The organism is Micromonospora sp. ATLC20 (genome assembly GCF_057196585.1).
On sequence record NZ_JBXUOV010000027.1, the window covers coordinates 1 to 46,158 of the forward strand.

The 46,158-nt window shown below is 68.9% G+C and carries 47 protein-coding genes, 4 tRNA genes and 1 pseudogene; 42 read left to right on the forward strand and 10 right to left on the reverse strand.

All coding sequences use genetic code 11. From position 1 onward, the window contains the following. A pseudogene (locus AC2CHG_RS08805) lies at positions 1–354 on the forward strand (NADH-quinone oxidoreductase subunit N); the annotation flags it as partial. A gap of 149 nt (positions 355–503) precedes the next feature. Next, positions 504–1,382: a zinc metalloprotease HtpX gene (htpX, locus tag AC2CHG_RS08810; RefSeq protein WP_194801442.1), complete on the forward strand. Its 879-nt coding sequence runs from the start codon at positions 504–506 to the stop codon at positions 1,380–1,382. A gap of 100 nt (positions 1,383–1,482) precedes the next feature. Here the strand turns inward: htpX and AC2CHG_RS08815 are convergent, their stop codons facing one another. Then, positions 1,483–2,673 carry an MFS transporter gene (locus AC2CHG_RS08815; protein ID WP_484524520.1) on the reverse strand — a complete coding sequence of 397 codons (1,191 nt, stop codon included), beginning with the start codon at positions 2,671–2,673 and terminating at the stop codon, positions 1,483–1,485. Continuing rightward, positions 2,670–3,146, reverse strand: a complete 477-nt coding sequence (locus AC2CHG_RS08820; RefSeq protein WP_484524521.1) for a DUF6065 family protein — start codon at positions 3,144–3,146, stop codon at positions 2,670–2,672. Before AC2CHG_RS08820 ends, AC2CHG_RS08815 begins: the two co-directional genes overlap by 4 nt. Positions 3,147–3,461: 315 nt before the next feature. Between AC2CHG_RS08820 and AC2CHG_RS08825 the strand changes: the two genes are divergently transcribed. Further along, a complete protein-coding gene (locus AC2CHG_RS08825) occupies positions 3,462–4,721 on the forward strand; it encodes an MFS transporter (RefSeq protein ID WP_262013105.1) in 1,260 nt (419 codons plus the stop codon). Positions 4,722–4,725: 4 nt separating this feature from the next. Here the strand turns inward: AC2CHG_RS08825 and AC2CHG_RS08830 are convergent, their stop codons facing one another. The 5 genes from AC2CHG_RS08830 to AC2CHG_RS08850 all read right to left on the reverse strand — a co-directional run bounded on the left by AC2CHG_RS08830 (position 4,726) and on the right by AC2CHG_RS08850 (position 8,433). Further along, positions 4,726–5,241 (reverse strand): hypothetical protein, encoded by a 516-nt coding sequence (locus AC2CHG_RS08830; protein WP_484524522.1) that lies wholly within the window; start codon positions 5,239–5,241, stop codon positions 4,726–4,728. Next, positions 5,222–5,728: a SigE family RNA polymerase sigma factor gene (locus AC2CHG_RS08835; RefSeq protein WP_484524523.1), complete on the reverse strand. Its 507-nt coding sequence runs from the start codon at positions 5,726–5,728 to the stop codon at positions 5,222–5,224. Before AC2CHG_RS08835 ends, AC2CHG_RS08830 begins: the two co-directional genes overlap by 20 nt. Positions 5,729–5,793: 65 nt before the next feature. Continuing rightward, positions 5,794–7,143 carry an MFS transporter gene (locus tag AC2CHG_RS08840; RefSeq protein ID WP_484524524.1) on the reverse strand — a complete coding sequence of 450 codons (1,350 nt, stop codon included), beginning with the start codon at positions 7,141–7,143 and terminating at the stop codon, positions 5,794–5,796. A gap of 118 nt (positions 7,144–7,261) precedes the next feature. Continuing rightward, positions 7,262–7,705 (reverse strand): YunG family protein, encoded by a 444-nt coding sequence (locus tag AC2CHG_RS08845; protein WP_484524525.1) that lies wholly within the window; start codon positions 7,703–7,705, stop codon positions 7,262–7,264. A 233-nt stretch (positions 7,706–7,938) separates the two neighbouring features. Beyond that, positions 7,939–8,433 carry a YajQ family cyclic di-GMP-binding protein gene (locus tag AC2CHG_RS08850; RefSeq protein ID WP_194801435.1) on the reverse strand — a complete coding sequence of 165 codons (495 nt, stop codon included), beginning with the start codon at positions 8,431–8,433 and terminating at the stop codon, positions 7,939–7,941. A gap of 147 nt (positions 8,434–8,580) precedes the next feature. Between AC2CHG_RS08850 and AC2CHG_RS08855 the strand changes: the two genes are divergently transcribed. The 3 genes from AC2CHG_RS08855 (at position 8,581) to AC2CHG_RS08865 (ending at position 12,637) form a co-directional block, all read left to right on the forward strand. Next, positions 8,581–8,664: transfer RNA gene (locus AC2CHG_RS08855), tRNA-Tyr, on the forward strand. A 715-nt stretch (positions 8,665–9,379) separates the two neighbouring features. After that, positions 9,380–12,115: an HD domain-containing protein gene (locus AC2CHG_RS08860; protein ID WP_366625040.1), complete on the forward strand. Its 2,736-nt coding sequence runs from the start codon at positions 9,380–9,382 to the stop codon at positions 12,113–12,115. A gap of 51 nt (positions 12,116–12,166) precedes the next feature. Continuing rightward, positions 12,167–12,637 carry a hypothetical protein gene (locus tag AC2CHG_RS08865; RefSeq protein WP_484524526.1) on the forward strand — a complete coding sequence of 157 codons (471 nt, stop codon included), beginning with the start codon at positions 12,167–12,169 and terminating at the stop codon, positions 12,635–12,637. Positions 12,638–12,692: 55 nt separating this feature from the next. Here the strand turns inward: AC2CHG_RS08865 and AC2CHG_RS08870 are convergent, their stop codons facing one another. Next, a complete protein-coding gene (locus AC2CHG_RS08870) occupies positions 12,693–13,133 on the reverse strand; it encodes a GntR family transcriptional regulator (RefSeq protein ID WP_484524527.1) in 441 nt (146 codons plus the stop codon). Positions 13,134–13,495: 362 nt separating this feature from the next. Here AC2CHG_RS08870 and AC2CHG_RS08875 point away from each other — a divergent pair, with 362 nt between their 5' ends. The 4 genes from AC2CHG_RS08875 (at position 13,496) to AC2CHG_RS08890 (ending at position 16,074) form a co-directional block, all read left to right on the forward strand. Then, positions 13,496–14,002, forward strand: a complete 507-nt coding sequence (locus AC2CHG_RS08875) for a hypothetical protein (RefSeq protein ID WP_366625034.1) — start codon at positions 13,496–13,498, stop codon at positions 14,000–14,002. Between the two features lie 10 nt (positions 14,003–14,012). Continuing rightward, on the forward strand, positions 14,013–14,339 hold the full coding sequence (locus AC2CHG_RS08880; protein ID WP_366625032.1) for a precorrin-4 C11-methyltransferase: 327 nt from the start codon (positions 14,013–14,015) through the stop codon (positions 14,337–14,339). Positions 14,340–14,488: 149 nt separating this feature from the next. Continuing rightward, positions 14,489–15,310, forward strand: coding sequence for a GntR family transcriptional regulator (locus AC2CHG_RS08885; RefSeq protein WP_366625030.1), 822 nt, complete (start codon positions 14,489–14,491; stop codon positions 15,308–15,310). Beyond that, positions 15,298–16,074, forward strand: a complete 777-nt coding sequence (locus tag AC2CHG_RS08890) for a glycosyltransferase family 2 protein (RefSeq protein ID WP_366625028.1) — start codon at positions 15,298–15,300, stop codon at positions 16,072–16,074. Before AC2CHG_RS08885 ends, AC2CHG_RS08890 begins: the two co-directional genes overlap by 13 nt. Here the strand turns inward: AC2CHG_RS08890 and AC2CHG_RS08895 are convergent. Together AC2CHG_RS08895 and AC2CHG_RS08900 are read right to left on the reverse strand one after the other, a co-directional pair. Beyond that, positions 16,058–16,501, reverse strand: a complete 444-nt coding sequence (locus AC2CHG_RS08895) for a hypothetical protein (RefSeq protein ID WP_484524528.1) — start codon at positions 16,499–16,501, stop codon at positions 16,058–16,060. The genes AC2CHG_RS08890 and AC2CHG_RS08895 overlap by 17 nt on opposite strands. A 65-nt stretch (positions 16,502–16,566) precedes the next feature. After that, on the reverse strand, positions 16,567–18,060 hold the full coding sequence (locus tag AC2CHG_RS08900; RefSeq protein ID WP_484524529.1) for a pentapeptide repeat-containing protein: 1,494 nt from the start codon (positions 18,058–18,060) through the stop codon (positions 16,567–16,569). A 181-nt stretch (positions 18,061–18,241) separates the two neighbouring features. Between AC2CHG_RS08900 and AC2CHG_RS08905 the strand changes: the two genes are divergently transcribed. The 32 genes from AC2CHG_RS08905 (at position 18,242) to AC2CHG_RS09060 (ending at position 45,838) form a co-directional block, all read left to right on the forward strand. After that, positions 18,242–18,637, forward strand: coding sequence for a transcriptional regulator (locus AC2CHG_RS08905; RefSeq protein ID WP_484524530.1), 396 nt, complete (start codon positions 18,242–18,244; stop codon positions 18,635–18,637). Positions 18,638–18,911: 274 nt separating this feature from the next. Beyond that, the gene (locus AC2CHG_RS08910) at positions 18,912–20,528 is read left to right on the forward strand and encodes an FtsK/SpoIIIE domain-containing protein (protein ID WP_484524531.1); all 1,617 of its coding nucleotides are present in this window, start codon (positions 18,912–18,914) and stop codon (positions 20,526–20,528) included. After that, positions 20,525–20,779, forward strand: coding sequence for a hypothetical protein (locus AC2CHG_RS08915; protein ID WP_091426450.1), 255 nt, complete (start codon positions 20,525–20,527; stop codon positions 20,777–20,779). Before AC2CHG_RS08910 ends, AC2CHG_RS08915 begins: the two co-directional genes overlap by 4 nt. A gap of 5 nt (positions 20,780–20,784) precedes the next feature. Then, complete coding sequence (locus tag AC2CHG_RS08920) at positions 20,785–20,976, forward strand: hypothetical protein (RefSeq protein ID WP_013473706.1); 192 nt, start codon at positions 20,785–20,787, stop codon at positions 20,974–20,976. After that, on the forward strand, positions 20,973–21,533 hold the full coding sequence (locus AC2CHG_RS08925; protein ID WP_484524532.1) for a DUF2637 domain-containing protein: 561 nt from the start codon (positions 20,973–20,975) through the stop codon (positions 21,531–21,533). The genes AC2CHG_RS08920 and AC2CHG_RS08925 overlap by 4 nt, the downstream gene beginning before the upstream one ends. Beyond that, positions 21,530–23,296, forward strand: coding sequence for a replication initiator (locus AC2CHG_RS08930; RefSeq protein WP_484524533.1), 1,767 nt, complete (start codon positions 21,530–21,532; stop codon positions 23,294–23,296). The genes AC2CHG_RS08925 and AC2CHG_RS08930 overlap by 4 nt, the downstream gene beginning before the upstream one ends. A gap of 17 nt (positions 23,297–23,313) precedes the next feature. Beyond that, positions 23,314–23,478, forward strand: a complete 165-nt coding sequence (locus AC2CHG_RS08935; RefSeq protein WP_181518402.1) for a helix-turn-helix transcriptional regulator — start codon at positions 23,314–23,316, stop codon at positions 23,476–23,478. Then, the gene (locus AC2CHG_RS08940) at positions 23,475–24,911 is read left to right on the forward strand and encodes a tyrosine-type recombinase/integrase (RefSeq protein WP_484524534.1); all 1,437 of its coding nucleotides are present in this window, start codon (positions 23,475–23,477) and stop codon (positions 24,909–24,911) included. The genes AC2CHG_RS08935 and AC2CHG_RS08940 overlap by 4 nt, the downstream gene beginning before the upstream one ends. Before the next feature lie 104 nt (positions 24,912–25,015). Next, positions 25,016–25,342 (forward strand): hypothetical protein, encoded by a 327-nt coding sequence (locus tag AC2CHG_RS08945; protein WP_484524535.1) that lies wholly within the window; start codon positions 25,016–25,018, stop codon positions 25,340–25,342. A gap of 12 nt (positions 25,343–25,354) precedes the next feature. Beyond that, positions 25,355–25,501, forward strand: a complete 147-nt coding sequence (locus tag AC2CHG_RS08950) for a hypothetical protein (RefSeq protein WP_484524536.1) — start codon at positions 25,355–25,357, stop codon at positions 25,499–25,501. Positions 25,502–25,543: 42 nt separating this feature from the next. Next, positions 25,544–25,759, forward strand: a complete 216-nt coding sequence (locus AC2CHG_RS08955; protein ID WP_484524537.1) for a hypothetical protein — start codon at positions 25,544–25,546, stop codon at positions 25,757–25,759. Positions 25,760–26,113: 354 nt separating this feature from the next. Then, positions 26,114–26,473: a hypothetical protein gene (locus AC2CHG_RS08960; RefSeq protein WP_262013100.1), complete on the forward strand. Its 360-nt coding sequence runs from the start codon at positions 26,114–26,116 to the stop codon at positions 26,471–26,473. 63 nt (positions 26,474–26,536) lie between these two features. Further along, a complete protein-coding gene (locus tag AC2CHG_RS08965; RefSeq protein ID WP_262013099.1) occupies positions 26,537–26,794 on the forward strand; it encodes a hypothetical protein in 258 nt (85 codons plus the stop codon). Between the two features lie 421 nt (positions 26,795–27,215). Then, positions 27,216–27,353, forward strand: coding sequence for a hypothetical protein (locus AC2CHG_RS08970; protein ID WP_162959301.1), 138 nt, complete (start codon positions 27,216–27,218; stop codon positions 27,351–27,353). A 50-nt stretch (positions 27,354–27,403) separates the two neighbouring features. Continuing rightward, complete coding sequence (locus tag AC2CHG_RS08975) at positions 27,404–29,926, forward strand: putative bifunctional diguanylate cyclase/phosphodiesterase (RefSeq protein WP_194801433.1); 2,523 nt, start codon at positions 27,404–27,406, stop codon at positions 29,924–29,926. Positions 29,927–30,022: 96 nt separating this feature from the next. Further along, positions 30,023–30,095 (forward strand) — tRNA-Thr (locus tag AC2CHG_RS08980). 25 nt (positions 30,096–30,120) lie between these two features. Further along, positions 30,121–30,193 (forward strand) — tRNA-Met (locus AC2CHG_RS08985). A gap of 130 nt (positions 30,194–30,323) precedes the next feature. Then, entirely contained in the window at positions 30,324–30,491 is a 168-nt protein-coding gene (rpmG, locus tag AC2CHG_RS08990; protein ID WP_013288652.1) for a 50S ribosomal protein L33, read from the forward strand. A 119-nt stretch (positions 30,492–30,610) separates the two neighbouring features. Further along, positions 30,611–31,057 carry a MaoC family dehydratase N-terminal domain-containing protein gene (locus tag AC2CHG_RS08995; protein ID WP_194801432.1) on the forward strand — a complete coding sequence of 149 codons (447 nt, stop codon included), beginning with the start codon at positions 30,611–30,613 and terminating at the stop codon, positions 31,055–31,057. Between the two features lie 4 nt (positions 31,058–31,061). Then, the gene (locus tag AC2CHG_RS09000) at positions 31,062–31,454 is read left to right on the forward strand and encodes a MaoC family dehydratase (protein ID WP_194801431.1); all 393 of its coding nucleotides are present in this window, start codon (positions 31,062–31,064) and stop codon (positions 31,452–31,454) included. Positions 31,455–31,581: 127 nt separating this feature from the next. Beyond that, positions 31,582–31,654, forward strand: a tRNA-Trp gene (locus tag AC2CHG_RS09005). 213 nt (positions 31,655–31,867) lie between these two features. Continuing rightward, on the forward strand, positions 31,868–32,260 hold the full coding sequence (secE, locus tag AC2CHG_RS09010) for a preprotein translocase subunit SecE (protein WP_013288649.1): 393 nt from the start codon (positions 31,868–31,870) through the stop codon (positions 32,258–32,260). A gap of 35 nt (positions 32,261–32,295) precedes the next feature. Then, positions 32,296–33,018: a transcription termination/antitermination protein NusG gene (gene nusG, locus AC2CHG_RS09015; RefSeq protein ID WP_194801430.1), complete on the forward strand. Its 723-nt coding sequence runs from the start codon at positions 32,296–32,298 to the stop codon at positions 33,016–33,018. 187 nt (positions 33,019–33,205) lie between these two features. Continuing rightward, positions 33,206–33,637, forward strand: coding sequence for a 50S ribosomal protein L11 (gene rplK, locus AC2CHG_RS09020; protein ID WP_013288647.1), 432 nt, complete (start codon positions 33,206–33,208; stop codon positions 33,635–33,637). 88 nt (positions 33,638–33,725) lie between these two features. Further along, complete coding sequence (gene rplA / locus AC2CHG_RS09025; RefSeq protein ID WP_135242081.1) at positions 33,726–34,442, forward strand: 50S ribosomal protein L1; 717 nt, start codon at positions 33,726–33,728, stop codon at positions 34,440–34,442. Between the two features lie 82 nt (positions 34,443–34,524). After that, on the forward strand, positions 34,525–35,409 hold the full coding sequence (locus tag AC2CHG_RS09030; protein ID WP_262013097.1) for an ABC transporter ATP-binding protein: 885 nt from the start codon (positions 34,525–34,527) through the stop codon (positions 35,407–35,409). Further along, complete coding sequence (locus AC2CHG_RS09035) at positions 35,406–36,095, forward strand: hypothetical protein (RefSeq protein ID WP_262013096.1); 690 nt, start codon at positions 35,406–35,408, stop codon at positions 36,093–36,095. The genes AC2CHG_RS09030 and AC2CHG_RS09035 overlap by 4 nt, the downstream gene beginning before the upstream one ends. Before the next feature lie 316 nt (positions 36,096–36,411). Beyond that, positions 36,412–36,957, forward strand: a complete 546-nt coding sequence (gene rplJ / locus AC2CHG_RS09040) for a 50S ribosomal protein L10 (RefSeq protein ID WP_018784544.1) — start codon at positions 36,412–36,414, stop codon at positions 36,955–36,957. Positions 36,958–37,011: 54 nt separating this feature from the next. Beyond that, entirely contained in the window at positions 37,012–37,398 is a 387-nt protein-coding gene (gene rplL / locus AC2CHG_RS09045) for a 50S ribosomal protein L7/L12 (RefSeq protein WP_018784545.1), read from the forward strand. A gap of 575 nt (positions 37,399–37,973) precedes the next feature. After that, the gene (gene rpoB / locus AC2CHG_RS09050; RefSeq protein WP_013288641.1) at positions 37,974–41,405 is read left to right on the forward strand and encodes a DNA-directed RNA polymerase subunit beta; all 3,432 of its coding nucleotides are present in this window, start codon (positions 37,974–37,976) and stop codon (positions 41,403–41,405) included. Positions 41,406–41,485: 80 nt separating this feature from the next. Further along, positions 41,486–45,373, forward strand: coding sequence for a DNA-directed RNA polymerase subunit beta' (locus AC2CHG_RS09055; RefSeq protein ID WP_262013094.1), 3,888 nt, complete (start codon positions 41,486–41,488; stop codon positions 45,371–45,373). Positions 45,374–45,469: 96 nt separating this feature from the next. After that, complete coding sequence (locus AC2CHG_RS09060) at positions 45,470–45,838, forward strand: hypothetical protein (protein ID WP_366622003.1); 369 nt, start codon at positions 45,470–45,472, stop codon at positions 45,836–45,838. The last annotated feature ends 320 nt before the right edge of the window (positions 45,839–46,158 follow it).

A 46,158-nucleotide genomic window follows, 5' to 3' on the forward strand; every position in this document is an offset into this window, starting at 1 on the left:
GCCGACCTGCGCGGCGCGGCGCGGCGGCACCCGTGGGTGGGCGGCGCGTTCGCGCTGGCGCTGATCGGGCTGGCCGGGCTGCCGCCGGGCCTGGCCGGGCTGTTCGCCAAGGTGACGGTGGTACGCGCGCTGCTGGCCGGGCACGCGGGATGGCTGGCGCTCGTGGTGGCGTTGAACGCGGTGATCGGCCTGGCGTACTACCTGCGGGTCACCGCGTCGCTCTACGCGACGCCGACCGGCGTGGCGACGGTCCGGCCCGCCCGGACCGTGGTGCTGGCGCTCGGAGTGGCCACGGTCGCCGCGGTGGTGATCGGTTTCGCACCGCAGCTCGTGCTGGACGTGGCGTCGCGCTGACCGGTTCCTGCCCGGATGGGCGACCGCTTCAGCCTGCGCACAGCAACATCCAGCCAACTTTCAGCCATGAGCCGGATGGTTGACGGGTACCGGTGTGTTGAACCGGTCAGCGGGCCTCCCGCAAGGGCCCGTGCACCGAAGGAGAGATCGTGCATCACAACCGTCTCAAGACCGCAGCGCTGCTCGGCCTGTTGACCTCGCTGATCCTCGCGATCGGCTACTGGTTCGGCGGTAGCGGCGGTCTCGTCATCGCCGTCGTCGTGTCGTTGCTGATGAACGGCGTCACCTACTTCTACTCCGACAAGCTCGCACTGCGCTCGATGAAGGCGCAACCGGTCAGCGAGGCACAGTTCCCCGAGCTGTACCAGATGGTGCGGGAGCTCTCCACGCAGGCCGGCAAGCCGATGCCCCGGCTCTACGTGAGCCCGACCGCGCAGCCCAACGCGTTCGCCACCGGCCGTAACCCGGAGAACGCGGCGGTCTGCGTCACCCAGGGCATCGTGGAGATCCTCGACTACCGGGAGCTGCGTGGCGTGATCGGCCACGAGCTGTCGCACGTCTACAACCGGGACATCCTGATCTCCAGCGTGGCGGCCGGCCTGGCCGGCATCATCACCATGCTGGCGAACCTGGCCTGGTTCATCCCGCTGGGTTCCTCGGACGACGAGGACGGCCCGAACCCGGCCGTGCTGCTGCTCACGCTGATCCTCGGCCCGATTGCCGCCACGGTGATCCAGCTCGCGATCAGCCGGAGCCGGGAGTTCCAGGCCGACCAGTCCGGCGCCGAGCTGAGCCGCGACCCGCTGGCCCTGGCCAGCGCCCTTCGCAAGATCCACATGGGTACGCAGGCGCGTCCGCTGGCGCCGCAGGGCCAGCTCGCCAGCACCGCGCACCTGATGATCGACAACCCGTTCAAGCGGGGCGGCGGCATCGCCGCGATGTTCGCCACCCACCCGCCGATGGAGCAGCGGGTGGCCCGCCTGGAGCAGATGGCCCGCAACTCCGGGCCGGTGCAGTTCCAGCGCTGACCCGCGTGACACGACGCCGCCCGCGTCCACCCGGACGCGGGCGGCGCTGTGTCTGGGCCCTGCCGTCAGATCCGGCCGGGCAGCCCGGTCCGGCCGGGCGTCAGGACGCGGCCGGCTCGGGGAGCCGGTCCGGCCGGGCGGCCAGCACCACGGCGAGCAGCACCACCCCCGCCGCCAGGTAGGCCACGGCCGGGCCGAGCAGCACGGCCACGCCGCCGAGCAGGAAGATCCCGACCCCGGAGAGGACGATGTTGCCGGCCACGATCGTCGCCTCCACCTGCCCCATCCGCTCCCGTGGCGCCAGCCGCGCGAACGTGGCCTGGGCCCCGATCAGCCACCCGCCGCCCGCTCCGACGAGCGCGTTCGCCACGGCGAGCGCCCACGCCGGGGCGTCGAGGGCCACCAGCAGACCGGCCAGCAGCAGCGCGGCGCCCAGCGCGCTCGCCGCCACCACCTGACCGGTCACCCGGGCCAGCCAGCCGCGCCGCCCCACGACGAGCACGAACACCGCGCCGCCGAACGACGACGCCGCCAGCACGACCGGCCGCCATCCGCCGGCAGCCAGATCCGGGGCGAGCGTCTCCGGCAGCCCGCCGGACAGGACTGTGGCCAGGGTAAGCAGCGCCACACCCCGCAGCACCGGATGGGCGGCGATGATCCGGATACCGGCGGTGGCGGGCGGCCGTGGACCCCGGTGCTCCTGCCGGCGTACCGGAAGGCCGGCGAGGATCGCCGCCGCGAGCAGGAACGAGACCAGGTCGATCACGAGCGCCACCCGGGGACCGAGCGCCACCGTCACACCGGCCCCGGCGAGCAGGCCGACGACCTGGCCGCTCTGGTTGGCGAACGCGGAGAGCCCGAACAGCGGCAGCCGCAGCGGCGGCTCCACCGCCTCGGCCGTGATCGCCACGTGCACGCTCGCGTACGCGGCCCGGACCGCTCCGAGCAGCCCGGCCGCCACGATCGCCGGCACCGGCTCGGGCACCGCAGCCGGTACGGCGATGAGCACCGCACCGGCGAGCGAGAGCCCGACCAGCATGGTGCGCCGGGCCGGCACGTCCAGCCAGCCGCTGAACACCGTCGCGACGAGCAGGGCGGGCACCGTGCGGGCGGCGTACACGGCGGCCGGGCCGAGGACCGAGTCGGTCTGGTCGTACGCGAGCAGCAGCAGGGCCGCCAGCCCGACGAAGTCGCCCAGCTCGGAGACACCCCGGGCGACGAGTAACCGGGCGGCGACCGGATGCCGGAACAGGGCCCGGTAACCGGGCGCGGGCGTCGCGGTGCCGGTCATCGATCCGTTGGGTCCGTTTCCTCGACGCCGACCGGCTCGTAGTCGGCCCGCTCACGCAGGCGGCGGGCCTGCTCCCGCCGGTAGCTGCCGCGGATCTGCGGATCCTGCCGGCGGCGGCGCAGCGCCACCAGGTCCTCCCACAGGTCGTCCGGCCACTCCGCGATGCCCTGCCCGGTGACCAGCTCGGCCTGCCGGGACGCCGCGAGCGTCGACCGGTGCACCGGCTGGAGGCACATCAGGGGGATGTTCCGGTAGAGCCGCACCACGTGGCCCGGCTCGGTCAGGCGCAGGATGGTCGGCAGGAACGACGTGTACCAGTCGGTCTCCACCACGCCGTCGTAGAGCTGAAGGCCGCGCTGCGCCGGCCAGTTCGGCACCCCGCGCGCCAGCAGGCACCAGCCGGGGGAGGTGCGGGCCACCACCCCGGTCACCATCTCGATCGTGTGCGGGGCGCGCGGGCCACCGGTGGGCACTGCTGGACCGCACGGACCGGCAGTGAACCCCGGAGGGTGGCGGACGCGGGCTCGGCGGGCCGGGCGTCGCCGTACAGCGAGTAGATCTCGACCCGTAGCGGCGCGACAGCCATGCCGCTCATCCGACCTCCGATCACGGCGGCGGCCGACCCGCCGTAGGCATGGACTCCGTTCGATCACCGAACCTACTCGTTCCCGGCGGGTAAGGCAGCCCCGCGCCGGCAGCCCGATGTGACCGACTCGACCACCGCCCCGCCCAGCAGGAGCGTTAGGGTCGAAGGCTGACTCACTCATTACTTCCCGGAGGTGCACACAGTGGCCGCACTGCGCCAGTACCAGGGCGTCTGGCGGATCCCCGGCGCGCCGATGCTGCTGGTTCTCGGCATCATCGGCCGGCTCGGGATCGGCATGACCCCGCTGGCGCTGCTGCTCGTCGTCGAGCAGGTCACCGGCCGGTACTCCCTGGCCGCCGTCGCCGGCGGCATCTACGCGCTCTCCGGCGCCGCGCTCAGCCCGGTCGCCGGCCGGATCGCCGACCGGGTCGGACCCACCCCCGTCCTGCTGCTCACCGCGGTCACCCACCCGCTCGCCCTGATCGGGCTGCTCGTCGCCACCCGCTCCGACAGCGGCAACCTCGGGCTGATCTACCTGGCCTCGGGCGTCGCCGGAGCCACGTACCCGCCGCTCACCGCCGCGATCCGGGGCGCCTGGAACGACCTCACCGCCCCCGCCACCGGCCGGGCGCACCTGCGCAACACCGCGCTCGCCGCCGAGACCACCCTCTTCGAGGTCGTGTTCGTGATCGGCCCGCTGCTGGTGGCCGGCTTCGTACTGTTCGCCGACGCCTCCGCCGCGCTCGTCGGCGCCGCCGTGGTCACCCTTGTCGGCACCGCCACCGTCGCGCTCGGCCGGGTCATGCGCGGCTGGCGCCCGCACCCCCGCGAGCACCACGCGCGGGGCCTCGGCCCGTTGCGGCTCGGCGGCTTCCCCGCGCTGCTGCTCTGCGTGGCGAGCCTCGGCATCGCGTTCGGCGCCTCCGGCGTCATCGTCCCGGCCTTCGCCGGGAACTCCGGCGCCGACGACCCGGAGAGCCTGGCCGGCGTGCTGCTCGCCGTCTGGGGCATCGGCAGCGCCATCGGTGGTTTCTGGTTCGGCGTACGCAAGCCCGCCGCCAACATGACCCGCCAGTTCGCCTGGCTGCTCGGCACCGTCGCGGCCAGCTTCGCCGTCTTCGCGGTGATGCCCGGCCCGGCCGCGCTCGGCGTCGCGCTGGTGCTCGGCGGCGCGGCCATCGCCCCCGCGCTCACCCTGGAGAACACGCTCGTCGGGCGGATCACCCCGGCCGGCATGCTGAACGAGGCGTACACCTGGGTGGTGACCATGTCGGTCGCGGCGAGCGCCGCCGGCGGCTCGATCGCCGGCCTGATCATCGACCACGCCGGCGGCGTCTCCTGGGCGTTCGTCTTCGCCGGGGTGGCGGTCGCCGTCGGGGCCGCGGTCGCCGCGCTGCCAGGCGGCCCGATCGCCCGGGCCGAGGCCACAGCGGTACGCGCAGAGCAGACGCTCGCCGCCTGACCGCTCACCCGCCGGCGGTCACCACCCGCTCCACCCCGGGCAGCTTCTCCACGGCGGCCCGGATCGGCGCCGGGTCCTCACCCTGCGCCAGCAGCACCGACAGGACGACCCGGCCGTCGCCGTCCGGCCGAGCCGCGACAGTCCTGCCACCGCAGCGCAGCCCGGTGTCCCCGCGCGCCTGCCCGATCCGGTAGTCGACCTCCCCGATCTGCGGCGTGGCAGCGCCGGGCCGGAAGACGACGTCCAGCCGTACCGGAGGGTCGGCCTGACACGCGGCCGACGCCGTGGCGGACGGGGTGGCCGCGCTGCCGGCGGCCGGCATCGGCGTCGCCGGTCCGGACAGCGCCGCCATGCTCGCGGCGCCGCCGGTGACGGTCACCGCGGCCACCCCCGCCAGAATCGCGGCCTGTCGCCGGCTCCTGGCGCGCCCCCGTGCGCGCACCTCGGCCGCCGGGCTGAGCCGCAGCCCGGTCATGTCCTGCTCCAACTCCCGCAGAGCCTCACCAATGCGTGCCGACATCGACTTCCTCCTTGTCGTCGGTCAGTAGAACGGCGAGCGCGGCGCGGCCCCGGGACAGGTACGACTTGACAGTCCCCTCCGGCATACCTGTGCTCCGGGCGATCTCCGCCACCGGCAGGTCGTGGAGGTGGTACAGGACGACGACCAGCCGCTGCGCGTCGGGCAGCCGGCGTAACGCCGTCAGCAACGCCACCCGGTCCGGGTTGGGCCCGGGATCCGGCGCCTGCCGGCCCAGCCGGGCCCGCGCGCCCAACCAGCGCCGCAGGCCGCGCCACCGGTTGGCCGTCAGGCGCCAGGCCACCGTCCGCACCCAGCCCTCCGGATCCTCGTACGCCCCGACTGCCGACCAGCGCTGCCAGGCCCGCGCGTACGCCTCCTGCGTCACGTCCTGGGCCTCGGCCAGGTCGCCGCAGAGGGCGTAGACGTGGTGCACGACCCGCCGCGCGGTCGCCGTGTAGAAGGCGTCGAAGTCCTCGGGGCCGTCCATGCCCACCTCCCGTATCCGCTCTCACCACTCGACACCCCGATGCGGCTCCGGCGGTTGCACCCGGATCAGGTCGCTCCGGGTCGTACCCGGTCTGGCGCGTCCACCCGTGCGGACGGGGCGTGCGGTCCGGGCTGGTCGTGCGGGCCCGCCGGCCCGGTCCGCTCCGTGTTCTGCGCTCCGGGGCGGCCGGGGCGTGCGGCGGTCGTCGCGGCGGCCAGACCCAGGGCGAGGATCGTCACCGCGCACGCCAGGAGCGTGGGGCGTGCCCCGAAGGCGGCGGTCGCCGGACCGCCGAGCATCGTGCCCAGCGGTACCGCCAGCACGGTGACCGCGCCGTTCGCAGCCAGCACGCGGGGAAGGTCGACGGTGCCGGCGCGGCGCTGGAACAACGCCGTCGCAGTCGGCTGGTAGGGCGCCCAGACCAGGCCGGCGAGCGCGAACGCGGGCAGCGACAGGACGACCGGCGCGCCCAGGCCGAGCGGGAGCAGCGCGGCGCCGAACAGCGCGACGATGCCGGCGAGCGTGGTCCGCGGCGGCCATCCGCGCAGGTGACCGGTGAGCAGCCCGCCGAGCAGCGAGCCGACGCCGAACGCGGTGTAGTAGGCCGCGAGCGTACCGGCGGAGGCGTGCAGATCGTCGGTGACGTGCACCGGCATGGCGACGTAGAACGGTCCGAAGAGGAAGAAGAACGCGAAGGACAGCGACAGCAGGCCGAGCAGTGACCGGTCTCGCCCGATGATCCGGAATCCCGACGTACGCGACGGTCCCGCCCCGGCCGGGGCTGCTCGGTCACGGACAGCGGCGGCTTCTCGATTGCGGACGACCAGGCGGTAGCTGGCGGCCAGCACGGCGAAGCTGACCGCGTCGACGGCGATCACCCACACCGCGCCGGCCCAGGCGATGAGAAGGCCGGCCAGCGGCGGGCCGACGATCGTCGCCGCCTGGCCGAACACGCCGAGCAGCGCGTTCGCGGCCAGGTGGTGCCGCTGCGGCAGCAACTCCGCCACGAGCGTGAAGCGACCGGCCGACCCCCACGGGTGCAGCAGCGAGGACACCGCGAGCAGGACGACGTAGAGACGGACGTCCAGCACCCCGGCGAGGTGGGCGGCGGGGATCGCCCCCAACGCGGCGGCGCGCACTGTCGCGTCCCAGCCGGCGAGCTGGGCCCCGCTCCGGCCACCCAGCCACCGCCCGAGCAGCAGCGTGCCGGCCGCGCCCGGCAGCGTGTACGCGGCCACCGCGAACGCGGTCCAGGTGCCGCGCTGCCCGGCCGGGGCGAGTTGCAGAGCCAGCCACGTCACCGCGACAAGGGCGAGCCCGTCACCGAGAGCGGATGTCGCGAGCCCGGGGAGCAGCCGGCGCAGGACCGGTTGACCGAGCACCGGGCGGTAGGGGAGGAGCATCGCGGGGGTCATGCTCCCACCCGACCTCATACCCGGCCGGTACCCCAAGGAAGTCGCCTTAGGGCAGAAGACGACCGTTGCGGTCCGGCCGCCGGTCGTGGCTGAACCGTGGTCTTTGCCGACGTCGCCGTCACAGGTGAGCGGGTTGCGTTGATCTGCCGCCGTAGAGGGCTGCGAAGACGCGGTGCCGCAGGATCTCGTACTGCCGGCGGCATCGCCCAGGTGGGCCCGGCGGGCGTTGCTGGACCTGACCGCCGACGACGACTTCCGGCGGCTGGAACTGGTCAGCTGTCAGGTCGACCTCGCGGCCGTCGGCCAGTCGATTCCAGTAGTGGTAGCCGATCTTGGCGTCCCCGGCGAGGACCTCGCCCAGGATCAGTTCTCCGCCGAGCAGGTCCTGAATGATCAAGGCGGTCACTCCGCATTGACCACGGGCCGGGTTGCCGGCGTGCCAATCCCGCACATCGTGTGGGTCGCAGGTATCCGCTCCCCAGCCGCTGCGCAGCACCGGCCGCAGCATCTCCAGGTCGATCGCGAGCGGGACTGATGGTTGGGCGCGCTCTTCGGACGTCATCCAGGAAGGGTCGGCCCTCGACCGGGTCGAGAGTCAAGAACATCCCCGCCAGCGGGCGCTCATCAAGAGGTGCCCGGTGCCGGCTTTATTCATGGTTGCCTGAGCGGGTGGGTGCGGGGTCGCCGCCCGGCCGTCGGTCGCCACGCAGTAGTGACGAACGACGACCAGTGGCGACGAGGCCCGCGAGGCCAGACGGCGTGACCTATGCCCTGACCTGCCAGGGTGGTCGAGCCTTACCTGTAGTTGGTGAACTGGAGCGCCAGCCCGAAGTCCTCGCCCTTGAGCAGGGCGATGACGGCCTGGAGGTCGTCCTTCTTCTTACCGGTGACGCGGAGCTGGTCGCCCTGGATCTGCGCCTGCACGCCCTTCGGGCCTTCGTCGCGGATCTTCTTGCTGATCGCCTTGGCCTTGTCCGAGTCGATGCCCTGCACCACCTTGGCGTCGATCTTGAAGATCTTGCCCGACTGCCTGGGCTCGCCGGCGTCGAGCGACTTCAGCGAGATGTTCCGCTTGACCAGCTTTTCCTTGAAGACGTCCAGCGCGGCCCGGACCCGCTCCTCGGTCTCCGCCTGGAGGCTGATCGCCTCCTCTCCCGACCAGGTGATCTCGGCACCGGTGCCGCGGAAGTCGAACCGCGTCGAGAGCTCCTTCTCCGACTGGCGGAGGGCGTTGTCGACCTCCTGCCGGTCGACCTTGCTCACGATGTCGAACGACGGGTTCGCTGCCATGCTCATGCTCCTGCTGTCCGGCGGTATGTCCTGGTCCGTCCCGCGCTGACCAGCGTGGGACCTCCTGACGGTACCCGGTTGCGGCAGTGCCGGGGGCAACCGCTATCCTTGCTTCCGCCGCCGCGTTGCGACGCGGTGGGGTGCCCTGGCGGGTTGCCCGAGCGGCCAATGGGAGCGGACTGTAAATCCGTCGCGAAAGCTACAGAGGTTCGAATCCTCTACCCGCCACCAGGTGCAGATGCGGCCCCTGACCAGCAGAGATGCTGATCGGGGGCCGTTGTCGTTGTTCTGGCCGAGTCCGGCTGAGTCCAGCCGTTGACGACTGGTTGTGGGCAGATGGTGGGCGGGGCGATCTTGCCGCTTGCTCGTCCGGGCGCTGGGGTCGCGGACGGCGTCGCCTGAGCGGCTGAGGCGGTCTGTACCTGTGGGAGACGGGCCGGGGGCAAGCCAGTCCGGGGTGTGGACTGGCGCGGCAGACGGAAGCCCTGAGCGGGTTGCTGGCTGACTTGGTCGGCTTCCGTACCGCCTGGAGCTGGTAGCGGCCCTGTGGAATCTCCGTCGTGGGGCGGCTGCCCGGCGGTCCTCGGTGGCTGACCGCCCCGGCGCCGTAGGCGGCCGGGGCGGCTTGCCGCCGGCCGGGCTCACCGCCCCGCACCGCGCGAAGCGCGGTGCCTTGATCCAGAACAGAACAATCCGGCAGTCGCGCTCCTGTTCACACACTCCTGTTCACGCGCTCGTATGCCCCTCTCGGCTAATCCGTTCGCGCCGGGTTCGAGAGAGCGATGGCAGCTCATCTCAGTCCTACTTGTTGGCGTTAGAACCCTCGACGGAGCCCCATACCACAGGGTTGGACAAGCTGCATGCTCAGCCGGTGAAAGATCTTGGACAGGATGGGCGCCCCACGCTGTCTAGCATCGTTACTTTGCTGCCCACTAACAGGGACACCATGACGACCGACTTCATGCAATCGCGGCTTTGGTTAAGAACCTTAGGATCAGACGACGCGGGACCTGGGAGTGCGCAGCGCGACCAGCTCCGTGCTTCATATCTACAATTCAGGTCGGTCGTGCGCGACCTAGCGGGCGAGATCGCTGCATCGATGCCCATGTTCACCGATCACTCAATCGAGCACATTGATGCCTTGTGGGACACTGCATCACTGCTCACTGGGGACAACTTCCCTATCAATCCCGCCGAGGCATTCGTCATGGGGGGAGCATTTCTCCTGCATGACCTGGGGATGGGGTTAGCAGCATTTCCAGGTGGAGTTGACGAAATCGTAGCTGATCCAATATACGATGATCTGTTTGCGATGGCGCTGGCAAAGTTAAAAGCTGCAAGCTCCTCGGGTGACGACGAAGATCCGTTACGCAAGATAGCTCGCGAGGATGCGATATCGACCGTACTTCGGCTTCGCCACGCCAAGCAAGCCGAGCGGCTCGTATCCCAACGTTTTCGCATCCCGGGCGGCAGCGAGTTTCCACTTCTTGAGAACACGGAACTCCGAACCGCATTCGGTCCCACTATAGGACGTATAGCCCACAGCCACTGGTTTGATGTAGATGATTTGCCGAATCATTTTCCGAATGTTCTTGGTTCTTACGCGCGACACCCGGACAACTGGCACGTCGACACACTAAAAATTGCTTGCATATTACGCTTAGCTGATGCGGTTCATATCGACAGTAGGCGTGCCCCTACATATCTTCATGCGTTTCGGAGGCCGACGGGTGAATCAAATCGCCACTGGTATTTCCAGCAACGCCTGACTAGGCCTCGGGTGACTGCTGATCGGCTGGAGTACACCTCGAATCAAGTATTCGAGGTCAGTGAAGCTGCGGCCTGGTGGTTGGCCTTCGATGCCATCGGCATGATTGATCGCGAGCTTGGCAAGGTGGATGCTCTCTGCGCAGACCTGGGTAAAGCTAGATTCCTTGTCAGATCAGTTGCCGGAGCGGAGTCTCCTGATCGGCTGGCGCGCTTCATTCCCACGTCCGGATGGCGGCCGATTGACGCGACTCTTCGAGTATCCCAAGTAAGCGACGTGGTAAGTCGACTAGGCGGGAAGGAGCTGTATGGTAATCGCCCCGAGATTGCATTAAGGGAGACTGTAGCTAATGCCGCGGATGCGGTTCGCGCCAGATCACGTCTTTATGGAGGCAGTGACCTCGCTGTGCTGGTGCGCATGAAGAAAGAAGGCGAGTCATTCTGGTTGACGGTCGAAGACCGGGGAATAGGAATGAGCGCTGAAAGGCTGGTTTCGGCGCTTACCGACTTTGGTTACTCCCATTGGCAGTCTACTGAGATGGCTCGCGAATACCCCGGCCTAATTTCTCGCGGCTTTAAGTCGACAGGAAAATTTGGGATCGGATTCTTTTCAATATTTATGATTGCCGACTACGTCGAGGTTAAAAGCTTAAAGCATTTCGACGCAGCAACAGAGACTAACATATTGGTCTTCCCGAACGGCCTGAGTACGCGGCCACTTCTGCGCGTTGCCGAGGAGGGTGAGCGGTTGCACGGTGGAGGAACGGTTCTCCGAGCGAAGCTCAAACATGATCCACTCTCCGATGATGGACTCTTCCAGACTGACATCCTGAACAAGTCACGCACCCATATGCTGAGGAGCCTTCTGTTAGAGCTCTGCGCTCTCGCCGATGTTGACATTCAACTCGACGGACCAGACGAGGGTGTAGGCGTTGAGACGTTACTACGAGGAAACGATTGGAAGACACTTCCTCCACGCGATCTATTTCGCAGAATCTACCAAAGTAGCGAAATGGATCCGGCCGAGCAAGCCATGTATGACGCATACGAGGATGTCTTTGCGGAGCATGCCCGCGAGCTTCGAGATGAGAACGGCGACATCATTGGTAGAGCCCTCTTGGCATCTGGTCTAGAATCTGAAACCGTCAAGGATCTCTGGTGGTGGCCGTCTCCGAGAGCGCAGGTGTACGTCGGAGGATTTCATGCCCATCACATTTATGATTGCCTCGGAGCGTTCTGCGGTGCACCGCTTAAAGCGGATCGTCTTTCGGCATTTCCTGTAGCTACAACAGACGAGTTGCGGCGGTGGGCCGAGTCGCAGGCCGAACTAGTTCGCAGAAGTAAGTTTGCAACGGCGCGTAGCAGATATGGCGCCGGTGACCTTGCCCGATCGGTTGGCGCAGATGTCCCATTGCTGCCGTGCGGCTTCGTGGAAGGGGGCGAGATTCTTCCGGCTGATCTTGTCGCCATGCTTCGAAATTGCGACGAGCTAGTCATGATTCCTTCCTGGGAGCTGCATGTATTTCACCGTGAAGACGGCACGGCGATGTATATCGACCAGACGAGAGGGAGGCAAGTTATTCTCCCCAGTCACGCAATCGTGTACGACTATCCTCGCTGGTTCTTCCCGCCGGAGATATTGAAGGCACCTAAGGATAGCCGCTTCTCTGAATTCGGTGCGGTTGAGCGCGGGAAGTGGAATCCACGCAGGTGGTGGCATCACACAGGAAAAGTTGGGTCAACCAAAATAATTCTAGAGGCGGCCCTGCTCGCTTGGGAGTGTCAACCGCTGGCTTTGGCCGATAGGTTTGAGTGTTTGGATTTCGATGAATCGGGTGATCGTCGCTTGGTTCTTGAGTGCCTCGATGGCGTTGGAGAGGCGCGTGTCGATGCATATCGTCTGCATCGACCATAAACTGCCTTCGAATCTATCGGCCAACGAGCGGATCACCAGGAAGGAAAAAATGTGGCTGCCGACCTGGACAAAATCGACCTCGCCTACGAGGTTCGGCTTGAACGATACAGGTACATTTTACGTCAAATAGAAGCCAACAACCAGAATACTCATCGATTCTTGGCCTTGCATCAGACGATTGCAACCAGCTTGGCTACCGCATCTATCGGTCTATTCTTGGGATATAGATCCTGGGGTATTAGTCCAGCGTTTGCTCGGGATGGTCTAATTGGGCTGATGATACTGCTGTCTTTGGCCGCAACTTTCGCTGTTCTCCTGGTTCTTGCTGGCGTTTTTTCGTGGATGGACTACCGGCGGGAAGAGTGTCAGTTGGTCAATGCGATCGCGGGCGCTGACTTCCGGGCGGCACCGCGGTGGGGAAGCTTCATTAGGTGGTACGAAACCTGGGTAATAGGCTTCATTTGTGCATCGACGCTGGCTATGTGGATTTTGGCTCTGCACCTTATGGCGGCGTTTGAATGAGAACTGAGAACACCATCGATCTCGCCTCATGGATGCCATGCTGCTAGCAGCTGCCTCAGCTTGTGCGTCCGCTAGGCTCTTTTCTCTGGGGGCGTTTATAGCGTCTAATTACCGATTGAACTACACCGTCTCGCCGGATGATGCGCTCCAATTCGAGCAGGATCGCGCCGGCCTCGATGTTGAATAGCGCTGCAAGCGCTGGGTCGGCCCTTATTTCGCGCTCATGAAATTCAGGCTCCAAGAATTCCGTTGCTTCGCGGCTTGTCCCGCTGTTTCTTGCCGAACTCCCACGGCCATGCTGGGTTTCGACCAAACCCGCCTCCCGCAGAACATCTATAGCTCGACGAACCGTTCCCCGGCTCGCTCGAAACTCGCTCGTGAGGGCACCCTCGGTTGGCAAGAGCGCTCCGGGGCGGATGATGCCAGTCTCGATGCGCTCTTTCAATTCGTCGGCGATCACGCGGTAGCGGGGCTGTCCGTAGTGCGGGGTGGGCACCTGCTCACCGTACCCGGCACTTGTCTTACCAAGTGTCAACTCAGGACCCGTTTCGACTTGTAGACAACTCGTCCACTTGTAGGTACGTTTCGGGGTGTGCGGCCAGGGTGACGGCTCGTGTCAGGGTGGTGTCGCGTCAGTCCTGGTCACATCTGACGTGCGGCGTCCTGTTGGACCGGTTGCGGTAGCCGCGCGGACACGTTGGCTCGGCGATACCCGACCCGTCTGCGTCGGACGGTGCGCCGTGCCTTCATCCGGGCCGGTGGCCGGCTGCATTCTCCCGTGGTCGGCCACCGGTCCTCGCCTACCTGTGGAGGTGCGATGTCCGGCTCTCATCGTCGTCGTGGCTGGTTCTCGTCCTGGTGGCCGTCGAGACGTCCCGCGGATCGGGCCGCCGGCAGCAACGTCCCGGCACGTTCGCCCGGGCCGTCGCCGTGGTGGTCGACGGAGCCGACGCGGGAGCTGCCCGCGCTGCGGTGCGCGCCGTTGATGACGCGGGCGCAGCTCTACCGGGGCAACGGTGGGCGGTGGCCGCGATGAGGCGTGCGAGTAGGCCGGCCGCCGTCGTGAGCCACCCGGACTGGTGTGCGCTGGACCGCTGCGGCTACCTGGTGCCACCGGTGCTGGCGCACATGGCCCGCCGTCACCGTGGTCCGATGCAGCGGGTCGGCGACTCCCGAGCCGGCGGGCTCGTCGTCACCTATCTCATCGGGGCTGACGCTCTCGGTCCCGTGGTCGGCGTTCACGCGACGTGCCGGGCGGGGAGCGCCTGGGCGGAGTTGTCCCTGTCGCAGGCTGCCCAACTGGTCGAGCAGCTTCGGGGCCTGTTGGCGCAGGCGGCCGGCGTCCAGGGGGCCGACGATGAGTGAGGGCGTACCCGTGACCGAGGGGCAGCCGTCGTCGTCGGTCGCGCCGGTCGTGTGCCCAGTGTGGTGCCGGGGCTGTGGCCCGAACGATCCGATGCACCGAGGGCTCCTCGCCACCATCGGGCGGGAGCGGACCGGCTGGGTCAGCGTCCGCCTGCTCGTCGACCGGTTCGCGCGCCGGGACCTGGCCGTCAAGCTCGACGCGACCCGCTACGGCGCGACGCAAACCGTGCTCCTGTCGGCGGCGCAGGTTGACCGGCTCATAGAGGAACTGACGCACGCGCGCCAGGTGATGCTGACACCGCTTGGTCGCCGCGGACAGACGGGGGAGAATCGGTGACCGCCAACAGCCCTCGGGGCGCTGCTGCCCCACGTACTCATGGCCCTCGCCGGACCAAGTCGTCGCGCGCGGCGGTTGCGGTGCCTCCGGTGCCCGAACGGCCGGCAGGCGGGACCACCTGGCAGACGTTGGAACGTCTAGGGGGTACGGTGACCGGTGTGCATGGCCGGGACTGGCGCCCTCGCTACCTGCAACTCGCGGAGGAGTTGCGGGTAAAGATCATGGCCGGAGAGATGGCCCCGGGCACCCTCATGCCGAGCGAGACCGAGCTGGCCGAGTCGTCCGGCCTCTCCCGTACCAGCGTTCGCAACGCCATCCGGCAGCTCCGTGAATGGGGCCTGGTCCGGGCCGAGCAGGGGCGCGGCACCTACGTCCGGGCACCTCGCCAGCGGGTACGCCGTCGCAACAGCGAACGGTACCAGTGGGAGAAGGACCGCGTCCTGCTCGACGAGGCCGAGCGGTTGAAGACCGGCGCCACCGAGCATGACACCGGCCTGACCGTCGACGACCTCAAGTTCCACGCCGAGTACTCCCAGGTGGAGGCGGATGCGGAGATGGCGGCGGCCTTGCAGGTCGACCCGGGCACGCCACTGCTGCGCCGCGTCTACTGGACCTCTTCCCGCCGCGAGAGCGCGCCGCTGACCGTGTCGTACTCCTACCTGCCGTACAACCTGGTTGCCACGAACCCGGACCTGCTCGACGAGAGCAAGGAACCGTGGCCCGGCGGCACACAGCACCAGCTCTACACGCTCGGCATCGAGCTGGACCGGATCGACGACGAGATCCGGGCACGTCCGCCGTCCCCGGACGAGGCCGAACTTCTGGACATCGACCCGGGCGTCTCCGTGCTCACCGTCCGGAAGACCTCGGTCGACACCACGGGCCGGGTCGTCGAGGTGGCCGACGTGGTGATGCCGGGCGACCGGACCGAGCTTGTCTACTCCCACAAACTCCAGCGGTGGAAAACTTGACGCAGCTCGTCTCGGTCATCACTCCGGTCCACGCGCCCAGCACCGAGTACCTTGCTGGCGCCTATGAGTCGTTGGCCAAGCAGGAGATGCCCACCGGGTGGGACTGGCAGTGGCTGGTCCAGGAGGACGGGCAGAGCGGTGCCCTGGTCGACGCGCTGCCAAACGATCCCCGGATCAGCCTCGGCACCGGCCGCCCCGGTGGGCCTGGTGTTGCCCGTACCCTCGCGCTTTCCCGGGTCTCGGGTGACCTCATCAAGGTCTTGGACGCCGACGACCAGTTGACCCCCGGTGCGCTCGCCCGGGACATCGCTGCGTTCGACGCGCACCCGCGTATCGGTTGGACCACTTCGCGGGTACTCGATCTGCTGCCGGACGGGTCAACCGCCGGATGGGACAAGGATCCAGCCGGCGGGGTCGTCGACCGCGGTGCGGTCCTGTCGTTCTGGCAAGCCAACGACTATCGGGCATCGGTACACCCGGCGACGCTGTGCCTGCGGCGGGATCTCGTCTTCGCCCTGGGTGGCTGGATGGCGCTTCCCGCCTCAGAGGACACGGGTCTGCTGCTCGCCGCCAACGCCGTCAGCGCCGGCTACTTCACCCGGGAGTACGGGCTGCTCTACCGCAAGTGGCCCGGCCAGGTCACCAGCCAGGCTGCGCACCGGGAACCAGCTGAGTATCAGGCCCGCATGAGGATCATCGAGGCCAGAGCCAATGCCCTAGCCTCGATGCTGCCGAACGGTCTATCGCTCACTCCTCTGGCGTAGCTTCATGCCCCGGCATGCCGTGGGTGCGCCGCCGCTCCTTCATCTCTGCTTCGTAGATGTGCCGCCGGCCGCCGACCAGTTTCTCCCGCGCGTCCCGCTCGATCTCCTGGAACGCCGCGTAGTAGCCATCGCCGAACTCCTCCACGATCTGGAACGTCCAACGGCCGGGTAGGAGGTTGCGGCCCAACAGCTCGTGCTCGACCCGGTCGGCGACCTCGTCGTGGCCGGCCTTGCGCATCAGCTCGACCACAGCATTAAGGGTTAGATCTGCGCCGCCGACCAATTGATGTGCGGAGTAGAGGTGGCCCCGCACCCGGTGAACGGTTTCTAACGCTTTGCTCAGCTCGCCCAGAGCCTCTACCGTCAAGTCATCGACGCCCTGTGGGCGGGAATGCGTCAGTTCAACTGACTGCTCTTGTCTATCCATGTCACCGCATTACCCGCTAATGGAATTCTTAATCCAGTGCCGCAGCGCGAGAAGCGGCTCAACTCTTATTCGGACGAATCAATCTCAAATTTTGGGTCTTTTTCAATTCTATCTCCTGCTGCAGACTCCTTCCACCCGTTGGGCCACGTGTTGGCGCGAGATCCCTCCTTCTTGATGACGGTTGCTGCGGTGAAGTCAAAATTACCAGCTATTTCGAGAATTCGAAAGAAAATTTGCCCTTCGAATCTTGCGCTGTCGAAGCTCGCATCTCCACCGAAGGTTGCCCGATCGAATGCCAGCCTTTCGTGGAACCTGCTGCCTTCAAACCATGCGTCCTTGCCGAACTTGGTTCTAGAGAAGCGGAGATTGCCTCGGGAGGTGCAATGTGAGAAGTCGGCATCAGCTTTGAATGAAGAGTTATCGAAGAGGGCGGCGCCCTCGAAAGCGCCTGAGGTGAAGTCTGCTTCTCCTTCGAACTGCGATCTCGCAAACCGGACAGTATCTTTGAAGTGGCTTTTGATAAAGTCTGCTCCTAAGATAAATCGAGACCCTGCAAAACTCGCCTCGGCGTCGAAGTTTGCTCCCTGGAAGTCGGGTCGACTGTGGAATGTTGCCCCCCTGAAGCTAGCGTAGCCAACGAATTTCGATCCCCTGCAGTTCAAGGCGCCAATTTGAGTTCCGGAGAAATCAGCATTAATCAGGGTGGCCTCTGCCAAGTCAAGGTTGAGATTACCCCAGAACATCCCCTCAGGGGCGCCCTGCACGTCATGCTTGGCATGCCTGACTAAAAGCCTCTGGGCTGCAAGCCTAACTTGCCGTTCGCCAGACCATTTCTCTTCCTGCTGAGCATGTTCGGCCAAATTATTTGCTGCTTCAGCTGTGGTCGGCGCGGGCGGAAGTGGCATCCGCAAGTACGCGCAAATTACCTCCGTGATGCTCTGTCGATGCATTGGATTGGCCTGTGCTAGACGCTCGAGCGCGTAAAGACCCGCAAGTCGGACAGGCGCCTTCTCTGAACCCAGTTGTTCTGCTGCCTTAACGTATAGTTCTGTCACACGCTTCTCGCCCGCGTCGTACTCGGTTGCCTGCTGAGTGCGCTCCGCCAATTGCTGACGACGAAGCGCTAGCAGTAGCGCAAGAGAACCAGCGGTGCCTGCGCCTACCGATAGGCCGGTCCGAATGGCATCTATTCTTAGCTGCGCCTTCTGCGAGTTGGAGTCCTTCGGTACTGCCCATTGCAGCCACAAGGTTGCAGTGCAGGTAACGACTACAACAACCAAGGCTCCTGCGGGAATTACCCACGATTGGATAGGCCTGAGTTGCCGGTCCGGAGGTAGTGGGGCGGCGGAGGGAGTTTCTCCCGGGCTGCCGCGCCGACGAAACCACATCCCGAAGGTCGAAGCGGTTACGCCGAACGCCGCGATTGCAACAGCAAGCCATAGATCGGATAGCTCGCGGAACGCTTTAAGCCACCACTCGGTCGGCACGGGAGTCAGGAGAGCCAGAAATAATAATACCGCTCCGGAGATCAGCAGGGCCGTGGATGCGCGAATAGTCACGGAAACATAATCCCTTACGCCCGCGTGACCGCTGGTCCCCGGGCAGTCACCTGACAAATGCCTCATTAGAGGGCAATTGAGTGCCCGCTTCACCCGGAGAAACTTGTTGACTTGTCTGCCAAGTGCCGTCTACCTTGGTGTCTCAACTTGGCAGACATGCCAACAACCTGGAGGTTGAGCGATGGCTCTGCGTGGCGGTACGAGGTTCGCCGTGCGTTGTGAGGACGTGTTCCCGGCGGGATGCGCCCTGGTCCCCGAGTCCCTGGGTGAGGTCGAGGACTACGACGAGAAGACGGGCCGGCGTAGCCCGGCGAAGGACAAGCTGACCGGCCAGCGGGTGTGGCAGGTCCGGGTGATGGACCTGGACCCGGAGTTGGGCAAGCGGTCCCGGGAGACGACGGTCAAGATCTCCGCCGACTACCAGCCGGTCCCGCCGACGGGCGCCCCGTTCGAGGCGGTGGAGTTCGACGGCATGACGGTCACGCCGTACGTGACCAACAACAACCGGATGGCGTACTCGCTGCGGGCGACTGGCATGCGCGCTCCGGCGGGCGTGGCCAAGAAGGCGGCGGCGTAGCCGCATCAGGTGGGGGCGGGGCTGTCAGGTCTTGGCGGACGGCAGCCCCGCCCTCTGTCTCTTCCCCCTGCTCTGTCGAGAGAGGTAGTGACGTGTCCAAGCGTAGGCGTTCGCCTGCTCCGGCTCAGCCTCGGTGCGGCGTGTGTCAGTCCCGGTTCGACCCGGCCGGCGGTGCCGGTGACCGCTGCCCGCTCTGCGTCGGGCAGCTCGTTCTTCCGTTCCCTCCGGTCCGGGACTCGTCGGGTCGGTTCGTGTCGCTGCGGGGTGCTCGATGATGCGTCGGCCGCGTGGCGAGGTGGTGATGACGACCGCCGGGGATCTGCTGGTGATCCGGCCGAAGCGGTTCGAGCTGCCGATGTGGGCTTCCGTGCTCGTCCTTGTGTTGCGCTGGCTCGCCCGAGGTTGCTGGTGGTGCCTGCGCCACCCGGTCACCGTCGGCCTGGTCGTGCTTGCCGTCGTCCTCTACGTCGACTACGGCTGGGCGGGCCTGGTCGTGCCGCTGGTCCTGGCTTCGGTGGTGTCGGCCCTGTGGCGGTGGCGGGACGAAGCGTCCTGGTGGCGGTGGTGCGCCGGGCCGCTGCTCGGCCGGTTCCGTCAGGTCTTCGTCTACGGGCGGGCGTGGCGCGAGGCCATGACCCTGTGCGGCCTGGCCGAGACGTACGACCGTCGCGCCGTCCTACCCGAGCTGCTGCGCGTGCGCTCGGATCAGGCGCTCGACGTGCTGACCATCCGCATGGTCCGCGGGCAGACCCCGGCCGACTTCCAACAGGTCACGGCCAATCTCGCGTACGCCTTCGGCCGGCGGCACGCCCGGGTCTACTCCGAGCGGCCCGCCGGCCCGCCGACCCGTACCGGCTACTGGGCGCTGCTGCTGCGGCTGGCCGACCGGGTGCGGTTCCGGGACCGGCCCACCGTGGTCTACCTGGTCCTCGTCCGCACCGACGCCCTGCGGCCTGTCGTGGCGCCGTTCGACGCCCCGCCCGTCCCCGACTTCACCGCGCTGCCGCTGGCCCGGCGGGAAGACCTGGGCACCTGGTCCCTGCACCTCCTCGCCACGCACGTCCTCATCGGCGGAGCCACCCGGTCCGGCAAGGGCTCGGTGCTCTGGTCGCTGGTCCGCGCGTTGGCCGGCGGCATCACCTCCGGCCTGGTCCGGCTCTGGGTGATCGACCCCAAGGGCGGGATGGAATTCGCCATGGGCCGGCCGCTGTTCGCCCGGTTCGCGTGCAAGTCCTTCGAGGCGATGGCGGATCTCCTCGACGAGGCCGTGGCCGTGATGCGGGAGAGGCAAACCCGGCTCGCCGGCAGGGTCCGGGTGCACACGCCGACCGAGGCTGACCCCCTGGTCGTGGTCGTCATCGACGAGATGGCCGCGCTGACCGCGTATCTGCAAGACGTCGAGCTGCGCAAGCGCATCGCCGGCTCGCTCGGGCTGCTGCTGTCCCAGGGTGCTGGCGTCGGAGTCCTGGTGGTCGCCGCGTTGCAGGATCCCCGCAAGGAGGTGCTGCCGTTCCGGGATCTGTTCCCGACTCGCATCGCGCTCGGCCTGACCGAGGCGGCTCAGGTCGACCTCGTGTTGGGCGACGGTGCCCGTAACCGGGGCGCACTGGCGGACCAGATGCCCCGATGGGCCAAGGGCGTCGGCTACGTGATCCTCGACGGCACCCCGGAACCGATGCGGGTCCGCTTCTCGTACGTCACCGACGACCACATCCGCGACCTCGCCCGCGAATACCCCGCTCCGGCCGACGCGGCGGACATCCTCGCCCAGGTCGGTCGCGAGTCGACGCCGGAACCGGTCCGGCCGGCCCTGCCCCGGCAGCGTCGCGGGCCACTGCTGCCGGACGCGCTGCGCAACATCCTCGACGCCGACGGGGGTGAGTCGCGGTGACCGCCCCGACCTTCTACCGGCTCCGCGCACCGAACCCGGACGGCGCGAGCAGCACGGCGGTATCCGTCCGCGTCGACCCCGACCGGCCCGACCCGTACCCGGTCTATCTCGCCGTCGGCGGTGGCCGGCGCCGCATGCACCTGACCCCCGACGAGGCGTGGGCGCTGTGGCGCTGCCTCTCCGAAGCGGTCGCCTCCCTCGGCGACCCACCCGACCACATCCGTACCCGCGTCACCCCGGACCGGAGGTAGCCCCGATGTCCCTCAAGCGCTTCTTCCTCGGCACTCACCGCATCAAGCCGCTGAACATCGACCTGGACGGCTCCCCGGACCGGCTCGCCGCCGCCCTGCACGGCCTGGCGCACATGGTCCGCCGCCGGGACGACCTCGACGGGCAGCGCATCCGCATTACCGTCACCATCCGCATCCCGGAGGGCGACTTCGAATGATCCGCCACCGAGCCGAGTCCGGCATCCGGGTGCTGATCCTGCTCGCCATCGGGATCATGGCCGGTGCCGCCGCCTTCACCCACGTCCACGACCTGACCGTGGCCCACGGGCAGCCCGACTGGATCGGCTGGGCCAACGCGGTAGCCGTTGAGCTGATGGCGATCTACCTCGGCCTGGAGATCCGCGCCCGCCGTCGCGCCGGTCGCCCGGTCGGCCTGGTCGGCGTGCTCCTGGTCGCGTTCGCCCTGCTCTCCCTCGCCGCCCAGGTCGCGGAAGCCGAACCGTCCGTGTGGGGCTGGATCGTGGCCGCCGTTCCGTCGCTGGCGTTCCTCGCCCTGGTCAAGGTCGTCCTGTCCAGCACACCCGCCCCGGCACCCGAACCGGACCAACCGCCGGTCGACTGGACCTACGAGGTTCCCGAGCAAGTCGTCACCGAGCCCGAGCCCCAGCAGCCGACCGCGCCCGCTCCGGCGGTCCGCGCGGCACCGGCTGCGGTGCTGCCTCCGCTCGGCGTCGTCCAGCCCAACCGACCCCAGGTCGTCGGGATCATCCGATGACCGCTCCCACCCTGCCCGGCCTCGCTCCCGCCGCCCCGACCCCGGTTGCTCCTCGGCCGGGGTCGCGGGCGGCCCGCATGGCGCTGCCCCGCTCGGTCGACGTGCTCAAGGAGATAGCCGCCGAGTACGGCGTCTGCGTGCGCCCGCTCGCCATGCGCCGCACCGACCTCGACACCGGCCTGACCGAGGTCATCGACCTGCCCTGCGGCGCGACCCGCGAGGACAAGTGCGCGCCCTGCGCCAAGAAGAACCGCCGGCTACGCCAGGCCCAGATCCGGGAGGGCTGGCACCGCGACGACGAACCCCTACCCGGCCCGGAACCCGCGACCGAGGCACAGAAGTCCCTGATCCTCTTCCGCGCACACCTGGAGTTCTCCCGCGACGAGGCCGTACGCGGCGCCCAGTGGGACCAGGTGACCGACCTCGACGAGGCGATCCGCGAGGTAGAGGAAGCCATCGCCGCCGAGGGCCTACGCGGGCGCGTCGGGCCACCCCACGGCACTGCCGACGAGAACTCCGACGACGAACCCGGCCGCCGGCGCAAGCGCTCCACCAAGCGACGCCAAGATGCCCCCGAGCTACCTCGGCGCAAGGTCGAGCGGCGCACCGTCGGCAAGACCTACACCGCTCCGGACGGCGCGACGTTCCGGCCGTCGATGTGGCTGACGCTCACCCTCGACTCGTACGGCCCGGTCCGCCCCGACGGCACCCCGCTCAACCCCGACCGGTACGACTACCGCCGCGCCGCCCGGGACGCCGTCCACTTCCCCCGCCTCCTCGACCGGTTCTGGCAGAACCTCCGCCGCTGCGAGGGCTGGAACGTCCAGTACGCCGGCTGCGTCGAGCCGCAACGCCGGCTCGCCCCACACGCCCACTTCGCCATCCGGGGCACCATCCCCCGAGACGTCCTGCGCACCGTCGCGGCGGCCACCTATCACCAGGTGTGGTGGCCGGCGGTCGACGTCCAGCGCTACACCCTCGGCCGGCTCCCTGTCTGGGACGAGCAGGCAGCCGGGTGGGTCGACCCCGACACCCGGGAGCCGCTGACCACCTGGACGGAAGCCCTCGACGCCATCGACGACGACCCGGACGCCGAACCGGTGCACGTCGTCCGCTTCGGCGCCCAGGTCGACGCCCGCGGCGTCATGCCCGGCACCGAGGACGCCGAACGGACCATCCGGTACGTCACGAAGTACATCACCAAGCACACCGGCGACGTCCACAAGGCGACCACCGACCGGCAGCGCAAGCACCTCGACCGGCTCTGGCAGCAACTCCAGCTCACCCCCTGCAACGAGCGGTGCGCCAACTGGCTGCTCTACGGCGTCCAGCCCAAGAAGGCACACGCCAAGCTCAAGCCCGGCCGCTGCAAGGGCAAGGTCCACCAGCGCGACACCCTCGGCATCGGCGGCCGGCGCATCCTCATCTCCCGCGACTGGTCCGGCAAGACCCTCGCCGACCACAAGCACGACGTACGCGCCTGGGTCCGGGCACTGCTCGGCGCCACCACCGACAGCGCCACGGCCGGGCAGCTCGTCGACGACCAGGGCGCCACCGCCGAACGGATCCGGCACGCCTGGGAACTCGCCCGACCCGACGACCCCGACGTGGGACCGCTGGCCCACCGGCTCATGCGCTCCATCAGCGAACGCGCCCGCTGGCGGTCCGAACTGCTCGCCGCCAAGGACCGGGCCGCGCAGGGGTCCACAGATCTTTCGGCAACTCAGCACAGCGCACAGCACGACGGGGAGGGGACGCAGTGAACGAGGAGTTGTTGACCGTGCCGGAAGTGCTCGCCGAGCTGCGCGTACCGCGCTCGACCTGGTTCTACTGGCGACAGACCGGCAAGGGACCACGGGTGATCAAGCTCCCGAACGGGCAGCTTCGGGTCCGCCGGTCGGCGCTCGGTCGGTGGCTCGGCGACCTGGAGCAGGACGCTGCATGAAGAGCTACGAGGTCCAGATCTGGGAGATCGGCAAGCGCGCCGACCGGAAGGCTCGGCCCTGGCGGGTCCGCTGGGCGGTGAGCGGCCAGCGCTTCGAGGACATGTTCCGTACCAAAGCCCTGGCGCACTCGTTCCGCGCCGAGCTGGTCCAGGCGGCCAACGCGGGGGAGCCCTTCGACCCGGCCACCGGCCGCCCGGTGTCCGAGGCCAGAACCAAGAACCCCACCACCTGGTACGCGCACAGCCGCACGTACGTCGAGATGAAGTGGCCCCGGGCGGCGGCCAAGACCCGGCGGTCGATCGTCGAGGCGCTGACCTCCATCACGGTGACCCTGACCCGCCCGGCCAAGCGGGGCCGGCCGGCTGACGCGCTGCTCCGTGAGGCGCTGTACCTCTACGGCCTCAACCCGCGCCGCTGGTCCGATGAGATCCCCACGGAGCACGCGGCGGCCCTCGCCTGGCTGGAAACCGCGTCCCTGCCGGTCGTCGAGCTGGACTCACCCGCGATGGTCCGCCGAGTCCTCGACAGCCTCTGCGTTCGCCTGGACGGCAAGCCCGCAGCTGCATCCACCGTCCAGCGGAAGCGGGCCACCTTCTACAACGTGCTCGGGTACGCCGTCGAGCTGGAGCTGATCGACTCCAACCCGGTCGACCGGGTCCAGTGGACCGCCCCCGAGGTCGCGCAGTCCATCGACCGGCGGGTGGTGGCGAACCCGGCCCAGGTCGCCACGCTGCTGGAGGCGGTGAAATCTCTCGGCAAACGCGCCGACAAGGTCACGGCCTTCTTCGGCTGCCTCTACTACGCCGGCATGCGGCCCTCGGAAGCGGCAGACCTGCGGCGGGAGGACTGCGACCTTTCGGGCCGGTGCGCCGACTGCGGCGCGGACTTCGACGACCTGGCGGCGGTCAAGCCTTCCCGGTCCTGCGACCACGAGAAGATCGAATACCGCTGGGGCCGCCTGGTGCTCGCCGGCACCTCGCCGCGCGCCGGGTCGCACTGGACCGATGACGGCGGCTCCCACGAGCGGCGCGGACTCAAGCACCGGGGGAGGGCCGAGACTCGGACCGTCCCGATCCCGCCCCGGCTCGTCGAGCTGCTGTGCGCGCACGTCGAGAATCACGGGGTCGGCCCGGACGGTCGGTTCTTCCGGGGCCTGCACGGTGGGCCGCTGTCCGAGTCGGTCTACGACCGGTGGTGGAAGCTCGCCCGGGAGAAGGCTCTGACGGACTCGCAGGTCGCCTCGCCGCTCGTCCGCCGGCCGTACGACCTGCGGCACGCGGCGGCCTCGCTCTGGCTGAATGCCGGCGTCCCGCCGACCGAGGTCGCCCGGCGCCTGGGCCACGGCGTCGCTGTCCTGCTTCGCGTCTACGCCAACTGCATCGACGGCGGCGACGACACCATGAACGACAAGATCGGCGATGCACTCGGATGAACATGCTCAGCCATTGTGGGAAGATCTCGGCATGTCCGTTTCTCGAAGGGAACATGCCGCGTAAACGGCCTGGGGAGCTTCGGCTCCGATCTTCCGCATCCCGGATGCTGCCCGCGCTCTGGAATCCGGGCTACAGCTTCTCAGTGATACCGGGGCTGTCCGGCCGAGGGCTGGCCGCGATCGCTCGACTCGAACGTGGCCGGCTGCTGCCCGGTGCGGCCGCTGAGCTGTTGCTGCTCTGGGAAGAGATGGTGCGGCATCCGGCTCACCGAGTTCGGGATCTTGAGTACCTGGCGGGCGACAAGATGTTCGCTCGCGCCCCCGCACCCTACGAAGTGCGGGCACTGCTCGAACTGGTGTGCCGTGCGCTCCCAAAGCAGGACGCTCGGCGGTTCCGTCGTCGGCTAGCCACGTTGGATGAGATGTGGTGACCAGCGGCGGCCTTGCTCTGGCTGCAACCCGGCGCTCCGCTCATCGAGGTCGCCCGGCGCCTGGGCCACGGCGTCGTCGTTCTGCTCCGCGTCTACGCCAACTGCATCGACGGCGGAGACGACACCATGAACGACAAGATCGGCGACGCCCTCGGATGACTGGCAGGGTATGGCTCTCGGGTGGCGGGCGAGAATGCGTAGGTGATTTACGAATTCATGTTCAACCTGGCGGTAGTGGTGGCGCTGGGCCTGGTCGCCGTGTTCGCAGTGGTACGCCTGGCCATGTGGTTCTTGCGGGCGATGAGACGAGGTGCGGCCTCGCTGCCGGGGGCGCTGAAGTCACTGACGGTCGAGCCGCCGCAGGGACGGGCCTTCAACGACTCCCGCGACGTGTGGCCGATGCCGAAGGACGACTGAGGCGCGTTACATGTGGGCGTGGGCGTGGGCGTGGGCGTGGGCGTGGGCGTGGGCGTGGGCGTGGGCGTGGGCGTGGGCGTGGGCGTGGGCGTGGGCGTGGGCGTGGGCAGATGGTGGGCGACAGAGCAGCAGCATCCGCCTGATGAGAAAGAAGCAGCAGCTCAGGCTGCTTGCCAACGGCAAGAGCGCGGACGCCCTGTAAATCCGTCGCGAAAGCTACAGAGGTTCGAATCCTCTACCCGCCACCAGGTGCAAGAACGGCCCCGTGAGCTGCGGAAACGCGCTCCGGGGCCATTCTCGTTCAGGCCGTGCGGCACTCGCCGGCCCTGTCGGCTTGCGCCGTTAAGCTGAGCCATGATCGAAGCGGGCAGCCGCATGCGCGGTCAAGCGCCTCCGCCGGCCGTCGTCTTCGAGGCGCTGACCGAGCCCGACCGCGATCCGGCACGCCCGTGGCTGCTGTTGCTCGACGACGAACAGCGACCGCAGATCCTGCGCCGCGAACGCCCGAACCTGGTCGTCTGGTCATCGCTGTGGTCGAAGCGCCCCGACGCGCAGGTGCGCTTCGATCTCGCGTCCGACGGGCATCAAGGCACCCTGCTTCGGTGGACGCTGCTGCTCGCTGAGCCTCTACCCGACCCCTCGCTGCTCGGGCATCTGCGTAAGCGGCTGAACGAGCTGATCAACGCGAATCTGCGGTACACCTTCGGCCAGTAGCCGCGCGACCGGTTCGCCGGGCCGCGTCCTCCGGCGTACGGGCCGGTAGATCGATACTGGGTCGTGGATCACGATGAGGTTCGGGTGCTGGCGACCGCTGAGTTCACCAGACGGATGCGCGCGGGCAAGCCCCGAGGCGGGTTCCAACTCGACGACTGGCAGATCTCCGAGCCGTACGAAGCGCAGGTGCGAGGACTCCGCGGAACGGAGCGCTTGCTGGTCGTCGACTTCGTCCCCCGTGGCGAAGCCCGAGCCCGGGGACACTTCAAGCTCAGCGTGGCGGTCGACCCGGACACCGGCGTGGCGGACATGCTCAGGTGACGTACGCCGAGACGCTGGAGGCCCCTGGTGTGCCCACTGAGCGGTTCCGGCGTGAATGAGGGAATCATCCTCTGGCGTTCATGACAGGGGCAGGTATGGTGGTCAATGCCCGCGGGTCCGGTGGCAGCCCACCGGACGGATCGGCCAGGTCGAGCCGGTCGGGCGACCCAGGGTTGGTGGTGTGGGGTTTCGCGTGACTTGATCCCCTTCGTGGGTGAAGGTGGGAATCCGCAATGGACGAAGCGGCTGACGTCCCTTCACCCCCATGACCTGGCTGCGTGTCGTGGGTAGCCGGGCCGAACGGCGGAACCTGACAGCTACTCGGGCTGGGCGGGTCCTCTCCGCTTTTCTGCTCCCCGGCGTTGTGGCACGATCGGGAAACCTTCACCATCCCTGTGGCAATCTCCCGACAGGAGCAATCATGTCTGGTCGAACGCTGGGCCGGCTGTTTGGCTCGCTCCTCGTGCTCGCCGCCATCGCAGGCGCCTTCGGCATCATCCCCGGCACTGGTAGCGCGCAACTCGCCGACATCGTCTGGACGATGGACGCCCCACGCTGAATCATCGAGCCGTCCGCCGCCCGGCGGACGGCGTCTCGGGTAGGAGGGGCATGGCAGGCCAGGGCCGACCTCGAAGGTCGACGGAACGTGCCTGGCTCGTCACTGCCCCTCTGGCTCTGCTGGCGGTGGTCTGCAGCACCTGCGTCGCGCTGGTTGCCGATCAACCGTTCGGCAAGTGGCCGCTCGCCTTCGTGTTCTTCGTCGTCATGGCGGGGATCAGCTTCGCGGTGCTGAACGTCTACGTCCGGCGCCAGTCGGTGGGCGTGACGCTCACCGAGGTGCCACTCATCGTGGCGCTCTACTTCCTGCCCCCGTTGAGTGTCGTCCTGATCTACACACTCTCGGTGCTGATCTGGAGCGCCTCGCATCGCTTCGGCGCGGCGAAGCTCTGGTTCAACGTCGCCAAGGCCGCGGCCGCCACCTCGCTGGCCGGCCTCGTACTCCTGGCGCTGCCGCCGCTGAAAAATGTCGGACCGGGGACGTGGGGCTCCCTTTTCCTCGCCGTCTGCGTGGTCACGCTGGTCAGCCTCGTGAGCGTGGTCGGCGTGCACGTGCTGCTCCAGGGCTGGCAGGCCGGGCGGGACGCGCTGCGCAGCATGCCGACCGCTTTGCTCACCGCCGCCATCAACGTGGCGATCGGTCTGCTCGTCCTGATCGCCCTGAAGACGACGTGGTGGTCGGCGCTGCTGCTCGCCGCCCTCTTCAGCGGCCTGGTCCTGGTCTACCGCTCCTACTCCCAGTTCTTCCGGCAGCACCGGACGCTGGCCGGGATGTACGAGCTCACCCGCCTTCTCGCCTCCGGCACCGAGCGGTCGCTCGCCGACATCCTGCTCGACCGGGTCCGCGCGCTGATGCAGGCGGAGTACGCCACGCTCTGGCTGCCCGCCCAGGGGCGGCATCCCGAGGTGCTGCTCACCGCCCGGGTGGACACGCCGGGCCTGCTGGACCTGGCGCCCACCCCGGCGAGCCTGCGCCAGCAGGTGCACAAGAAGGGTCGTACCCTCTCGATCGGCCGCTGGCTCGGCGGAGATCCGGCGTTGCGGCAGGCCGCGGGGGAGGAGCGGGTCAAGGACGCCATCGTGGTGCCGCTGCGCTCCGGTCAGGCCGTGATCGGCACGCTGGAGGTGACCAACCGGCTCAGCGACATCGGCCACTTCGCCCCCGGTGACATCCCCGTCTTCGAGACGGTCGCCGCGCACGCCGCGGTGGCGCTGGAGAACTCCCGCCTGGTCGACCGGCTGCGGCACGACGCCGACCACGACGCGCTCACCGGCCTGCCCAACCGGCGGCGCCTCACCTCGTCGGTGGCGGAGGCGGTCAAGATCCGTGCGCCGGGCGAGGTGGTGGCGCTGCTGCTCTTCGACGTCGACCGGCTCCGCCAGGTCAACGAGTCGCTGGGCCACGCCGCCGGTGACAAGGTGCTCATGGAGGTGGCCGAGCGGCTGCGCGCGTGCGCGCCGTCCTCGGCGCTAGTCGGCCGGGCCGGTGGGGACGAGTTCCTGGTGACGCTCCGGCTGGAGAGCACCGAGGCGGCCCTGGAGCTGGCGGCCCAGTTGCGGGAGCAGATCCGCGACGAGATGGTCTTCGACTCGCTGACCCTGGACGTCGACACGGTCGTCGGGGTGGCCGTCCACCCGGATCACGGCAGCGACGCGGTGGCGCTGCTGCAACGCGTCGACCTGGCGGCCACCGCGGCCAAGTCGGTACCGGGCAGCGTCCAGCTCTACAGTCCGGCGCTGGAGTCCCGGTCGCTGCGCCGGCTCGGTCTCGCCGGCGACCTGCAACGGGCGCTCGACGAGGGCGAGCTGGAGGTCTACTTCCAGCCCAAGGTCACGCTGCGGGACCGCCGCCTGGTGGGCGTGGAGTGCCTGGCCCGGTGGGAGCACCCGGCACACGGCAGCGTCGCCCCGGACGACTTCGTGGCGGTGGCCGAGCACACCGGCCAGCTCGGCCGGCTCACCGAGTTCGTGCTCCGGGAGAGCCTGCGGCGCAGCCGGGACTGGAGCCACGGCGAACAGCCGCTGTCCGTCGCGGTCAACCTCGCCGCGCGTACGCTCACCGACCAGCACTTCCCGGCGCTGGTACGCGACCTGCTGGCCGAGTACGGCGTACCGCCGCAGCGGCTGACGCTGGAGGTCACCGAGGCGGGTGTCCTGGACGGCACCGAACGTCCCATACCGACCCTGCGCAGCCTCCGTGACCTCGGTGTCCGCCTCTCGGTGGACGACTTCGGCACCGGCAACTCGTCGCTGGCGCAACTGCGCCGGCTGCCGGTGCACGAGGTGAAGGTGGACCGGTCGTTCGTGCAGGGCATGGCGACCGACCCGGGCGACCTGGCGATCGTCAACGCGGTGGTGACGCTGTCCCAGCAGTTCGGCCTGGCGGTGGTGGCCGAGGGCGTGGAGAGCGAGCTGACGCTGGAGCTGCTCCAGGACATCGGCTGCGAGATCGGCCAGGGCTTCCTGTTCAGCCGCCCTCTGCCGTACGAGCGGCTGGAGGCCTGGTTCGGTGCCCAGGTCGACCCGGAGACGGTGGTCGCGGGGGAGCTGCCGCGTCTGCGAGTGGTGCCCTGACCAGGGCGGACACGCACCTGGGGGATCCGATTTCACCTGCGCGACGCGGTCGTGTACTGTTTCCTCTGCGCGACACCCCCCGGGGTGATCGAGCAGGCCCCCTTAGCTCAGTCGGCAGAGCGTCTCCATGGTAAGGAGAAGGTCTACGGTTCGATTCCGTAAGGGGGCTCAGAGGGTCCGGCTGGACCCGCCACGGCGGTGTAGCTCAGATGGCAGAGCAAGCGGCTCATAATCGCTGTGTCGCCGGTTCAAGTCCGGCCACCGCTACTCTCGTCCTCCGGGCCCAGCCCGGTGGCCGGTGGGACGGGCGCCACAGGCGCCCACTTTGCATGTCCGCGTCGTCAGCGCGTAGGCTGACACGCCGTAGTTGTTCCGTGAGCGAGGAAGGCACTCCGCCGTGGCGAAGGCGACCGATGTTCGGCCGAAGATCACTCTGGCGTGTGTGGAGTGCAAGGAGCGCAACTACATCACGCGTAAGAACCGCCGTAACGACCCGGACCGCATCGAGCTGAAGAAGTTCTGCCCCCGGGACGGCAAGCACACCGTCCACCGCGAGACCCGCTGACCGCTGCCGGCGCAGCCGGTTCGCAGCAGCTTCTCGAACGCCGATCCACCTGACGGGTGGCCTCCGGGCCGCCCGACCGGGCGGATCGGCGTTCGTGTTTTCCGTGTAGGTTCGGCGGCATGTCCCTGGACCCGTCCTTCGTCGGCCGGACGTACCCGCCGACCGCCCCCTATCAGGTGGGCCGAGAAAAGATCCGCGAGTTCGCCACCGCCGTCGGTGCCACCGACCCGGCCCACCACGACCCCGAGGCGGCCCGGGCGCTGGGCCACCGCGACGTGGTGGCACCCCCGACGTTCCCGGTGGTCGTCACGATGGCGGCGAACCGGCAGGTGGTCGAGGATCCGGCGCTCGGCGTCGACTACAGCCGTGTGGTGCACGGCGACCAGCGGTTCGCGTACACCCGGCCGGTGGTGGCCGGGGACGAGCTGGTGTGCGTGAACACCATCGAGGAGGTCACCACCCGGGGCGGGCACGGCTTCCTGACCACCCGCACGGACGTGAGCACCGTGGACGGTGAGCCGGTGGTCGCCGTCTGGTCCAAGATCGTCGTACGCGGAGAGGGCTGAGGACATGGAGCTGCCCACCCAGACGTACCGGGTGACCCGCGCGGACCTGGTCCGCTACGCGGGCGCCTCGGGCGACTTCAACCCGATCCACTGGAGCGACCGCACCGCCACCGGCGTGGGTCTGCCGGGCGTCATCGCCCACGGCATGTTCACCATGGCGCTGGTCGGCCGGGCGGTGGCCGGCTGGGCCGGCGCGCCGGACGCGGTGGTCGACTTCGGCGTCCGGTTCACCCGCCCGGTGGTCGTCCCGGACACCGACGAGGGCACCGAGATCGAGGTGTCGGCGGTGGTCAAGGAGGTCACCGATGCGGGCCTGACCAGGCTCGACATCACCGCCACCTGCCGGGGTGAGAAGGTGCTGTCGCAGGCTCGGGCTCTGATCCGCACGACGCGCTGAGGGTTCGCCCGACGCGCGAGGGGCAGACCGGTTGGGAAAGTCGCACGACTACCCGTACACTGGTCCGCCGTGGGGCAAGTGACCCCCGCTCGGCACAGCGTGTCCGGGTGGAGGTGAGTTGCCACACAGGGGTGTAGCTCAATTGGCAGAGCAGCGGTCTCCAAAACCGCAGGCTGCAGGTTCAAGTCCTGTCACCCCTGCGCCTCAGGCCTGACCGTTCCGTGGGTCGCGCCGCCCTCACCGGCGGCGTCCGGCCCGTGGTGGTGGCACCGGTGGGGTGGTTCCGAGGCGTTCGGGCCCTCCCGGCCGGTCCGCCGGCCGCGGCCCGTCGCGGGACGGTTGGTCCGGCCGGCGTGACCAACACGCCGCGCACGCCGCCCGGCGTGCGACCCCATACCCGCACGGAGGGCGAAGTGGCCGAGAGCAAGCGCCGCGGCGAGGACGACGGCGACGAGCGTCTGAACGACGACGCGACCGTCGACGACGTGGCCGACGACGACGCCACCGACGCGGACGAGCCGGTCGCCCGGGGTGGCACCGCGACCCGCAAGCGGGCGCAGGCCGAGCCGGCCGAGGGCCGGAAGACCCGCAAGGACACCGAGCGGATCGGGCTGTTCGCCCGCATCGCGCGGTTCTTCCGCGAGGTCGTGGCCGAGCTGCGTAAGGTCATCTGGCCGACCCGCAAGGAGCTGCTGACCTACACGGCCGTGGTGGTCACCTTCGTGGCGGTGATGCTGGCGATCGTGGCCGGCCTGGACTACGGCTTCGCCAAGGCGGTGCTGTGGGTCTTCGGCGAGTCCAGCTGACCTGCGGACAGCGATACTGACGGAAGTGAGCGAGCGTGCCTGAGTACGACGAGACCGCCGGAACCCCGGACGACCAGTCCACGGTGGCGACGGCGGCCAACAACGAGTCGGTCGAGGCCGCCAGCGAGCCGGAGTTCCCGACCACCGAGCCGGCCCCGGACGAGGACTTCGACCCGGTCGCCGAGCTGCGCCAGAAGCTGCGCTACGCGCCCGGCGACTGGTACGTGGTGCACTCGTACGCCGGCTACGAGAACAAGGTCAAGACCAACCTCGAGACCCGGATCACCTCCCTCGACATGGAGGACTTCATCTACCAGGTCGAGGTGCCGACCCGGGAAGAGGTCGAGGTCAAGAACGGCAAGCGGTCGCAGATCCAGGCGAAGGTCTTCCCGGGCTACATCCTGGTCCGGATGGAGCTGACCGCCGAGTCCTACTCCTGCGTCCGGAACACCCCGGGGGTCACCGGCTTCGTCGGCGCCACCGACCGGGCCGACCGGCCGGCGCCGCTGAGCCTCGACGAGGTTCTCAAGTGGCTGGCCCCGGCGGTCGAGACCGAGCAGAAGAAGGCCAAGCCCGAGGTCAAGGTCCTCGACTTCGAGGTCGGCGACTCGGTCACCGTCACCGACGGCGCGTTCGCGTCGCTGCCGGCGACGATCAGCGAGATCAACGCCGACCAGCAGAAGCTCAAGGTGCTGGTGTCGATCTTCGGCCGGGAGACGCCGGTCGAGCTGAACTTCAACCAGGTCGCCAAGATCTGACGTACGTCGGCACCGGCGGCCCGCCCCTCCGGGGGTGGCCGCCGGTGCGCCGTTTCGCCGCCCGCCGACCTCGGCGCGGAGGGTGGCCGACGGCTGCGCTACCCTAGAACGTCGGCTGTCCGCACCGTGCTGACCGTGCGCGCCCGCGGACCGGCGAGAATCCCAGTTCCAAGCCCCAGGAAGAGACATGCCTCCGAAGAAGAAGCTCGTCAAGACGTTCACGCTTCAGCTCCCGGCGGGCCAGGCCACCCCGGCGCCGCCGGTCGGCCCCGCGCTCGGCCAGCACGGCGTGAACATCATGGAGTTCTGCAAGTCCTACAACGCGCAGACCGAGTCCCAGCGGGGCGACATCGTCCCCGCCGAGATCAGCGTCTACGAGGACCGCACCTTCACCTTCGTGCTGAAGACCCCGCCCGCCGCCCGGCTGCTGATCAAGGCCGCCGGTGTGCAGAAGGGCTCGGGCGTCCCGCACAAGGAGAAGGTCGGCTCGGTCACCCGCGCCCAGCTGCGCGAGATCGCCGAGAAGAAGATGGCCGACCTCAACGCCAACGACATCGACCAGGCCGAGAAGATCATCGCCGGCACCGCCCGGTCGATGGGCCTGACCGTCGCCGACTGATCTCGCTCCACCGCCCCACCCGATCTTTCTGTTCGTGGGAGGGCCGCGCACGCCGCGCGCCCGCCAGAGACCACAGGAGTCACCAGAAATGCAGCGCAGCAAGAGCTACCGCAAGGCCGCCGAGGTCATCGACCGGTCGAAGCTCTACACCCCCGTCGAGGCCGTCAAGCTGGCCAAGGACACCACCAACACCAAGTTCGACGCCACGGTCGAGGTCGCGATGCGCCTCGGCGTCGACCCCCGCAAGGCGGACCAGATGGTCCGCGGCACGGTCAACCTGCCGCACGGCACCGGTAAGACCGCCCGCGTGATCGTCTTCGCCGCCGGCGCGAAGGCCGAGGAGGCCGTCGCCGCGGGTGCGGACGAGGTGGGCACCGACGAGCTGGTCGCCCGTATCCAGGGCGGTTGGCTGGACTTCGACGCGGCGATCGCCACGCCCGACCAGATGGCCAAGATCGGCCGGATCGCGCGGATCCTGGGCCCGCGCGGTCTGATGCCGAACCCGAAGACCGGCACCGTGACCATGGACGTCACCAAGGCCGTCTCGGACATCAAGGGCGGTAAGATCACCTTCCGGGTGGACAAGCACTCCAACCTGCACCTGATCATCGGCAAGGCCTCCTTCTCGGAGAACCAGCTGGTGGACAACTACGCCGCGGTGCTGGACGAGGTGCTGCGGGCCAAGCCGTCCGCGGCCAAGGGCACCTACCTCAAGAAGGTCACCCTCACCACCACGATGGGCCCGGGCGTCCCGGTCGACCCGAAGGTCGTGAAGAACTTCCAGGAGGGCTCGGCCGAGGGCTGAGCACGCGTACTCCCGGACGGGGCCCCGCCACCACGACGTGGCGGGGCCCCGTCCGTCTGTCCGGTGTGGCACGCTCGGGCGCATGCGGCTCGACGGCGTCTGGCTCCGCTACCACCGGCACGGCCCGTGGGTGCTGCGGCAGGTCGACGTAGCGATCGGCCCGGGTGAGGCGGCGGTGGTGCTCGGCCGCAACGGCGCCGGCAAGTCCACGTTGCTCCAGCTCGCCGCCGGGGTGCTGCGCCCGAGCCGGGGCCGGGTCACCGACCGGCCGCCGGTCGTCGGCTGGGTGCCGGAGCGCTTCCCCGCCGACCAGCCGTTCACCGTCGGGGCCTACCTGTCCGCGATGGGCCGCGTCGCCGGCCTGCCCGGTCCCGCCGCCGACCGGGCGGTGCGCCACTGGGTGGAGCGGCTGGGCCTGACCCGCTTCCACGACGTACGCCTGCCGCGGTTGTCCAAGGGCACCGCGCAGAAGGTCGGCCTGGCGCAGGCACTGCTGCGGCCGCCCGGCCTGCTGGTGCTCGACGAGCCCTGGGAGGGGCTGGACGCCACCGCCCGCGAGGCGGTCCCCGAGATCATCGGCGAGGTGCTGGCCGGCGGCGGCGCGGTGCTGGTCAGCGACCACCGGGGCGAGACGGTCCGGCTCCCGGGTGCCCGGCACCTGTCGGTCACCGACGGCACGGTGACCGAGGAGGCGTCGTCGGGCGGCGCGGCCGTCGCCGTGGTCGAGCTGGCGGTGCCGGCCGCCGGGCTGGCCGCCGCCGTCGCCCGCCTGCGCGCCGACGGCCACCAGATCCTTCGGGTACGCGAACCCGCCGTCCCGCCCCCGGCCACGCACCCGGTGCCGGCCTCCGCCGGCCCGTCGGGCACCGGCGGATCGGCCGGCGCGTCCGCCGCCGGTTCCCCGGACCAGGCCGCTGCCGAGGGGGACTCTGCCCGGCCCGGGCCGGCGCCGGAGGTGACCAGGTGATCGCGCTGGTCCGGCTGCGGCTGGCCGGCTTCGTGCGTACCGGACGGGCGCTGGCGCCGGTGCTGGCCGGCCTGCTCGTCCTCGGCGTCCTCTACGGCGGTGGCCGGGCCCGGCCGGCGGAGGCCTACGGCGTCTCCGCCGTGGTGCTGTTCCCGGTGCTGGCCTGGCAGACCAAGATCCTGCTGAACGTGGAACCCGACGTGCAGCGCCGGATCGCCCGGGTGGTGGCCGGCCCGGCCCGGGAACGGGCGGCCGGGCTGCTCGCGGCGCTGGTGGCGGGGCTCGCCGTGGTGCTGCTCGCGCTGGCGCTGCCGTGGCCGCTGGGCGGTGTCACCGCTGCCGTCGGGCCGGGGGAGCGGCCGGTGCTCGCCGGGGTGGCCCTGGGGCTCTGGGCGCACCTGCTCGCGCTGCCGGCGGCGGTGGCGCTCGGCGCGCTCGCCAGCCGGGCGGTGACGCGCAGCGCCGGCTACGGGGTCGCGGTGCTGGTCACCGGCGCGGTCGGGGTCGTGGTGCTCGGGCTCTCCGGCTCGGTAGTGCCGTGGCTGGCCCCGCCGGTGATGGCGACCGCGCGGGCGCTCACCGGGCCGGTCGCGGCCGGCGAGGGTCTGCTGCTCACCGGCTGGGCGGCGCTCTGGGCGGCGGTGGCGCTGACCGGCTACGCCTGGGCGCGGCGTACCCGGGCCTGAGCGATGGGTGACCGGGAGCACCCGGCGCGATTTGGTGCTGCGGCGTACGTCGCGTAACCTGGTGCGGTAGTTCCACCCAAAGACCGCTGGTCACCGTGCTCCGGCACGGTCGAAGGTCCCGCGACGACGGGCGACCCGCGCAGGGCGGTAAGCGAAACTCGGTGTCACCCACGGTCCGCCGACTGTGTCAGTGTCCCGGCCCTCGCCCCGTGCGCCCTGCGCCGGGGCTTTTTCGTTGTCGTGATGCCTCCGCCGCCGTCGTCGAGCCTCGGCTCGCCGCCGGCGTACCAGCTCCGAGCAACGAGAGAGGAGGGACATGGCGGACAAGCCGATCCGGGCCGACAAGGCCACGGCCGTCGCCGAGCTGACCGAGAGCTTCCGCAACGCGGGAGCGACCGTGCTGACCGAGTACCGCGGGCTCACGGTTTCGCAGCTCACCCAGCTGCGGCGCTCGCTCGGCAAGGAGACCAGCTACACGGTCGCGAAGAACACGCTGGCAAAGCGTGCCGCGGCCGATGCGGGCATCTCCGGGCTCGACGAGCTGTTCTCCGGTCCTACCGCGCTGACTTTCGTTTCGGGCGACGTCGTCGAGGCGGCGAAGGGGCTTCGCGACTTCGCGAAGGCCAACCCGAAGCTCGTCATCAAGGGCGGTGTCTTCGAGGGCAAGGCCATTTCCGCGGCCGAGGTCACGAAGCTCGCCGACCTGGAGTCCCGCGAGGTGCTGCTGGCCAAGCTGGCCGGCGCCATGAAGGGCAACCTGAGCAAGGCCGCGGCCCTGTTCCAGGCTCCGCTCGCCAAGACCGCGCGTCTGGCGGCCGCCCTGCAGGACAAGCGCGAGAAGGAGGGCGCCGAGGCGGCCTGAGGCCACCCGGCGCACCCACGTTCTTAGTTTTCATTGCGAGAAAGGACGCCAGACATGGCGAAGCTCAGCACCGACGAGCTGCTCGACGCGTTCAAGGAGATGACGCTGATCGAGCTCTCCGAGTTCGTGAAGCAGTTCGAGGAGACCTTCGAGGTCACCGCCGCCGCTCCGGTCGCCATGGCCGGCCCGGCCGGTCCGGGTGCCCCGGCCGCCGAGGCCGAGCCGGAGAAGGACGAGTTCGACGTCATCCTCGACGCCGACGGTGGCAAGAAGATCCAGGTCATCAAGGTCGTGCGCGAGCTGACCGGCCTGGGCCTCAAGGAGGCCAAGGACCTGGTCGAGGCCGCTCCGAAGGCCGTCCTGGAGAAGGCCAACAAGGAGACCGCCGAGAAGGCCAAGGCCAAGCTCGAGGGCGAGGGCGCCAAGGTCACCCTCAAGTGACCTTGCTCCACCTGACGCGCGTCCGGCTCACGTGAGCCGGGGCACATCGCGTCGCGGCGGGCGGTGATCCGGGAGACCGGGTCACCGCCCGCCGTGTTGGTGCCACCCGACGGCGAACGGCGTGAGCAGGGCGTACAGCGTCCTCTCATCGGCCGGTCAGCGACGTCTGTCGGTAGCCCGTCGGTGGGAAAGACACCCCGAGCGGTAACCGGCCCTTGACGCGGCACCGGCCTGCCAGGCACGCTGAACATCAGCAAGACCTTCCGCGCTTGCAACGGCCGCCTCTCGGGTAAGGGCAACGGCAGCACCGCCGCCGCGGCTCCCGAGCGGACCGGCAGGAGCGTCGCGTTCCGAGCGGCCCGGTCGACCCGGTTTTCCGAGGTCCCAGGGCATGTTCCGCGACGACCTGCGGGGTGGGCTGGACAGCGGTTAGCCTCTCGGCTACACTGCTAGTTTGCGCTGCCTTCCGACTTGACCCCTGCTCGGAAATGTCCGATTGTGGATATTTCTGGTGGGGTCATTGGAGTGCACGCGTACCAGCCGTTCTGCAGCACCGGTCCTCGGAAGGACGCATCTTGGCAGCTTCCCGCCCTGCGAAGACCAGTCGTACGTCGAGCGCATTCGCGCCCCGCCGAGTTTCTTTCGGTCGGATCACCGAACACCTCGAGGTCCCCAACCTCCTCGCCATCCAGAACGAGTCCTTCGACTGGCTCGTCGGCAACGAGGCTTGGCAGGGCCGGTCGGCGGACGACCCGCACGCACGCTCGGGTCTCGCGGAGATCCTCGACGAGATCAGTCCCATTGAGGACTTCTCCGGCACCATGTCGCTCTCCTTCTCGGCTCCGCGCTTCGACGAGGTCAAGGCCTCGATCGAGGAGTGCAAGGAGAAGGACCTGACCTACTGCGCGCCGCTGTTCGTGACCGCGGAGTTCACCAACAACACCACTGGCGAGATCAAGAGCCAGACGGTGTTCATGGGTGACTTCCCGATGATGACGCCGAAGGGCACCTTCATCATCAACGGCACCGAGCGCGTCGTGGTCAGCCAGCTCGTCCGCTCGCCGGGCGTGTACTTCGACAAGCAGCCGGACAAGACCTCCGACCGCGACCTCTCCAGCGTCAAGGTCATCCCGAGCCGGGGTGCCTGGCTGGAGTTCGACATCGACAAGCGCGACACGGTCGGCGTTCGCATCGACCGCAAGCGCCGCCAGGCCGTCACCGTCCTGCTCAAGGCCATCGGGTGGTCCGCCGAGCGCATCCGTGAGAAGTTCGGCTGGTCCGAGCTCATGATGACCACGCTCGAGAAGGACCACATCGCCGGCCAGGACGAGGCCCTGCTCGACATCTACCGGAAGCTCCGCCCTGGCGAGCCGCCGACCCGTGAGAACGCCCAGACCCTGCTCGACAACCTCTTCTTCAACCCGAAGCGGTACGACGTCGCCAAGGTCGGGCGCTACAAGTTCAACAAGAAGCTCGAGCTGGACGTGCCGATCACCACCGGCACGCTCACCGAGGACGACATCGTCGCCACCGTGGAATACCTCTGCCGGCTGCACGCCGGTGAGGAGGGCTACGAGGCCGACGACATCGACCACTTCGGCAACCGTCGCCTGCGTACCGTGGGCGAGCTGATCCAGAACCAGGTCCGGGTGGGTCTCTCCCGGATGGAGCGGGTCGTCCGCGAGCGGATGACCACCCAGGACGTCGAGGCGATCACGCCGCAGACCCTGATCAACATCCGCCCGGTGGTGGCGGCGATCAAGGAGTTCTTCGGTACGTCGCAGCTGTCCCAGTTCATGGACCAGACCAACCCGCTGGCGGGCCTGACCCACCGGCGCCGGCTGAGCGCGCTCGGCCCGGGTGGTCTGTCCCGCGAGCGGGCCGGCTTCGAGGTCCGCGACGTGCACCCGTCCCACTACGGCCGGATGTGCCCGATCGAGACGCCGGAAGGCCCGAACATCGGCCTGATCGGCGCCCTGTCCACGTTCGCCCGGGTCAACCCGTTCGGCTTCATCGAGACGCCGTACCGGAAGGTCATCGACGGCCGGGTCACCGACCAGATCGACTACCTGACCGCGGACGAGGAGGACCGGTTCGTCAAGGCGCAGGCGAACGCCCCGCTGAAGTCGGACGGCACCTTCGCCGAGGACCGCGTCCTGGTCCGCCGTAAGGGCGGCGAGACCGAGGACGTCGCGCCGGGCGCCGTGGACTACATGGACGTGTCGCCGCGGCAGATGACCTCGGTCGCCACCGCGATGATCCCGTTCCTTGAGCACGACGACGCCAACCGCGCGCTCATGGGCGCGAACATGCAGCGTCAGGCGGTGCCGCTGGTCAAGGCCGAGGCCCCGCTGGTCGGTACGGGCATGGAGTACCGCGCCGCGGTCGACGCCGGTGACGTCGTCGTCGCCGAGGTCGGCGGTGTGGTCGAGGACCTGTGCGCGGACTACATCACCGTCCACCAGGACGACGGCCACCGCCGGACGTACCTGCTGCACAAGTTCCGCCGCTCCAACGCCGGCTCCTGCGTCAACCAGAAGCCGGTCGTCTTCGAGGGCGACCGCGTCGAGGCCGGTCAGGTCATCGCCGACGGTCCGTGCACCGACGAGGGCGAGATGGCGCTCGGACGCAACCTGCTGGTGGCGTTCATGTGCTGGGAGGGCCACAACTACGAGGACGCGATCATCCTGTCGCAGCGCCTCGTGCAGCAGGACGTGCTCACCTCGATCCACATCGAGGAGCACGAGGTCGACGCCCGGGACACCAAGCTCGGCCCGGAGGAGATCACCCGCGACATCCCGAACGTCAGCGAGGAGATGCTCGCGGACCTCGACGAGCGCGGCATCATCCGGATCGGCGCCGAGGTCGTCCCCGGTGACATCCTGGTCGGCAAGGTCACTCCGAAGGGTGAGACCGAGCTGACCCCCGAGGAGCGGCTGCTCCGCGCGATCTTCGGCGAGAAGGCGCGCGAGGTCCGGGACACCTCGCTGAAGGTGCCGCACGGCGAGACCGGCACGGTCATCGGTGTGCGTACCTTCTCCCGCGAGGACGGCGACGAGCTGCCCCCGGGCGTGAACGAGCTGGTCCGGGTCTACGTGGCCCAGAAGCGCAAGATCCAGGACGGTGACAAGCTCGCGGGCCGCCACGGCAACAAGGGCGTCATCTCCAAGATCCTGCCGATCGAGGACATGCCGTTCCTGGAGGACGGGACCCCGGTCGACATCGTGCTGAACCCGCTCGGTGTGCCGTCCCGGATGAACATCGGCCAGGTCCTGGAGACCCACCTCGGGTGGGTGGCCAAGACCGGCTGGAGCGTGGACGGCGACGACGCCGAGTGGAAGCGCCAGCTCCGCTCGATCAACGCGCACGAGTCCGAGCCGGACACCAACGTGGCCACTCCGGTCTTCGACGGTGCCCGCGAGGAGGAGATCTCCGGTCTGCTGGCGTCGACCCTGCCCAACCGGGACGGCAACCAGCTCATCGGGGGCAGCGGCAAGGCGCAGCTGTTCGACGGTCGTTCCGGCGAGCCGCTGCCCGACCCGATCGCGGTCGGCTACGTCTACATCCTGAAGCTCAACCACCTGGTCGACGACAAGATCCACGCCCGGTCGACCGGCCCGTACTCGATGATCACGCAGCAGCCGCTGGGTGGTAAGGCGCAGTTCGGTGGCCAGCGCTTCGGTGAGATGGAGTGCTGGGCCATGCAGGCGTACGGCGCCGCCTACGCCCTGCAGGAGCTGCTGACCATCAAGTCCGACGACGTCCTGGGCCGGGTCAAGGTCTACGAGGCGATCGTCAAGGGCGAGAACATCCCCGAGCCGGGCATCCCGGAGTCGTTCAAGGTGCTGCTCAAGGAGCTGCAGTCGCTGTGCCTCAACGTCGAGGTGCTCTCCAGCGACGGTGTGGCCCTGGAGATGCGCGAGACCGACGACGAGGTGTTCCGGGCGGCGGAGGAGCTGGGCATCGACCTGTCCCGGCGCGAGCCGAGCTCGGTCGAAGAGGTCTGAGGTGGTGATCCGGGGCAGGGTGACCCTGCCCCGGATCCCACTCGTTAGCTAGCAGTACAGACGACGACATAGGGGACATAGTGCTCGACGTCAACTTCTTCGACGAGCTGCGCATCGGCCTCGCCACCGCTGACGACATCCGTCAGTGGTCCCACGGCGAGGTCAAGAAGCCCGAGACCATCAACTACCGCACCCTCAAGCCGGAGAAGGACGGGCTCTTCTGCGAGAAGATCTTCGGTCCGCAGCGGGACTGGGAGTGCTACTGCGGTAAGTACAAGCGGGTCCGCTTCAAGGGCATCATCTGCGAGCGCTGCGGCGTCGAGGTGACCCGCTCCAAGGTTCGCCGGGAGCGGATGGGTCACATCGAGCTGGCCGCTCCGGTGACCCACATCTGGTACTTCAAGGGCGTGCCGAGCCGGCTGGGCTACCTGCTGGACCTCGCCCCCAAGGACCTTGAGAAGATCATCTACTTCGCCTCGTACGTCGTGACGAGCGTGGACGCCGAAGCGCGTCACCGCGACCTCTCGACCATCGAGAACGAGATCCTGGCCGAGAAGCGGCAGGCCGAGAACAGCCGCGACTCGGAGATCGAGAAGCGGGCCGCCAAGCTGGAGGCCGACCTGGCCGAGCTGGAGGCCGAGGGCGCGAAGGCGGACGTCCGGCGCAAGGTCAAGGAGGGCGGAGAGCGCGAGATGCGCCAGATCCGCGACCGGGCCCAGCGCGAGATCGACCGCCTCGACGAGGTCCTCGACACCTTCCGCAAGCTGGAGCCGAAGCAGCTGGTCACCGACGAGCTGCTCTACCGCGAGCTGCGCGACCGCTTCGGTGAGTACTTCACCGGCAGCATGGGCGCCGAGGCGATCAAGGCCCTGGTCCAGAACATGGACCTGGAGGCCGAGGCGGAGAACCTGCGCGAGACCATCCGCTCCGGCAAGGGCCAGCGGAAGATCCGGGCGCTCAAGCGGCTCAAGGTCGTCGCGGCGTTCCAGAACACCCGCAACTCGCCGCTCGGCATGGTGCTGGACTGCGTCCCGGTCATCCCGCCGGACCTGCGCCCGATGGTGCAGCTCGACGGTGGCCGCTTCGCGACCTCCGACCTGAACGACCTGTACCGGCGTGTGATCAACCGGAACAACCGCCTCAAGCGGCTGATCGACCTCGGCGCGCCCGAGATCATCGTCAACAACGAGAAGCGGATGCTCCAGGAGGCCGTCGACGCGCTGTTCGACAACGGCCGTCGTGGTCGTCCGGTCACCGGCCCGGGTAACCGGCCGCTGAAGTCGCTGTCCGACATGCTCAAGGGCAAGCAGGGCCGGTTCCGCCAGAACCTGCTGGGCAAGCGCGTCGACTACTCCGGCCGTTCGGTCATCGTGGTCGGCCCGAAGCTCAAGCTGCACCAGTGCGGCCTGCCCAAGCAGATGGCGCTGGAGCTGTTCAAGCCGTTCGTGATGAAGCGGCTGGTCGACCTCAACCACGCGCAGAACATCAAGTCCGCCAAGCGGATGGTCGAGCGGCAGCGGCCGGTCGTGTGGGACGTGCTGGAAGAGGTCATCGGCGAGCACCCCGTGCTGCTGAACCGCGCGCCGACCCTGCACCGTCTGGGCATCCAGGCCTTCGAGCCGCAGCTGGTCGAGGGCAAGGCCATCCAGATCCACCCGCTGGTCTGCACCGCGTTCAACGCCGACTTCGACGGTGACCAGATGGCGGTCCACGTGCCGCTGTCCGCCGAGGCCCAGGCCGAGGCGCGGATCCTGATGCTGTCGTCGAACAACATCCTCAAGCCGGCCGACGGCAAGCCGGTCACCATGCCCACCCAGGACATGGTCATCGGTCTCTACCACCTGACCCACCTCACTGCGGGTGGCAAGGGCGAGGGCCGGGCGTTCAGCTCGGACGCCGAGGCGCGGATGGCGTACGACAACGGCGAGCTGCACCTGCAGGCTCCGGTCCGGATCCGGCTGCGCGACGTGGTCGGTGTGGACAACGGCGCCGGCGCCGAGCCGTGGACCGCCCCCGAGGGATGGACCGAGGGCGAGCCGGTGACCGTGGAGACCACGCTGGGCCGGGTCCTGTTCAACGAGACGCTGCCCCCGGGCTACCGCTTCGTGAACTACGAGATCCGCAAGGGCCAGCTCTCCGCGATCGTCAACGACCTCGCCGAGCGCTTCCCGAAGGTGGCCCTGGCGGCCACCCTGGACGGGCTCAAGGAGGCCGGTTTCCACTGGGCCACCTGGTCCGGCGTCACCATCGGCATGGAGGACGTCATCGCTCCGCCGCGCAAGCGGGAGATCCTGGAGCGGTACGAGAAGGAAGCCGACCGGATCGACAAGCAGTACCAGCGTGGTCTGATGACCGCCGAGGAGCGTCGCGGCGAGCTCATCGAGATCTGGACCAAGGCGACCAACGAGGTCGCCAAGGAGATGGACACCGCGCTGCCGCAGGAGAACCCGCTGTGGAAGATGATCAACTCGGGTGCCCGCGGTAACCTGCTCCAGCTCCGGCAGATCGCGGCGATCCGTGGTCTGGTGGCCAACCCGAAGGGCGAGATCATCCCGCGGCCGATCAAGGCCAGCTACCGGGAGGGTCTGTCCGTGCTGGAGTACTTCATCTCCACGCACGGTGCCCGTAAGGGTCTCGCGGACACCGCCCTGCGTACCGCCGACTCGGGTTACCTGACCCGGCGTCTGGTGGACGTCTCGCAGGACGTCATCATCCGCGAGGAGGACTGCGGCACCGACCGTGCCATCCCGATGCAGATCGGTGAGCGCATCGACGGCAAGCTGGTCGTGCACGAGCACGCCGAGACCAGCGTGCACGCCCGGACGCTCGCCGACGACATCAAGGGCCCGGACGGCACCGTGGTGGCCCACCGCGGCCAGGACATCAACTCCATCGGGGTCGACGCGATCGTCGCCGCCGGCGTGGAGACGGTGCGGGTGCGCAGCGTGCTCACCTGCGAGTCGAAGCTGGGTGTCTGCGGTGCGTGCTACGGCCGCTCGCTGCCGACCGGCAAGACCGTGGACGTCGGCGAGGCGGTCGGCATCATCGCCGCCCAGTCGATCGGTGAGCCGGGTACGCAGCTGACGATGCGTACCTTCCACACCGGTGGTGTCGCGGGTGAGGACATCACCCAGGGTCTGCCCCGTGTCCAGGAGATCTTCGAGGCCCGGGTGCCGAAGGGTAAGGCGCCCATCGCCGACACCCCGGGTCGCATCCGGATCGAGGACGGCGAGCGGTCCCGCAAGATCGTGGTCATCCCGGACGACGGCAGCGACGAGATCGTCTACGACAAGATCTCGAAGCGGGTCCGGCTCCGGGCGCACGACGGCGACCACGTCGAGGTCGGCGAGAAGCTCACCGAGGGCACCATCGACCCGCACGAGCTGCTGCGCATCCTCGGCCCGCGCGCGGTCCAGGTCCACCTGACCCAGGAGGTCCAGGAGGTCTACCGCTCGCAGGGTGTGCTCATCCACGACAAGCACATCGAGATCATCATCCGCCAGATGCTCAAGCGGGTGACGGTGATCGACTCCGGCTCGACCGAGTTCCTGCCGGGTGTGCTGGTCGACCGGGCGCTGTTCGAGTCGGAGAACCGCCGGCTCGTCGGCGAGGGTGGCGAGCCCGCCGCCGGTCGCCCGGTGCTGATGGGTATCACCAAGGCCTCGCTGGCCACTGACTCCTGGCTGTCGGCGGCCTCCTTCCAGGAGACCACCCGGGTGCTGACGGACGCGGCGATCCACGCCCGCAGCGACTCGCTGATCGGCCTCAAGGAGAACGTGATCATCGGTAAGCTCATCCCGGCCGGTACGGGCATCAGCAAGTACCGCAACGTCCGGGTCGAGCCGACCGAGGAGGCGAAGGCCAAGGTCTACTCGATGACCGGCTACCCGGAGACCGACTACGGCTTCGGGCCGGCCAGCGGCCAGGCGGTTCCGCTGGACGACTTCGACTTCGGGTCGTACCGCTAAGCAGTAGGCAACGACGAGGCCCCCGGCATCCGCCGGGGGCCTCGTCGCGTCCGGAGTGCCGGGACCGGGGGACCGGATCCGGGGCATGATGGAGGCATGACGACCGTGCCCGGGCAGGCGCCCGTCGTGCCGCAGGCGTACCGCCATCCGTACGATCCGGAACCGGTCCGCTCCACGAAGGCCCGCGCCGTCTTCGCGCTCGGGCTGATCGGCGCGCTCACCGGCTTCTTCATCGGCGGGGCGGTGCCGGCCACCATCGCGCTCGTGCTCGCCCGGCAGGCCCGCCGGGAGGCGTACGCGTCGGGTGGTTATCTCACCGGCGCGGACTGGCTGCGGCGCGGCGAGCAGATGGCGCGGACCGGTCTGGTGCTGACCGCCGCCGCGGTGGTCGCGGCGGTGGTGATCGGTGTGGTCCGGGCCGCGGACGCGTCGTTCGGCCACGACTTCGCGCCGAACTTCGACTGACCCGGTGGGGGAGCGGGCCCGCGCCCGCCCGCCCCGCAATGATCGGCGGCGGTAGCCTGGCCGGTGTCCGCCGCGCGGCGGGCGTGTGGACAGGAGGACCCCGTGACGGAACCGGCCGCGCCGGGAGGCGACCCGACCCGCCCCGGGCCGTACCCGCCGGGTCCCGCGTCCGCGCCGGCGCACGGGCCGTACCCGGGGGGTCCACCGGCGCACGGGCCGGCGTTCGGGGCGTACCCGGGGAGTCAGCCGGCGCACGGCGGCGGGTGGCCGGCGCCGGGGAGTGCGCCCGGCCACGGTGGCTGGGGCCCGCACGGCGGGCC

Bases quoted from the DNA above. Each gene is read 5' to 3' on its own strand.
- AC2CHG_RS09060 (WP_366622003.1), top strand. From the start codon at position 45,470: ATGACGACCGTGCCCGGGCAGGCGCCCGTCGTGCCGCAGGCGTACCGC.
- AC2CHG_RS08945 (WP_484524535.1), top strand. From the start codon at position 25,016: ATGCTGCCCGCGCTCTGGAATCCGGGCTACAGCTTCTCAGTGATACCG.
- AC2CHG_RS08925 (WP_484524532.1), top strand. From the start codon at position 20,973: ATGATCCGCCACCGAGCCGAGTCCGGCATCCGGGTGCTGATCCTGCTC.
- rplL (WP_018784545.1), top strand. From the start codon at position 37,012: ATGGCGAAGCTCAGCACCGACGAGCTGCTCGACGCGTTCAAGGAGATG.
- AC2CHG_RS08840 (WP_484524524.1), bottom strand. From the start codon at position 7,143: ATGACCCCCGCGATGCTCCTCCCCTACCGCCCGGTGCTCGGTCAACCG.
- AC2CHG_RS08910 (WP_484524531.1), top strand. From the start codon at position 18,912: ATGCGTCGGCCGCGTGGCGAGGTGGTGATGACGACCGCCGGGGATCTG.
- rplK (WP_013288647.1), top strand. From the start codon at position 33,206: ATGCCTCCGAAGAAGAAGCTCGTCAAGACGTTCACGCTTCAGCTCCCG.
- AC2CHG_RS08970 (WP_162959301.1), top strand. From the start codon at position 27,216: ATGTCTGGTCGAACGCTGGGCCGGCTGTTTGGCTCGCTCCTCGTGCTC.
- AC2CHG_RS08975 (WP_194801433.1), top strand. From the start codon at position 27,404: ATGGCAGGCCAGGGCCGACCTCGAAGGTCGACGGAACGTGCCTGGCTC.
- AC2CHG_RS09000 (WP_194801431.1), top strand. From the start codon at position 31,062: ATGGAGCTGCCCACCCAGACGTACCGGGTGACCCGCGCGGACCTGGTC.
- rplJ (WP_018784544.1), top strand. From the start codon at position 36,412: ATGGCGGACAAGCCGATCCGGGCCGACAAGGCCACGGCCGTCGCCGAG.
- AC2CHG_RS08995 (WP_194801432.1), top strand. From the start codon at position 30,611: ATGTCCCTGGACCCGTCCTTCGTCGGCCGGACGTACCCGCCGACCGCC.
- AC2CHG_RS09030 (WP_262013097.1), top strand. From the start codon at position 34,525: ATGCGGCTCGACGGCGTCTGGCTCCGCTACCACCGGCACGGCCCGTGG.
- AC2CHG_RS08835 (WP_484524523.1), bottom strand. From the start codon at position 5,728: ATGGACGGCCCCGAGGACTTCGACGCCTTCTACACGGCGACCGCGCGG.
- AC2CHG_RS08940 (WP_484524534.1), top strand. From the start codon at position 23,475: ATGAAGAGCTACGAGGTCCAGATCTGGGAGATCGGCAAGCGCGCCGAC.
- rplA (WP_135242081.1), top strand. From the start codon at position 33,726: ATGCAGCGCAGCAAGAGCTACCGCAAGGCCGCCGAGGTCATCGACCGG.
- AC2CHG_RS08920 (WP_013473706.1), top strand. From the start codon at position 20,785: ATGTCCCTCAAGCGCTTCTTCCTCGGCACTCACCGCATCAAGCCGCTG.
- AC2CHG_RS08895 (WP_484524528.1), bottom strand. From the start codon at position 16,501: ATGGATAGACAAGAGCAGTCAGTTGAACTGACGCATTCCCGCCCACAG.
- AC2CHG_RS08905 (WP_484524530.1), top strand. From the start codon at position 18,242: ATGGCTCTGCGTGGCGGTACGAGGTTCGCCGTGCGTTGTGAGGACGTG.
- AC2CHG_RS08960 (WP_262013100.1), top strand. From the start codon at position 26,114: ATGATCGAAGCGGGCAGCCGCATGCGCGGTCAAGCGCCTCCGCCGGCC.
- AC2CHG_RS08815 (WP_484524520.1), bottom strand. From the start codon at position 2,673: ATGACCGGCACCGCGACGCCCGCGCCCGGTTACCGGGCCCTGTTCCGG.
- AC2CHG_RS08830 (WP_484524522.1), bottom strand. From the start codon at position 5,241: ATGTCGGCACGCATTGGTGAGGCTCTGCGGGAGTTGGAGCAGGACATG.
- AC2CHG_RS08860 (WP_366625040.1), top strand. From the start codon at position 9,380: ATGACGACCGACTTCATGCAATCGCGGCTTTGGTTAAGAACCTTAGGA.
- AC2CHG_RS08850 (WP_194801435.1), bottom strand. From the start codon at position 8,433: ATGGCAGCGAACCCGTCGTTCGACATCGTGAGCAAGGTCGACCGGCAG.
- AC2CHG_RS08930 (WP_484524533.1), top strand. From the start codon at position 21,530: ATGACCGCTCCCACCCTGCCCGGCCTCGCTCCCGCCGCCCCGACCCCG.
- AC2CHG_RS08845 (WP_484524525.1), bottom strand. From the start codon at position 7,705: ATGACGTCCGAAGAGCGCGCCCAACCATCAGTCCCGCTCGCGATCGAC.